Below are 57,671 nucleotides of genomic sequence, written 5' to 3'. Positions count from 1 at the left end.
GGAATCGGTACCTCTCTCCAAGTGGGGGATTGGATCAGGCAGTCTGTGCGCGTGCTGGGGTACAGGGATACGGGGTGCGGAACGGGATGTTCCGAAATTTTCGGGCCGATCCCGATCCGCGCGGTGAGATTACGGTCGGCACCGGAGGGCGTCAACAGGTCCCGGGCCGCCCGGCGCGTCGCGGCCGTACACGCGTACGGCGGGTGAAGTCCCGCGCGGCCGCCGTCAGTTGGCCGCTCCGTCGGCCTGCCCGGGGACGGCCCCGGCCGGGGCCGCGGTGCTGCTGCGCTCGACCAGCCGGGTCGCCAGGTCCACTCGCAGGGTGCTGGGCTCGCGGCCGCGGCTGAGGTCGAGGACGAGCCGGGCGGCGGCCTCGGCCATCTCCGTGAGCGGCTGCCGCACGGTGGTCAGCGGCGGGCTGATCCAGGTGGCCAGCGGCAGGTCGTCGAAGCCGACCACGCTCAGGTCGCGCGGGATCGACAGGCCCAGTTCGCGCGCGGCCTCGTACAGGCCGACCGCCTGGAGGTCGTTGCCGGTGAAGACGGCGGTGGGGCGGTCGGGGCGGCGCAGCAGCTCCAGGCCCGCCTCGTAACCGGCCTCCTGGTGGAAGTTGCCCGGGACGACCAGGCCGGGGTCGAAGCGGACGCCCGCGGTCTCCAGCGCGGCCCGGTAGCCGTCGATGCGGGCGCGGCTGCACATCATGCCGGCGGGTCCGCCGAGCACGCCGATCCGGGTGTGGCCGAGGTCGAGCAGGTGGCGGGTCGCGGCGAGGCCGCCCTGCCAGTTGGTCGCGCCGATCGCGGGCACGTCCTCGCCGGGGTCACCGGCCGGGTCGAGGACCACGAACGGTATGTCGCGGCTGATGAGCTGCGAGCGCTGGGCCGGGTCGAGCCCGGAGAGCACCAGGATGACGCCGGTGGGGCGGCGCGCGAGCACGCCGTCCACCCATGTCTGGCCGGGGCTGAGGCGGCCCGCCGACTCCGAGAGCACCACGCTCAGGCTCTCCTGGCCCGCGACGCGTTCCACTCCCCGGATGACCTCCATCGCCCAGGAGCTGTCCAGCTCGTGGAAGACCAGGTCGAGCAGCGGGGCGGGCTGCATGCTGCCGCGGCGGCGCTGGTAGCCGTGCTGCCGCAGCAGGTCCTCGACCCGGCTGCGGGTCGCGGGGGCGACGTCACCTCGGCCGTTGAGGACCTTCGAAACAGTCGGAGCCGAGACCCCGGCGGCGCGGGCGATCTCGGCGAGCGTCGCCGTGCCCTCGCCGGTGGCTCCCGACTGGTCATCGCGCGAGGGCTGGGGAATCGTGGCACTCATGGGAGGGATCGTAGCCCGGCGGGATGGGGCCCGTCCGCACCGTGTCACACCTGATTCCCACCGGGGGCACCAAAAGATTCGAATGGGCAGCCGAAAGCTTCGGAAATCCTGGGCGGGGCAGCCGGAAAGAGGTCCGTACCAGCGTCCCGTTCAGCCCTCGTCCCCGGACCCCTGCCCGGTGAGGACGGGGATGAGGTGCTCCTCCTCGTACGCGAAGTGCTCCTCCATACGCACCGCGAGGGCGTCCAGCCGCGCCGCCAGGTCCGCGCCCTCGCCCGCCGCGCTCCGCAGTCCGGCCAGCTCCTGGGCCACCTCCCGGTGCTCGGCGCGCAGCCGGGCCAGGACGGGGGCGAGGTGCGGGTAGCCCTCGTCGAAGGCGGGGAGGACGGCGTCCTCGGCGGCGTGGTGCATGCCGAGCGCCTCGCAGAAGGCCAGGCAGTGCGCGGCCAGGTCCGCCCCGGCGTCCGCGTCCCGCCCGTCGCGCAGCCGCGCCAGCTGCTCCCGCATCTGCGCGTGGACGGTCAGCAGCTGGGTGGCGATGGCCCGGTCGCGCGCCGGGTCGGGTGTGGTGAGGTCCAGGGGGTGCAGCGCCACCACGGGGATGACCCGCGCGGTCCCCCGCTGGTAGTCGCCGTACGCCGGGACGCGGGCCGCCTGCCGCGCGTAGGCGGCGTCCCGTTCGGCCCCCTGAAGCACCTCGGCCCGCACCGCGAGGGTGCGCACTCCCCCGCGCCCGTCCGCCGTCTCGACCTCGGCGCGCGGATGGACGAGCAGGTTGCGGTACCAGTCCGGGTGCCGGTCGCCGCCGGCGTTGGAGCCGAAGACCAGCAGCCGCCCGTCCTCCCGGGCGACGCCGAGCGGCGAGGTGCGCCGTTCGCCGCTGCGCGCCCCCGTCGTGGTGAGCAGGACGAGGTCCGCACCCTCGAACATGCCGCCGACGCGCCCTCCGCCGGCGCGGAACTCGGCGATGATCGACGCGTTCCAATCGGCCATGACAGACCCCTCCGATAAGCTCGACCGTCCAGTACAACTTTGCTTTGCAAGCAAAGAAACTTTGAGCGCAAAGCTAAAAGGCAGGAGAGACGTATGTCAACCGCGGACGGCGCCCAGCCCCCCGATACGACCCCCGACGGCGCCGGGCGGACCGCCGGTGACGTCGGCATCAGCGTCGAGGACGGCATCCGCAGTCTGCTGCTGCTCATGCCGCGGATGGTGGGCCGGGCCAAGCGGATCAAGGTCCCGGCGGAGCTGAGCGGCTTCTCCCTCGCCCCCCGCCACCTCTCCCTCTTCTCCTACCTGCTCTTCGACGGCCCCCTGACCGTCAACGAACTGGCCTCCCGGCTCGAAGTCGCCCCCGCCACGGTGAGCCTGATGGTCAGCGACCTCGGCCGCCAGGGCATCCTCGACCGCACCCCCGACCCCGCCGACCGCCGCCGCACCATCGTCACGATCGCCCCCGCCCACCGCCCCGCGATCGACACCTGGCTCGCCCGCGGCGCCACCGCCTGGCGCACCGCCCTCACCCCCCTGACCCCACCGGAACGCACCCTCTTCATCCGCACCCTCACCGCCTACGAGGACGCCCTGTCGGACGAGCCGTCGTAGGCCGCGTGTCCGCCCTCGCCCCGCACCGGCGTGGGCACGTGCGTATGGGCGGTCTGCTCCGCCCGCTGAGCCCCATGAGCCCCCGGCAAGGGAAAAGCCGGGGACGGCACGTCCGCACGATGTGCCGTCCCCGGCGGGGTGGGCCGGGTGGTGGGGCACCGGTCGGTGAGGGTTGGCCCCCAGGGCGTGGGGCCGCCGGCGGTGGGCCCACGGGCCGGCCCGGTCAGGGGGTCAGGGTGGTGGCGCGGGCGGCCTCCAGTCGGGCGACGGGGATGCGGAAGGGGGAGCAGGAGACGTAGTCCAGGCCGACCTGGTGGAAGAAGTGGACGGACTCCGGGTCGCCGCCGTGTTCGCCGCAGATGCCGAGTTTGAGTCCGGGGCGGGTGGCCCGGCCCGCTTCGGCGGCGCTGCGGACGAGGGAGCCGACGCCGTCGCGGTCGATCGTCTCGAACGGGGAGACGCCGAAGATGCCCTTCTCCAGGTAGGCGGTGAAGAAGGACGCCTCGACGTCGTCGCGGGAGAAGCCCCACACGGTCTGGGTGAGGTCGTTGGTGCCGAAGGAGAAGAACTCCGCGGCCTCCGCGATCTGTCCCGCGGTCAGGGCGGCGCGCGGCAGCTCGATCATCGTGCCGATGGCGAGTTTGAGCCGCGTGCCGGTGGCCGCCTCGACCTCGGCGATGACGTGGTCGGCCTCCTCGCGGACGATCTCCAGCTCCTGCACCGTGCCGACCAGCGGGATCATGACCTCGGCGCGCGGGTCGCCCTTGGCGGCCTTGCGGTGCGCGACGGCCTCCGCGATGGCCCGCACCTGCATCGCGAACAGGCCCGGGATGACGAGCCCGAGGCGTACCCCGCGCAGGCCCAGCATCGGGTTCTGCTCGTGCAGTTTGTGGACGGCCTGGAGCAGCCGCAGGTCGTTCTCGTTGGCGTCCTTGCGGGATTCGGCGAGGGCGACGCGTACCGACAACTCCGTGATGTCGGGCAGGAACTCGTGCAGCGGCGGGTCCAGCAGCCGTACGGTGACGGGCAGTCCGTCCATCGCCTCGAACAGCTCGATGAAGTCGGCCTTCTGGAGCGGCAGCAGGGAGGCCAGTGCCTCGTCGCGTTCGGCGTCGGTGTCGGCGAGCACCAACCGCTCGACCATTTCCCGGCGTTCACCGAGGAACATGTGCTCGGTGCGGCACAGCCCGATGCCCTGCGCCCCGAACCGCCGGGCCCGCGAGGCGTCCTCGGCGTTGTCGGCGTTGGCCCGCACCTGGAGCTTACGGATCCGGTCGGCGTACGCCATGATCCGGTGCACCGCCTGCACCAGCCCGTCGGCCTCGTCGGCCCCGGCGTGCATGCGGCCCTCGAAGTACTCGACGACCGGCGAGGGCACGACGGGCACCTCGCCGAGGTAGACCTTGCCGGACGAGCCGTCGATCGAGATGAGGTCGCCCTCCTCTATCACCACACCGCCCGGCGCGGTCAGCCGCCGCCGCTTGGTGTCGACCTCCAGCTCCTCCGCGCCGCACACGCACGTCTTGCCCATGCCGCGCGCGACCACGGCCGCGTGCGAGGTCTTGCCGCCGCGGGAGGTGAGGATACCCTCGGCGGCGATCATGCCGTTGAGGTCGTCCGGGTTGGTCTCCCGGCGGATGAGGATGACCTGCTCACCCGAGCGGGACCACTTCACCGCGGTGTAGGAGTCGAAGACGGCCTTGCCGACCGCCGCGCCGGGCGAGGCCGCGATGCCCCAGCCGATCCGCCGCACGTCGCCGCTGTCGGCGACCTCGCCGTCGAACTGCGGGAACATCAGCTGCGCCAGCTGCCCCCCGGTGACCCGGCGCAGCGCCTCCGCCTCGTCGATGACGCCCTGGTCGACGAGCTGTGTCGCGATCCGGAAGGCGGCCGCGGCCGTCCGCTTGCCGACCCGGGTCTGGAGCATCCACAGCTGCCCGCGCTCGATGGTGAACTCGATGTCGCACAGGTCCTTGTAGTGCTCCTCCAGCGTCTGCATGATCGCCATGAGCCGGTCGTACGACGTCTTGTCGATCGTCTCCAGCTGGGCGAGCGGCACGGTGTTGCGGATGCCGGCGACGACGTCCTCGCCCTGCGCGTTCTGCAGGTAGTCGCCGTACGTGCCCTGCGCGCCGCTGGCCGGGTCGCGGGTGAAGGCCACGCCGGTGCCGGAGTCCGGGCCGAGGTTGCCGAACACCATGGAGCAGACGGTCACGGCGGTGCCCAGGTCGCCGGGGATGCGCTCCTGGCGGCGGTAGAGCTTGGCCCGTTCGCCGTTCCAGGACGCGAACACCGCGCGGACGGCGAGGTCCATCTGCTCGCGCGGGTCCTGCGGGAAGTCCCGGCCGGTCTCCTGCTTCACGATGTGCTGGAAGTCGGCGACGAGCTGCCGCAGGTCGGCGGCGTCCAGGTCGAGGTCGCTGGCCGCGCCCTTCGCGCGCTTGGCCGCGTCGAGCGCCTCCTCGAACAGCTCGCCGTCCACGTCCATGACGGTCTTGCCGAACATCTGCACCAGGCGGCGGTAGGAGTCCCACGCGAAGCGCTCGTTGTCCGCCTGGGCGGCCAGACCCGCGACGGACGCGTCCGACAGCCCGATGTTGAGGACGGTGTCCATCATCCCGGGCATCGAGAACTTGGCCCCGGAGCGGACCGACACCAGCAGCGGGTCGTCGGCCTGGCCGAGCTTCTTGCCCATCCGCTGCTCCAGCGCGTCGAGGTGCGCACTCACCTCGACGCGCAGCGCGGACGGCTCCGCGCCGGACTCCAGATAGACCCGGCACGCCTCGGTGGTGATCGTGAACCCGGGAGGGACCGGGAGCCCGAGGTTGGTCATCTCGGCGAGGTTCGCACCTTTCCCGCCGAGCAGGTCCTTGAGGTCCTTGTTGCCCTCGGTGAAGTCGTAGACGAATTTCTGCTGCTTCTGCCGTGCCGACACTGGGCCTCGACTCCTCGCAACGGGTTGCCCTGACGGCGGGGAGCGTACCCATCTCGAAGGCTCCGCAGTGCGTCCATCCGTACGACACACGGGTGTAAACCCCCGTCTGCGTTCACATCGAAAGTCCTCGCCGCTTCGACGGGGCTTCACCCCGCGTTCACAACCCAAAGCCACCGCTCCGCTGCGCGAGCCACTCGCGGGCCGCGGTGGCTGAGGGTGACGGTTGGCGTGACCCTCTGCACGATTGCCGGGGGGCCGACGGGCTCACCATTCGAGAGGTGATGCGCTCACCTGGGCGCTCGTTTGAGCACGATCACTCGCCTTGTGAGCGGAATCACCCTCGCGGGTCTCACTGTTCGGACCCGCGGAACACGCCGTGGGGCACGCGCACAGGTGCCCCCACGCGGCCCCAGAAACGCTCGCTCAGCGGCGCAGCCGTACGCTCAGCCGCCCGAGGTGGAGGATTCCGCGTCCTCGGAGAGGGCGTCGCACGTGAAGGGGTCGTCCAGCCACCCGTCGGGGAGGACCACGCGCTTGCCGGGGGCCGTACGGCCGCGGGGGCCGTCCGCGCCCGCGGGCCAGGGCTGGTCGAGGTCGAGGCCCGCGAACTGCTCGTCCATCTCCGCCAGCGAGGACGCGGAGGCGAGGGCGCGGCGGGCGTCGGAGCCCACCGCGAAGCCCTTGGTGTACCAGGGCACGTGCTTGCGGAAGTCGATGACACCGCGGGCCTCGTCGCCGAGCCACCGGCCGAGCAGTTCGGCGTGCCGCCGCATGACGGCGGCGACCTGGGCGAAGCCGAAGGCGGCGGGCGGCGCGTCCGGTGTCTCGAAGGCGGCGACGAGGTCGCCGAAGAGCCAGGGGCGGCCGAGGCAGCCGCGGCCGACGACGACGCCGTCGCAGCCGGTGGCCCGCATCATCCGCAGCGCGTCCTCCGCGCACCAGATGTCGCCGTTGCCGAGTACCGGGATCTCGGGCACGTGCTCCTTGAGGCGCGCGATGGCGTCCCAGTCGGCGGTGCCGCCGTAGTGCTGCGCGGCGGTGCGGCCGTGCAGGGCGACCGCGGTGACGCCCTCCTCGACGGCGATCCGCCCGGCGTCGAGGTAGGTGAGGTGGTCGTCGTCGATGCCCTTGCGCATCTTGATGGTGACGGGCAGCTCACCGGCGTTGCCGACGGCCTCGCGCAGGATGGCCCGCAGCAGCGGGCGCTTGTACGGGAGCGCGGAGCCGCCGCCCTTGCGGGTGACCTTGGGGACGGGGCAGCCGAAGTTGAGGTCGATGTGGTCGGCGAGGTCCTCGTCGACGATCATCCGCACGGCCTTGCCGACGGTCGCCGGGTCGACGCCGTAGAGCTGGATGGAGCGCGGTGTCTCCGTCGCGTCGAAGTGGATGAGCTGCATCGTCTTGTCATTGCGCTCGACCAGCGCGCGGGTGGTGATCATCTCGCTGACGAACAGGCCCTTGCCGCCGCTGGACTCCCGGCACAGCGTGCGGAAGGGCGCGTTGGTGATACCGGCCATGGGCGCGAGCACGACGGGCGGCCACACGGTGTGCGGGCCGATCCGCAGGGCACCGGGCGCGGCCGGGGCGAGGGTGGTGTCAGCGGTCATGGGGTCCATTGTCCCGTACCCGGCGGGCACACCCGCCCGGAATGGTTGTACAGTGATAACGATTACGTTCATACAATCATTGGACCCACCATCCATGCCGGACCCCACCGCACCCGAACACACCGCGTCCCGCACGGCCGCGTCCGAGACCGACACGGCCCGCCGCCGCATGCTCATCCTGGCGATCTGCTGCATGAGCCTGCTGATCGTCAGCCTCGACAACACGATCCTGAACGTCGCGCTGCCGTCGCTGCAGCGGGACTTCCACTCCTCCGTCTCCGGCCTGCAGTGGACGATCGACGCGTATCTGCTGGTCATCGCCTCCCTGCTGCTGCTGTCGGGATCGACGGCGGACCGCGTCGGACGGCGGCGGATCTTCCAGACCGGGCTCGCGGTCTTCACCGCCGGATCGTTGCTGTGCAGCCTCGCGCCCAGCCTCGGCTGGCTCATCGTCTTCCGGATGGTGCAGGCGGTGGGCGGCTCGATGCTCAACCCGGTGGCGATGTCGATCATCACCAACACCTTCCACGAGCCGCGCGAACGGGCCCGCGCGATCGGTGTGTGGGGCGGTGTCGTCGGCATCTCGATGGCGGCCGGGCCGATCGTGGGCGGCGCGCTCGTGCAGTCGGTCGGCTGGCGGGCGATCTTCTGGATCAACGTGCCGATCGGGCTCGCCGCGCTCGTGCTGACCGCCCGCTTCGTGCCCGAGTCGCGCGCGCCGCGCGCCCGCCGGATCGACCCGGTCGGGCAGCTGCTGGTGGTCGCGCTGCTGGGCACCCTGACGTACGGGATCATCGAGGGCTCCGGCGCGGGCTGGACGTCCCCGGAGATCCTGACCTGCTTCGTCGTCGCGGCCGCCGCGGCGGTGGCGCTCGCCCGGTACGAGTCCCGGCGCGACGACCCGCTCATCGACACCCGCTTCTTCCGCAGCGTGCCCTTCAGCGGGGCGACCGTCATCGCGGTGTGCGGCTTCGCCGCGCTCGGCGGCTTCCTCTTCCTCAACACGCTCTACCTGCAGAACACCCGCGGGCTGTCCGCGCTCGACGCGGGCCTGTACATGCTGCCGATGGCCGCGATGGCGCTGGTCTTCGCGCCGCTGTCGGGCCGCCTCGTCGGCTCGCGCGGGCCGCGCGTCCCGCTCGTGCTCGCGGGCCTCGCGATGACGGCGAGCGGCGTGCTCTTCGCGGGCTTCGACGCCCAGTCCACGAACGCGCTGCTCTTCCCCGCCTACGTGCTCTTCGGCATCGGCTTCGGCTTCGTCAACGCCCCGATCACCAACACGGCGGTGTCCGGTATGCCGCGGTCGCAGGCGGGCGTGGCGGCGGCGGTCGCCTCGACGAGCCGGCAGGTGGGGCAGTCGCTCGGCGTCGCGGTGCTGGGCGCGGCGCTGGCCGCCGGGCTGCACCAGGGGGCGTGGTGGATCATCACCGGTTGTGGTGCGGCGGTGCTCGTGCTCGGTACGCTCACGACCGGTCGCTGGGCCAGGCGCACGGCGGACCGTACGGCAGGGCTGCTCATCGCCCCCGAGACGGCGGACAACCGGATGGCGGTGAAGGCGTGACCAGCGCGACGACGGCACGGCACAAGGCGGATCCCCCGGCGGACCCGGTGCCGGAGCACACCCCGGGGCGGGCCCCGGGACAGGGCGCGCAGCAGACCGCGGCCGAACGGGCGTGGGGCAACCTGCGCTCGCTCGTGCTGGAGCACAACGAGCGCCGCAAGGAGGTCGCCGAGGCCCTCGGCATGAGCTTCTTCCGCGTCAAGGCGCTGCGCCGGATCGCCAAGCACGCCGAGCAGCCCTACCGGATGAGCGAGCTGGCCGCCGAACTGGCCTGCGACCGCCCCTACCTGACGCTCGTGGTGGACGACCTGGAGGAGCGCGGCCTCGTCCGGCGCACCCCGCACCCGGACGACCGCCGCGCCAAGATCGTGTCGGCCACCCCGGCGGGCCTCGCGACGGCCGCCCGCGCCAACGCGATCCTCGGCACCCCTCCCCCGGCGCTCCTCGCCCTCCCGCCGGAGGACCTCGCGGCCCTGGACCGGATCACCGCCGACCTGGCCGCCTTCCCGCAGCAGAGCTGACGCGGCGCCCGGCCGTCACTCCCCCGTCCGTCACTCCCGTACGGCGCGGATCGCCGCGTCCAGCAGCTCGCCGAGGTCGCCCGTGCCGCCGTCGCCCGACCAGCGGGTCACGGCGACGTCCAGGCAGCCGAGGACCGCGGTCGTGACGGCGGCGGCGCGCAGTTCGCGGTCGGCGGCCGGGCCCTCCGGGAGGCGGGACAGCACGCCGGGCTGCAGCAACTCGCGCCAGCAGGCGTGCTTCTGGAGGCGGGCCGCGCGCAGCGACGGGGTGCTCGCGAACATCCGGGCACGGGCCAGCGCGCCCTCCTTGTCGTGGGCCATGGTCGTGAGCAGCACGTCCATCGCGCCGCGCAGCGACTCCCACGGCCCCTCCCCCGCGGGCCGCTCGGCGAGCGCACCGGCGAGCACCGCGCCGGACTCCTGCATGCTGCCGACGACCATGTCCTCCTTGGTCGCGAAGTAGCGGAAGACGCTGCGCGCCGACATGCCGACCTGGGCGGCGATCTGCTCGACCGTCGTCTCCTCGAAGCCCTGGGCGAGGAAGAGCTCCATCGCCCGCTCGGCGATCTGGGCGCGTACCGTCGCGCGGGTCAGCTCACGCAGGCCGGAGGCGGTGGCGCGGGTGGGGGTCATGGGGCGATGTTAGACCGCGGCGGGGGCGCCGTCGGCGGTCACGAGGCGCAGAAGCCGGTCCAGTCGCTCGCGGGTCTGCGGGTCCGCCGGGGCGTAGACGGTCATCCGCGGGCCGTCCTGCGGGCCGAGCCACAGGTGGCTGAAGTCGAAGGCGAGCAGGCCCACCTCGGGGTTGAGGTAGCGCTTGACGTGGGTGCCCGGACGCAGCACGTCGTGCCGCTCCCAGGCCTGGCGGAATTCCGCCGAGTTCTGCTGGAGCCGCCGCAGCAGCTCCTTCCAGCCGGGCTCACCGATGTGCTGGGCCATCGACGTACGGAACTTGCCCGCCATCAGCCGGGTGTTCTCCTCCCGGTCCAGCATGCGCTCGCGCCACAGCGGGTGGGTGAAGGCCAGCCACATGATGTTGCGGTCCTCGGCGGGCAGCACGTCCAGGTCGGTCACCAGCCGCCCGTACGTGCGGTTGTACGCGAGGATGTCGAAGCGGCTGTTGAAGACCGCGGCGGGCAGCGGCTCCAGCTGGTCGAGCATCGCGCGCATCGCCGGGGACATCCCCGGGCCGTCCAGGTGCGGGTGCGGGTCGGCGACACCGGCCAGCGTGAACAGGTGGCTGCGCTCACCCGCGTCGAGCATCAGCGCGCGGGCGATGGCGTCCGCGACCTGGCCCGACATCCGGATGTCGCGGGCCTGCTCCAACCACGTGTACCAGGTGACCCCGACCGCGGCGAGCTGCGCGACCTCCTCGCGGCGCAGCCCCGGGGTGCGCCGCCGGCGCCCCGGCGGCAGGCCGACCTGCTCGGGCGCGATGCGTTCGCGGCGGCTGCGCAGGAAGTGCGCCAGCTCCCGCCGCCGGCTCCGCCCGGACTCCGCGTCCGGCGCGGTGCCGGAGACGGCGTCGGGTACGTGCGCGGTGGGCGTGGGCGCCGGGGTCGTGGTCATGGGTCCAGCGTGCCGGACGCGGAAGCCGGTTGCCAGGTGGTCGGTATACCTGGATAAACGCTCTCTGGTACCCCCCTGAGCGGAGGTCCAGTGTGAAGGACGTGACCGATATGAACAAGGCCCTCACGTCCCGGGCCGAGGTGCTGCCCCGCGTGACCCGCATCGCGGCACCCGCCCCCGTACCCGCCGCGCCGCCCGCGGCACCCGTGCTGAGCGCGCTCGGCCTGCTGACCGTGCTGCTCGGCGCCGCTCTCCCCATGGTCGACTTCTTCATCGTCAACGTGGCCCTCCCGACCATCGACCGCGATCTGGCCGCGGGACCCGCGGTGCTGGAGATGGTGGTGGCCGGGTACGGCGTCGCGTACGCCGTGCTGCTGGTGCTCGGCGGCAGGCTGGGCGACATGTTCGGCCGCCGCACCCTCTTCCTGTGGGGCCTCGGCCTCTTCGCCGCGACCTCGCTCGCCTGCGGCCTCGCCCCCACCGCGTGGACGCTGGTGGCCGCCCGTATCGCGCAGGGCGCGGCCTCCGCGCTGCTGCTGCCGCAGGCGCTCGCCACCATCCAGGCCGCCACGTCCGGCAGCACCCGCGGCCGCGCGCTCAGCTACTACGGCGCCACCGCGGGCATCGCGAGCGTCGTCGGGCAGGTGCTCGGCGGGGTGCTGGTCTCCGCGGACCTCGCCGGCACCGGCTGGCGCTCGATCTTCCTCGTCAACGTGCCCATCGCGGCGGTCGCGCTGGCGCTCGCCTGGAAGGCCGTGCCCGAGACGCGCGCGGCCGACCCCGCGCGGGTGGACCGGCCCGGCACCGTGCTGCTCGCCGTGACGCTCGTCGCCCTGCTGCTGCCGCTCACCGAGGGCCGCGCGGCGGGCTGGCCGCTGTGGTCATGGGTGCTGCTGGGCGTCTCACCCTTCGCGGGCGCGGCCTTCGTCGCCGTCGAACGCCGCGGGGAGCGGACCGGCGGCGACCCGCTGCTGCCGCCGTCGCTGCTGCGGATCCACAGCGTACGCAGCGGGCTGCTGCTCATCCTGCCGCTGTGCGTCGGCTTCGGCGGCTTCATGTTCGTGCTCGCCGTGGCCATGCAGGACGGGCTGCGCTTTGGGGCGCTCGCGGCGGGCGCCGCGCTCGCGCCGCTGTCCGCCGCGTTCTTCGCGGCCTCGCTGCTGGGCCCGCGGGTCGTCGCCCGCTTCGGCCGGCTCACCGTCACCGGCGGCTCCGTCCTCCAGGCCGCCGGCCTGCTCACCCTGACCGCGACCTTCTTCTGGGGCTGGCCGCACCTGGGCGTGTGGGCCCTCGCCCCGGGCATGGCGCTGACCGGCTTCGGGCAGGGCTTCCTGCTGCCGGTGGTCTTCCGCATCGTCCTGAGCGAGGTGCCCGCGGCGCGGGCGGGAGTGGGCGGCGGCGCGATGGCCACGACCCAGCAGGCCAGCCTCGCGCTGGGCGTCGCCACACTGGGCACGCTCTTCCTGACGCTGAGCACGTCGGTGGGCGTCCGCGACGCCCTGGTCTGGACCCTCCTGACCCAGCTCGCCGCGGTGGCCGCGCAGATCGCCCTGAGCTTCCGCCTGCCCCGTACGGTCGCCTGAGGGGGTGCCCCTTCCCGCCGCCGGGCGAGTGCGCGACCAGCCCACCACCGGGGGAAGGTCCCGGAAGCCACCGCGCCCGGCGGGGCGGAGGGAGTCCCCCACCCCGCCGGGAGGCGGCTCAGCAGCCGAGGAGGCGCACCGCGAGGTAGGACTCGACCTGGTCGAGGGACACCCGCTCCTGCGTCATCGTGTCGCGCTCGCGCACGGTCACCGCGTTGTCCTCAAGGGTGTCGAAGTCCACCGTGACGCAGAACGGCGTGCCGATCTCGTCCTGGCGGCGGTAGCGGCGGCCGATCGCGCCCGCGTCGTCGAACTCGATGTTCCAGTTCTTCCGCAGCGCCGCCGCCAGGCCCTTCGCCTTCGGGGACAGCTCGGCGTTGCGGGACAGCGGCAGCACCGCGACCTTGACCGGGGCGAGCCGCGGGTCCAGGCGCATGACGGTGCGCTTCTCCATGGCGCCCTTCGCGTTGGGCGCCTCGTCCTCGTTGTACGCGTCGAGCATGAAGGCCAGCATCGCGCGGTTCACGCCCGCCGCCGGCTCGATGACGTACGGGTACCAGCGCTCGTTGGCCTCCTGGTCGAAGTACAGGAGGTCCTGGCCGGAGCCCTTGGAGTGCGCGGCGAGGTCGAAGTCGGTGCGGTTGGCGACACCCTCCAGCTCGCTGAACTCCTGGCCGCCGAAGTTGAAGCGGTACTCGATGTCGGCGGTGCGCTTGGAGTAGTGGGAGAGCTTCTCCTTGGGGTGCTCCAGCCAGCGCATGTTGTCCTCACGCAGACCGAGGCCCGTGTACCAGTTCCAGCGCTCCTGCATCCAGTACTCGTGCCACTTCTCGTCCTCGCCGGGCTTGACGAAGAACTCCATCTCCATCTGCTCGAACTCGCGGGTGCGGAAGATGAAGTTGCCGGGCGTGATCTCGTTGCGGAAGGACTTGCCCATCTGCGCGATGCCGAACGGCGGCTTCTTGCGCGAGGCGATCTGCACCTGGGCGAAGTTGACGAAGATGCCCTGCGCGGTCTCGGGGCGCAGGTAGGCGAGCGAGCCGGCGTCCTGCGTCGGGCCGAGGTGCGTCTGGAGCATGCCGGAGAACTGCTTGGGCTCGGTGAAGGCGCCCTTGGTGCCGCAGTGCGGGCAGTTGATGTCGGCGAGGCCGTTCGCGGGGAGCTTGCCGTGCTTGGCCTCGTACGCCTCCTCCAGGTGGTCGGCGCGGAAGCGCTTGTGGCAGGAGGTGCACTCGGTGAGCGGGTCGGAGAAGGTGGCGACATGGCCGGAGGCGACCCACACCTCGGGGGCGAGGATCACCGAGGAGTCGATGCCCACCACGTCCTCGCGCGAGGTGACCATCGCCCGCCACCACTGGCGCTTGATGTTCTCCTTCAGCTCGACGCCCAGCGGCCCGTAGTCCCAGGCGGCCTTCGAGCCGCCGTAGATCTCGCTGCTCGGGAATACGAAGCCACGGCGCTTGCTCAGGCTGACGATGGTGTCGATCTTGTCGGCGGCCACGGTGCTCTCTTCAGTGCGACGAAGGGGTCAGTTGCCCCAGATTACCGGCGGGGACGGGGCGCTTATCAAATCCGTCGGTCGGCCTGCAAGGACAGGCCCAGGGCGGTACCGTCCGCGACGCAATTGACAATCGTTTCCACCTGAGATGAAAATGACTGTCATGAACACCAGTCGCCGGGTGATCCCCGCTGCCGCGCTCGCCGCCGTCGCCGTCCTCACCGTGCCCGCCCTGACCGCCTGCTCCGGCTCCTCCGACACGTCCGGCTCCGGCGGCGACGACCCGAAGAGCGGCGGAAAGCTCCAGGTCACCGCGTCGTTCTACCCGCTGGAATTCCTCGCCGAGCGCATCGGCGGCTCCTACGTCCACGTCACGGACCTCACCAAGCCCGGCGTCGAACCGCACGATCTGGAGCTGGCGCCGAAGCAGATAGCGGCGCTGACGAAGGCCGATGTGATCATCTCGCTGCACGGTCTCCAGCCCGCCGTGGACGACGCGGTCGCGCAGTCCGGGGTCAAGCACACCGTCGACGCCGCGAAGCTCACCACGCTGGAGGACCACGGCACCGAGGTCGACGGCCGCCACCGCACCACCGGCGACAACGGCACCGGCGGCGAGAGCGACGAGGACGCGGGCTCCGACCCCCACATATGGCTGGACCCGGTGCGCTACGCCGAGGTCGCCAAGGGCGTCGGCAAGGCCCTGGAGGCGGCCGACCCCGCGCACGCGGCCGCGTACGGGAAGAACACCGACACGCTCGTCACGCAGCTCGGCGCGCTGGACACCGCCTTCCGGGACGGGCTGAAGAACCGTTCCACCGATACGTTCGTCACCACCCACGCCGCCTTCGGCTACCTCGCCGAGCGCTACGGCCTGGTCGAGGAGGCCATCAACGGCATCGACCCCGAGTCCGAGCCGAGCGCAGCCCGGCTGAAGGCCCTGCACGACCTGGCCGGGCGCGACCACGTCACCACCGTCTTCTTCGAGACGCTGGTCAGCGACAAGACCGCGAAGACCGTCGCGGGCGACCTGCACCTGCGCACCGACGTGCTCGACCCGATCGAGGGCATCACGGACGCGTCCCGCGGCACGGACTACTTCGCCGTCCAGCACAGCAACCTCGCCGCCCTCCAGCAGGCGCTGGGCGTCCACAAGTGAGCGGCCCGGTCCCGGTCCTGAGCCTGCGCGGCGCCCACGCCGAACTGGGCGGCCGCGAGGTGCTGCACGGCATCGACCTCGCGGTGGGGCCCGGCGAGGTCGTGGCGCTGCTGGGCGCGAACGGCTCGGGCAAGTCCACGGCCGTACGCGCCGCGGTCGGCCGGGTGCGGCTGACCGCGGGCGCGTGGGAGCTGTTCGGCACGCCGGGCGCCCGCTTCCGGCAGTGGTCCCGGCTCGGCTACGTACCGCAGCGCACGACCGCCGCCTCCGGGGTGCCCGCGACCGTACGGGAGGTCGTCGCCTCCGGGCGGCTGGCCCGTACCGGGCTGCGCCCGCCGCGCCGGGCCGACCGCGCGGCCGTCACCCGCGCGCTGGAGCTGGTCGGGCTCGCCGACCGGGCCCGGGAGAGCGTCGAGGCGCTGTCCGGCGGCCAGCACCAGCGGGTGCTGATCGCCCGCGCGCTGGCCGGGGAGCCCGGCCTGCTCGTCATGGACGAGCCGATGGCGGGCGTGGACCTGGCCGCGCAGGACGTGCTCGCCGACACCGTCCGCACCCAGGCCGCGGCCGGTACGTCCGTGCTGCTCGTGCTGCACGAACTGGGGCCGCTCGAACCGCTCATCGACCGCGCGGTGCTGCTGCGCGACGGCCGCGTGGCGCACACCGGCCCGCCGCGCGAGCTGACGCTGCCCGCCCAGACCGTGCACCCGCACGCCGACCCGGCGACCGCTCCGGTGAAGGGACCGCTGGACCCATGGACCTCCTGAACTACGCCTTCATGCAGCGCGCGCTGCTGGCCGCGCTGCTGGTCGGGATGACCGCGCCCGCCGTCGGCGTCTTCCTGGTGCAGCGCCGGCAGGCGATCATGGGCGACGGCATCGGCCATGTCGCGCTCACCGGTGTCGCGCTGGGCTTCCTGCTCCAGGTCAGCCCGGTGTGGACGGCCGTCGCCGTCTCGGTGGCCGGCTCCGTCGCGATGGAGCTGATCCGCTCGTACGGCAAGGCGCGCGGCGACCTGGCGCTCGCGATGCTCTTCTACGGCGGCATGGCCGGCGGCGTGATGATCATCTACCTGGCGCCCAACGGCTCCAACGCCAACCTCGCCACCTACCTCTTCGGCTCCATCAGCACGGTCTCCCCGCAGGACATCCCGCCGATGATCGCGCTCGCCGCGTTCGTGCTGCTCGTGGTGGTGGCGCTGCGGCGGCAGCTGTTCGCCGTGTGCCAGGACGAGGAGTTCGCCTACGTCGGCGGGCTGCCGGTGCGCGCGCTCAACCTGCTGCTCGCGGTGACCGCCGCCGTCACCGTCACCGTCGCCATGCGGGCGGTGGGGCTGCTGCTGGTCAGCGCGCTCATGGTCATCCCCGTCGCCGCGGCCCAGCAGGTCACCCGGGGCTTCGCGTGGACCCTCGCGGTGTCCGTGGTGATCGGCGTCACGGTCGCGCTGTCCGGCACGGTCTTCTCCTACTACGCGGACGTGCCGCCCGGCTCCAGCATCGTGCTCGCCGCCCTGGCCCTCTTCCTGCTCTTCGCCGCCGCGGGCTCTCCCGCGCTCCGGCGGCTCGGCCGGATGCGCCGGGGCTGGCACAATGGGGGCGTCGGGACGCGTACGCCGTCATGAGGAGGCACCGGTGACCACCACGAAGCAGTCCGCCCCCGCCGGCGCTCCCCCGGTCGCCGGGCGCGCGACGCGCCAGCGGGCGGCCGTCGCGGCGGCACTCGACGAGGTCGACGAATTCCGCAGCGCGCAGGACCTGCACGACATCCTCAAGCACCGCGGCGCCTCGGTGGGCCTCACCACGGTCTACCGCACCCTGCAGTCCCTCGCCGACGCGGGCGAGATCGACGTCCTCCGTACGGGTGAGGGTGAGTCCGTCTACCGCCGCTGCTCGGGCGGCGGCCACCACCATCACCTCGTCTGCCGCACCTGCGGCAAGGCGGTCGAGGTCGAGGGCCCCGCGGTCGAGAAGTGGGCGGAGGCGGTGGCCTCCGACCACGGCTTCGTGGACGTGGCCCACACGGTCGAGATCTTCGGCACGTGCAAGGACTGCGCCTCGGGGTGAGCGTCTTCCGGCGCGCTACCCGCGGGCCTCGTTGGGGAGGGCCCCGCCGAAGCGCCGGTCGCGGGAAGCGAATTCGTGGCAGGCCCGCCACAGGTCGCGGCGGTCGAAGTCGGGCCACAGGACGTCCTGGAAGACCATCTCCGCGTAGCTGCTCTGCCAGATGAGGTAGTTGGACGTGCGCATCTCGCCGCTCGGGCGGAGGAAGAGGTCGACGTCCGGCATGTCCGGGTAGTACAGGTACTTCGCGAAGGTCTTCTCGTTGACCTTGCCCGGGTCGAGCTTGCCCGCGGCGACATCGCGGGCGATGGCCTGCGCCGCGTCGGCGATCTCCGCGCGGCCGCCGTAGTTGAGGCAGAAATACAGCGTCATCGCGTCGTTGCCGACGGTCTGCTCCTGGGCGACCTGGAGCTCCTGGACGACGGACTTCCACATGCGCGGCATGCGGCCGGCCCAGCGGATGCGGATGCCCATCTCGTCCATCTCGTCGCGGCGGCGGCGGATGACGTCGCGGTTGAAGTTCATCAGGAAGCGGACCTCGTCGGGCGAGCGCTTCCAGTTCTCGGTGGAGAAGGCGTAGAGCGAGAGGTTCTTGACGCCCATCTCCAGGCAGCCCTTGAGCACCTCCAGGACGACGCCCTCGCCGACCTTGTGGCCCTCGGTGCGGGGCAGGCCGCGCTCCTTGGCCCAGCGGCCGTTGCCGTCCATGACGATCGCGACGTGCTTGGGCACCAGCTCCGCGGGGAGCTTCGGCGGCCTGGCGCCGGAGGGGTGCGGGTCGGGAGTGCGGTAGGAGGACCGGTTCCGGGCCAGAATCCCGCGACGTGCCATGCTCGTGCTTCTCCTACATCTCGGCCGGCGCGGCGGCCTTGCCGGTGTTCTCGGACTTGTCGTTCTTCTCGACGAACCGCAGGGAGCGCAGGCCGCGCTCCAGGTGCCACTGGAGATACGCCGCGACCAGCCCGCTGCCCTCACGGCAGTGCCGCGGCTCGCAGGCGTCGGCGGTCTCCCAGTCGCCGCCGAGCAGCGCGCCGAGGAGTTCCAGCGACTCCCGCGAGGGTACGACGCTTCCCGGAACGCGGCACTCCCCGCAGACCACACCGCCCGCGCCGACGGCGAAGAAACGGTTTGGCCCGGCCATGCCGCACTTGGCGCAGTCGTCGAAGCTGGGGGCGTAGCCGTTGACGGCGAGGGAGCGCAGCAGGAAGGCGTCAAGGACGAGGCGGGCGTCGTGGTCCCCGGCGGCGAGCGTGCGCAGGGCTCCGACCAGCAGCAGATACTGCTGCACCGCGGGCTCGCCCTCGTGGTCGGTGAAGCGCTCGGCGGTCTCCAGCATGGCGCTGCCGGCGGTGTAGCGCTCGTAGTCGGCGACGATGGGGCCACCGTACGGGGCGATGGTCTCGCTCTGTGTGCACAGCGGCAGCCCGCGGCCGACGAGGTCACCGCCGCGCGCGAAGAACTGCACGTCGACATGGCTGAAGGGCTCCAGCCGGGCGCCGAACTTGGACTTCGTGCGGCGCACCCCGCGGGCGACCGCGCGCACCCGGCCGTGCCGGCGGGTCAGCAGCGTGATGATCCGGTCCGCCTCACCCAGTTTCTGGGTGCGCAGCACGATGCCGTCGTCGCGGAACAGACTCATGCGGCCCATTCTCGCCTACGCCGCGACCGCCGCGGGCCGTCTCCCGGGGTTGGTCCGCGCCACCGCCCGGCTCAGCGTTCGGCGCCCGGGGCGACCAGGCCGGACTCGTACGCGGCGATGACCAGTTGGGCCCGGTCGCGGGCGCCCAGCTTGCCCATGATGCGGCTCACATGCGTCTTGGCGGTGAGCGGGCTGAGGCCCAGCGCCTCACCGGCCTCGGTGTTGTTCAGGCCACGGGCGACGAGGGTGAGCACCTCGCGCTCCCGGTCGGACAGCCCGGCGAGCCGTCCGGCGGCGGGGGCGGGCACCGGGACGGGCGGGCGGTCGGGCAGCCGCAGCACCCGGGCGATGAGCCGGGCGGTGGGACCGGGCGACAGCAGCGCGTCACCGGCGGCGACGGTACGGATCGCGTCCAGCAGCTCGGCCGGCCGGGTGTCCTTGACCATGAAGCCGGACGCGCCCGCGCGCAGCGCCGCCACCACGTGATCGTCGTCGTCGTAGGTGGTCAGCACCAGGATCCGCACCCCGGCGAGGTCGTCGTCGGCGGCGATCCGGCGGGTGGCCTCGATACCGTCCATGACCGGCATGCGGATGTCCATGACGATGACGTCGGCGCGCGAGGTGCGGGCCGCCGCGACCGCCTCGGCGCCGTTGGCCGCCTCGCCGACCACCTCCATGTCGCGGGCCGACTCGACGAGCATCGCGAAGGCCGCCCGCACCAGCGTCTGGTCGTCGGCGAGCAGCACCCGGATCGGTTCGGGGGTGGTCATCTGGGCTCTCCCTGGAGGTGGTCGGTGCCGGGTTCGGCGGCGGGTCCGGGAATCCCGCCGGTCTCCTCGCCCGGCGCGGACGCGGTGCACGGCAGCACCGCGAGGACGGCGTAGCCCGGGGCGCCGTCGGTCCGCGGGCCCGCCGTGAAGGTGCCGCCGACGCTGCGGGCCCGCTCGCGCATGCCCACCAGCCCGAAGCCCTCGGGCCGCCCGGCCTCGGGCGGCTTGACCGGCTCGGGCCCGTCGTCCTCGACGGACACCCGCAGCGCCTCGCCCTCGCGCACCACGCTCACCCGCACCACCGGCGAGAGCGCGCCGGAGTGGCGTACGGCGTTGGTGAGCGACTCCTGCACGATCCGGTACGCCGCCGCGCCCACCCCGGGCGGTACCGGCTGGGGCTTGGTGTCGAGGTCCAGCTCGACCTTGGCGCCCGCGGCCTCGGCCGCCCGGGTCAGGGCCGGTATGCCTTCGAGGTCCGGCAGCGGGCCGTCGCTGTCGGCCCGCAGCACCTTCAGCGTCGTCCGCAGCTCGGCGCGCGCCTCCCGGCAGGTGTCGGCGATGGCGTCGAGCGCGCCCGCCACCGCGGTACGGTCCAGCCGCTCGGGGTCGGCGACCAGGATGTGCGCGGCCACGGACGTCTGCACCCCGATGAGGGTGATGCTGTGCGCGAGCAGGTCGTGCAGGTCCCGCGCGATCCGCAGCCGCTCCTCGGCGACCCGGCGGGCCGCCTCCTCCTCACGGGTGCGCTCGGCCCGGTCGGCGCGCTCCTTGATCGCGGCGATGTACGTCCGGTGCATCCGGACGACCTCGCCGACCACCGCGACCGCCACTATCCAGCCCGCGCCCTGGAGCATCGCGCTGCCCGCGGTGGGCTTGCCGATCGTCGTCATCACGGTGGCCATCAGCCCGAAGACGGTCGGCACCGCGAGGAACGTCCGCAGCGGGGGCCCTGCGACCGCCACGGAGTACAGCGCGACGACGCTGGACAGCAGCGGGGCTTCCTGGATGTTCTCCAGGTAGTGGTAGGGCGCGACCACCACGAGCATGCCGAGCAGGCACCACATCGGGGCGCGGCGCCGCCAGGTGAGCACGGCGGCGCTGGACGCGAGCAGGAGCCAGCCGAGGGCGTCGGGGCGGTGGCTGCGGGGGGCCTCCGGCAGGGCGAGGGCGATGGCGGCCTGGACGGCGAGGACCACGACCACCAGCGCGATGTCCCGGCCCGACACGTCGGGCGGCTTCGCCGCGGCGTGCGGCTCCGCCGCTTTGGGGGACCTCACGCTGAGGTCGAGGCTCTTGAGCACGGCTCCATCTTCCGGGATGAGGTGCCCCCGCGGGGGCGGGCTTGGTCGAGGCCGCGGCTGCGCCCCTGAAAACGGGTGCCCCCCGGGCGCAGCCGCGAGCTTTCACCGTTTGCCCGGCGGTGTCGGGGACGGGTACCAGACGCGGTTGCCCAGCAAGGTGGTGGCCGCGGGGACGAGGTAGGGGCGGACGACGAACGTGTCGAGGAGGACGCCGAGGGCGATGACGAGGCCCATCTCGACCATCATCACCAGCGGCAGGGACGCCAGGACCGTGAACGTCGCCGCGAGGACGATGCCCGCGGAGGCGATGACACCGCCCGTGGTGTCGAGCGCGGCGACCGCCGCTTCCTTCGGGTCGGCCCCGGCGCGTGCTTCCTCGCGCATGCGGTGCATGAGGAAGATGCCGTAGTCGACGCCGAGGGCCACCAGGAAGACGAAGCTCAGCAGCGGCAGGCCGGGGTCGATGCCGTGGAAGCCCAACAGGGGGCCGAAGATGAGGCCGCCGATGCCGAGGGCGGCGGCCCAGACGAGGACCATCGCGGCGGTGAGCAGCAGGGGGGCGACGAGGCTGCGCAGCAGGGCGGTGAGGAGCAGGAAGACCGCGGCGAGGACGAGCGGGATGACGAGGTCGCGGTCGCGTGAGGACGTCGTCGCGGTGTCCATGGTCTGGGCGCTGGCGCCGCCGACGAGGCCGTGGTCCGCTGCGGTGGCGGCGCGCAGCCGTTTGATCGTGGCCTTCTCGGCGGCGGTGTCGGGTGCGGCCGTGGCGAAGACGTTGATCTCCGTCCAGCCGCTGCCGGTGCGCCCGGTGGCCGCGCTCGCGACGCCGTCGGTGGCCGCGGCGGCGGCCTTGGCGGTGGCGGCCTTCGCGGTGGGGACGACGACGGTGATGGCCTGGGCGCTGTGTTCGGGGAAGGCGCGTTGCAGGGTGTGGTCGGCGGAGACGGATTCGGGGGTGCTGGTGAAGGTGTCGTCCTGGTGGAGGGCGCCGGGGAGGTTGCCGATGCCGAGGGCGAGCGCGCCGACGGCGACGGTGGAGGCGGCGAGGACGGCGACCGGGCGGCGGGTGACGAAGAGGCCGATGCGCCGGTAGACGCCGCGGCGGGAGCGGGTGGCGCTGCCGTATGCCGGGATGAGGGGCCAGAAGACGCGGCGGCCGAGCAGGACGAGCACGGCGGGCAGCAGGGTCGTCATGGCGGCGAGGGAGCAGACGATGCCGACGGCTCCGACGGGTCCGAGGCCGCGGCTGCTGTTGAGGTCGGCGGCCAGCAGGCAGAGCAGTCCGGCGACGACGGTGGCGGCGGAGGTGAGGACGGCGGGGCCGACGCCGCGCAGGGCGGCGCGCATCGCCGCGTACGGTTCGGGTTCGCGGCGCAGTTCCTCCCGGTAGCGGGAGATGAGCAGCAGGGCGTAGTCGGTGCCCGCGCCGAAGATGAGCACGGTCATGACGGACGAGCTCATGTCGGAGACGGTCAGTCCGAAGGCTTTGACCAGGCCGTAGACGAGGGCCATCGAGGTGCCGGCGGCGACGCCGACGACGCCGAGCGGCACGAGCCACAGGAAGGGGCTGCGGTAGGTGAGGATGAGCAGCAGGGCGACGATCCCGGCGGTGGTGAAGAGCAGGGTGCCGTCGATGCTGGCGAAGACCTCCTTGGCGTCGCCCTGGGCGGCGCCGGGTCCGCCGACGTCGAGGGTGAGGCCGGCGGGGCGGTCGGCGGCGAGCCGGTCCCGTACCTCCTTGACCACGTCCTCGGGCTTGCCGGCGCTCTCGGCGAGGGAGACGGGCACCATGAGCGTGCGGCCGTCGGCGGAGGTGACGGGTGCCGGAGTGGGGGCGGCGAGCGGGTAGGCGCGGCCCAGTTCGGCGGCCTGGCGTGCGGCGGTCGCCCGGTCGGCGGCGGTGAGGCCTGCGGCCCGGTCGTAGACGAGTACGAGGTCGGTGGCGCTGCCGCCGGCCATCCGCTGCTGGATCTTGGCGACCTGGGTGGACTGGGCGCTCGCGGGCAGGTAGTCGACGGCCTCGTCGTGCTTGACGCCGTTGAGTTTGCCCGCGAAGACACCGGCCACGGCGAGCACGACGATCCACAGTCCGATCACGGCCCACGGCAGCCCCCGCCGCCCCGTGGACCTTCTCGCGCCGCCCGGTCGGGGCGGACCCGCGTCGGCGGCGGACCGCAGCTGGGCGGTCGCCGTCCCGCCGCCGGGCGCGGGGCCCTGCGCGCTCGTGCGGTGTTCGCTGTTCTCTGCGCTGTGACGATCCGTGGCCCTCATCGGGGCCTCCCCTCCGACGTGCACTGGCTGACCACACCAGCGTCCCGTCACGGGGAGCGCGGATCATCGGGCTGAGGAGTGAAGTGGGTGTTACTCCCTGCGACGACCGCGGGGGGCTGTTACTCCCCGCGGAGTAGACGCGGGGAGGTAGCTGACGCCCGTGGGTGTCAGCCCGTGGTCGCAGCCGCGGCCAGCAGGCGGTCGATGTCGTCGCGGTTCAGCGACAGGCAGCGGCCGACGGCCTCCAGGACCTCGCGTTCGGCGGGCAGGTAGGGCCCGTCGGCGAGGGCGATGTGGGCGCCCTGGAGCAGCACCCGCTCGCGGCCGAGGTCGTCGAGGTGGTCGGAGAGCGGTTCGAGCGCCTCGTGCAGCTCGATGGACAGCCAGCTGCCGCAGCCGTCGATGGGCTGGTCGGCGAAGGAGTAGTGGCCGAGTTCCTGCGAGGTGCCGTAGCGGCCCTCGTCGGCGACGATCGCGGCGAGCAGGCCGAGCAGCTGGTCCTCGGTGCAGTCGCTGAATCCGGCCGCGCGCACCGCGCCGACGGCGGCCTCGCGGGCCGGGCGCCCGCTGGTGCCGCCCGCGGTGAGGACGGCGAGCGCGACGGTGTGGACGGCGTCGCGCAGCATCGCGGAGAAGCGGGTGGTGGTGGGGGTGAGCAGCGCGGCGGAGTCGTAGTGGCGGTGGCAGGCGGAGCACTCGATGACGGAGCCCGCGCTGCCGCGGCTGAGCAGCGGCACGCTGAGCACGGTCAGGCGGCGGGTGCCGGTTCTGCGGTGGTAGCTGCGGTCGCCCCCGCAGTCGGGGCAGAAGAACTCACCGTCGTCCTCGGTGTGCCAGGACGTGCGCACACCCCAGATCATCAGCCCCAGCATCTTCACGCTGCACCCTCCGGCCCGTCCTCGTCCCGGTACGCACTCGCATCGCCCGCATCGGCCCGGCGTGCGCTGCATCATGCGCTGCGTGCGCGGTGAAGCCCCGGCGACGGTGCCGTACGCCGTGATGTTAGCCACATCAGTGAGGCGCAGTCAGTACCGCGTACGGGGGCAATTCCCCACCGCCCCCGTACGCGTAGGACGTTTCGTGCCGTTTCACCCGGTTGGTGAACGGGTGTGGAACGGCTGCGGCACGGGTGCCGCACGGGCCTGCCGAGGTCAGCGGCCGGCGCGGTTGACCGCCGAGACGACGGCGCTGAGCGCGGCCCGCGTGGTGTTGGCGTCGATGCCGATGCCCCACAGGACGCGGCCGCCGATGGCGCACTCGATGTAGGAGGCGGCCTGCGCGGAGGCGCCCTCGCTCATGGTGTGCTCGCTGTAGTCCAGCAGCCGGGCGTCCACGCCGATCTTGCCCAGGGCGTCGAAGAAGGCGGAGATCGGGCCGTTGCCGTTGCCGCTCAGCACGGTCGGCTCGCCGTCCACGACGGCTTCCACCGTAAGAGCGTCCGTGCCGTCGCTCGAAGTTGACGCCTGCGCCGAGCGCAGGGTGATGCGGCCCCAGGCGTTGTCCTGCGTGGGCAGGTACTCGTCGCGGAAGACGGACCAGATCTGCTCGGGCGTGACCTCGCCGCCCTCGGCGTCGGTCTTGGCCTGGATGATCTTCGAGAACTCGATCTGCATGCGGCGCGGCAGGTCCAGCTTGTGCCCGTTCTTCAGCACATAGGCCACGCCGCCCTTGCCGGACTGCGAGTTGACGCGGATGACGGCCTCGTAGGAGCGGCCGACGTCCTTGGGGTCGATGGGCAGGTACGGGACCTCCCACGTGATGTCGTCCACGGTCTTCCCGGCGGCGGCGGCGGTGGCCTCCATCGCCTCGAAGCCCTTCTTGATGGCGTCCTGGTGGGAGCCGGAGAAGGAGGTGTAGACCAGGTCTCCCGCGTAGGGGTGGCGCGGGTGGACCTCCATCTGGTTGCAGTACTCGGCGGTGCGGCGGACCTCGTCGATCTGCGAGAAGTCGATCTGCGGGTCGACGCCCTGGCTGAAGAGGTTCATGCCCAGCGTGACCAGGTCGACGTTGCCGGTGCGCTCGCCCTGGCCGAACAGGCAGCCCTCGATGCGGTCGGCGCCCGCCATCAGGGCCAGCTCGGCGGCGGCGACGGCGGTACCGCGGTCGTTGTGCGGGTGCACGGACAGGCATACGTACTCGCGCCGCGACAGGTTGCGGGACATCCACTCGAAGCGGTCGGCGTGCGTGGAGGGCGTGGAGCGCTCGACGGTCGCGGGCAGGTTGAGGATGATCTCGCGGCCGGGCTCGGGCTGCCAGACGTCCATGACGCCCTCGCAGACCTCCAGGGCGAAGTCCAGCTCGGTGTCGGTGAAGATCTCCGGGCTGTACTGGTAGCCGAAGACCGTCTCGTCGGTCAGCAGCTTGTCGGCGTACTCCATGACCAGCCGGGTGCCGTCCACCGCGATCTGCCGGACCTGCTCGCGGCTGCCGCGGAAGACGACACGGCGGAAGACCGGGGCGGTGGCGTTGTACAGGTGCACGGTGGCGCGCGGGGCGCCGCGCAGGGCCTCGACGGTGCGCTCGATCAACTCTTCGCGGGCCTGGGTCAGGACGGAGATCGTCACGTCCTCGGGGATCGCGCCCTGCTCGATGATGGAGCGCACGAAGTCGAAGTCGGTCGCGCCGGAGGCCGGGAAGCCGACCTCGATCTCCTTGTAGCCCATGCGGACCAGCAGGTCGAACATCTCGCGCTTGCGGGTGGGCGACATGGGGTCGATCAGGGCCTGGTTGCCGTCCCGCAGGTCGGTCGACAGCCAGCGCGGGGCCTTGGTGATACGCGCGTCCGGCCAGGTGCGGTCGGGCAGGTCCACCTGCTCGTAGCGGCCGTACTTGTGGATCGGCATCCCGCTGGGCCGCTGGGTGACGGTGGCGGCGGTGATGGGCGTGGGCTTGCCGACACGCTGGGGGGTGCTCATGGGTCCTGATCTCCTCGGGGTCCGCTTCGAGAACGGCCGACGGCTGGGAAACGCCGAACTCCGCGGGGAGGGGGTCGGCCTACGACTACAGGCCCTCGCCGCGGCAGCTAAGGAGAAGCAGCCCGAAACTCATGACGGGAACGACCTTAACCCGACCGCGACGGATTCACGCAGCCGATGTGCGCTTCCTCTCAGCATGCAAGATGACCGGCGGTGTCCACCCGGATACCGCTCTTTCCCTCCTTCTCGTCAATCTGCGGCAGAAGTGGTGACAGAGAGTGGGTATGATGCCACATTGCGTATATGGACACCTCTGCCGCCATCACGCCCGTTTTCTGCACGATCATCCCGCCCCACGTCCTGGACAAACTGGCCCGTCACGACGACCCGGCGCTGTCCGGCCCCGCCCGCCGCACCCTGGAGCACGACGCGCGCGAGCGCACCCGGCGGCACCTGGCCGCGACGCTCGGACCGACACTGCGGCACGCCGGCGGCGCCGCGTCCGACAAGCCGCAGCGGACGATCTACGACGCCGGGCACCAGGACAACCTGCCCGGCAGCAAGGTGCGCGCCGAGGGCGCCGACCCGTCCGCCGACGCGAGCGTCAACCGCGCCTACGACGCGCTCGGCGCGACCTTCGAGACCTATCTGAAGGCGTACGGCCGCCACTCCATCGACGGCGAGGGCCTGCCGCTCAACGCGTCCGTGCACTACCTGAAGGACTACAACAACGCCTTCTGGAACGGCGAGCAGATGGTCTTCGGGGACGGCGACGGCCGGATCTTCCTCGACTTCACCCTGCCGCTGGACGTGATCGGCCACGAGTTGACGCACGGCGTCACGCAGTACACCGCCAACCTGGACTACCAGGGCCAGTCCGGCGCGCTCAACGAGTCGGTGTCCGACGTCTTCGGCAGCCTCATCAAGCAGTTCGCCGCCGGGCAGACCGCCGACCAGGCCGACTGGCTCATCGGCGCGGGCCTGCTCGCCCCCGGTGTCCACGGCGTCGCCCTGCGCTCGATGAAGGAGCCCGGCACCGCGTACGACGACCCGCAGCTCGGCAAGGACCCGCAGCCCGCGGACATGGCGCACTACGTGCGCACCCCGCAGGACAACGGCGGCGTGCACATCAACTCCGGCATCCCCAACCGCGCTTTCTACCTCACCGCGGCCGCGATCGGCGGCCACGCCTGGGAGAAGGCCGGCCAGATCTGGTACGACACGCTGACCGGCGGATCGCTTTCGTCCGGCGCGCAGTTCGCCGACTTCGCCGCAGGCACCGTCGCCGCGGCCACCGCCCGCTACGGTGAGGGGGACGAAAGCCGCGCGGTCCAGGCCGCCTGGCAGGAGGTCGGCGTCAAGCCCGCCGCGCACCACGGCACCGGCGTCCCCCGCCAGCAGCCCGGCCAGCCCCAGGAGGTGTGAGCCCGCCGATGCGTATCGAGGTGACCCGCTCCGGCGGTTTCGCGGGCCTGTCCCGGCACGCCGTCCTGGACACCGCCGCCCGCCCGGACGCGGATCACCTCCACGCGCTGGCCCGCTCCGCCCTGTCCGCACCCCCCACGGTGCCGACACCGACGCGCGACGGCTACACGTACACCCTCACGATCGACGGCAGCACGATCGAGGCCGCCGACCCGACCCTGACCCCGGCGCAGCGCGAACTCGTCGCGGAGGTGCTGGGGGAAGGGGCGTGAGCCGCACGGCGTGATCGCGCCGTCCCCGGCCCCCGCGGGCGGCGCCGTCACGTCGTGAGTACGCGTACTCACGACACCGCGCCCTTCCCCCGTGCACACTCGGCGGAGATCTGCGGAGATCCTCGGGGAGGGGGCGGCATGGGGGGCGGACGGCTCTGGGGTGGGGTGGTGCGGGCGCTGGTGGTCGGGGCGGTGCTCGGGACGGTGTGGGCGCTGGCCGCCGTGCCGGTCTCCGACGGGCTGTGCCACTCCTCCGGGGGCGGCGAGGACTACGGGTGCCTCGGTGTCGGGCTGATCTTCCGCCCCGCGGCCGCGATCGCCGGAGGGCTGCTGGGGTGGGTGCTGCTGGCGCTGCTGCGGGTGCCGCGGGCGACGCGGACCGCCGCGGCGGGCTTCGGGGTGTGCGTGATGCTCATCTGGGTCCAGGACTACATCGGGCCCGTGCTGCGGCTGTTCGGCGGCCTCACCGGTGACGCGGTGATCCTGGCAGCGGGCTACGGCCTCGCGCACGTACTGGTCGCGGCCGGGGTGCCGCCGCGGGTGCGGGCCGGGGTGGGCGTCGTTCTCCTCGCGGTCTGGCCGGTGTCGGCCACGGCCCAGGCCGGAGCCGCCGACCGCGCCGAACGGCGCGTCCTGGACACCGTGTCGGTGCCCCTCCTCGCGCCCGACGTCCCCGGCTACCGGGCGCTCTTCCCGATGCCGACGGGTCCGGAGAACCACGACTTCGAGTATTTCGTCCTGGCCGCGGACACCTCGGCGAGCGCGGACGACCGGGACAGGCACGGCCTCTGGGTGACCGTCCAGCCCCTCCCGGCCTCCTTCGCCCCGCCGCAGAACTGCGACGCGGTGCAGGACACGGGGACGTCGCGCCTCTCCCCCTGCACCCAGGTCGCGGCGGACGTGTGGCGGGTCGAGCGCGACGGGAGACGGTGGTACATCGTCCGGTCGCCGGACCGCCACGACGTCGTGGTCCTGGCGACCGAGGGGACCGCCGTCCCGGAGAAGGACGTCCTGGCCATGGCCAAGGACCTGCACCCCCGCGACGCGGACTTCTTCGGCGACGGCGGCTGATCCGCCCGGCTCCCACACAAGCGGAAGGCCGCCGGTCACGGGCGACCGACGGACCTCTACGGGTGCTTCAGGCGGTGGTGCGGACCGGCCGTCAGCAGACGAAGCCGTTCACGTCGGTCCAGTAGTCCAGCGCCGCCCAGGTGTTGGGCCCCACGACGCCGTCGGCCGTGAGGTGGGCGCAGCTCTGGAACTTCTTCACGTCGGCCTGGGTCGCGGCGCCGAAGATGCCGTCGCGGGTGAGGTTGCTGGACAGCAGCGAGTAGTACAGCTCGCACTGCACCTGCTGGACGGCCGCCCCCGCGTTGCCGTAGCCGACCAGGGGCTCGCTGCCGGTGTAGCTGCACTGGTACGACGACGCGGCCGACGCGCCGGGCGCGGCGACGACGCCGATCGACAGGGCGAGACCCGCGGTGGCGAACGCCGCCGCGATCTGCTTCTTCATGCGTGGACTCCTCCGTTGACGGCCCTCGGCGGGCCGTGGCATGCGCATCTCTCGCGGCGCAGCCGCTGAGGGCGGGGGCCGTCGGCCACGGGCGGCCGGCGGATTCCGGGGTGTGACGTCGGTTCAGGCCGAACTCAGCAGATGTAGTTCTCCTGCCAGTACCAGTAGTCCAGGGCCCGCCAGGTGTTGGGCCCCACGACGCCGTCGACCGCCAGTCCCGCGCAGCTCTGGAACTTCATCACGTCGGCCTTCGTCGCGTTGCCGAAGAGGCCGTCGCGGGTGAGGTTGCTGGTGCTCACCGTGTAGTCCAGCTCGCACTGGACCTGCTGGACGGCTGCCCCCGAGCTGCCGTAGCCGACCAGGGGCTCACTGTCGGTGTAGGGGCAGAAATAGGTCGACTGGGCCGAGGCGCTCGGCGCGGCGACGAGACCGAGCGACAGCGCGAGCCCGGCGGTGGCGACAGCCGCGGCGATCTGCTTCTTCATGGCTGAACTCCTTGGTTGGTTGCCTGCGGGGGCGGCGTCAGCAGGCGAAGCCGGCCGTGGTCCAGTAGTTCAGCGCGTTCCAGGTGTTGGGGCCCACGATGCCGTCGGCGGTCAGGCCCACACACCCCTGGAACTTCTTCACATCGGCCTTCGTCGCGTCGCCGAAGATGCCGTCACGCGTGAGGTAGCTGGAGGCCACCGAGTAGAACAGCTCGCACTGGACCTGCTGGACGGCTGCCCCCGTGCTGCCGTAGCCGACCTGGGGCTGGCTGTTGGTGTAGCTGCAGTAGCTGGACGACTGGGCCGAGGCGCTCGGCGCGACGGCGACGCCGAACGACAGGGCGAGCCCGGCGGTGGCGACAGCCGCGGCGATCTGCTTCTTCATGGTGAACTCCTCCGTTGGCGGCCCTCGGTGGGCCGTGGGAAAGTCGATCACCCGCGCGGCACGCGCGAACAGTCATGCTTTGGTCAACTACGGTGCGTGTAGAGGGAAATAATCCGGGTTTGCAGGTGCAAGGGAATTCCCGGCAGCGGATGATCCCCGAGGGCACCGGGAATTTCACCCCTTACCCCCGAGTACGCCGACCCACCCGGCATGACCTCGGATGTTCCGGATCCGTGATCTACGCACGTAGTGCGGGGGAACGCGTGACGCACTGCGGTACCCGCGGGTGACCGAAAACGATCCCGGTGACACGACCCTTTGGCAGGTGCCGAATTCGGCAGGCACCTGCTGAACGACGGCGGCGGCCGGACGTCGTGTCCGGGGGCCGGATTCGTCGGGTCCGCCGCGGGCTCGGACACACCGCGCGGCAGGGCGATCCGGCGCGTCGTCACGTTCGTCCGCCAGTAGGCAGCGACCAGCAGAACGCGGTCCTTCGACGGCAGACCCCAGGGCCGTCCGAGAGCCGACCGGCGGGTTCGCCGCCTCGGCATCGCCCCCGTACGGCCGCGGAGGCCGACGGACACGAGGCCCTGGTCGCCGCCGCACGGGCTGCCACAGGACCCGGTGAACCTGACGGTCGGAGCACTAGAGTCGTCGTGCAGTCGTACGGCCGCGGAGGTGGCGGTGGACGAATCGACCGGGTCGGACGGGGTACCGGCCCCTGCTCCGGCTCCGGCTCCGGTGAGCACGGCGGGCCGTGACGTCTTCATCCACGCGGAGGGTCCCGGGTCCGTCGCCTCGCAGACGATGCGGGACGTCCACGTGCACCTCCCGCCGCGGGACGCGGTGACCTGGCCGCACGTGGTGGGGGTCCTGCCGCCGCGGGCGGGGGCGTTCCAGGACCGGGCCGAGCGGACGCGACTGCGCGAGGCGGTGAGGGGCGGCGGCACGGCGGTGCTGTGCCAGGTCCTCAGCGGCATGGGCGGGGTCGGCAAGACCCAGCTCGCCGCCGACCTGGCCGATGAGCTGCTGCGCGAGCAGGAGGTGGACCTGCTGGTCTGGCTCTCAGCGAGCAGCCGCACCGCGATCATCGCCGGACTCGCCCAGGCCGGGGCCGAGGTGTGCGGGGCCGATCCGGGCGACCCGGAGCAGGCCACGCGCGCCGTCCTGGCGTGGCTGCGGGCGGGGCCACGGCGCTGGCTGGTCGTCCTGGACGACATCGCCGACCCGGCGGACCTCAAGGGCCTGTGGCCCCCGGCCGTCGAACACGGCCGCACGGTCGTGACGACCCGCCGCCGCGACGCCGCCCTCACCGGGAACGGCCGCCGGATCGTGCAGGTCGGCACCTTCATCCCGGAAGAAGCGGCGAAGTACCTCACCTCGGCGCTGAAGGAAGCGGGCCGGACCGAACCCGCCGACGAACTCGCCGCGTTGGCGGACGACCTGGGCTGCCTGCCGCTCGCCCTTTCCCAGGCCGCCGCCTACATCGTGGACGCGGGCATATCGGCAGCCAAGTACCGCGACCTGCTCGCCCGCAGAGTGCGCACGCTGGAGGACGTCAGCCCCGACGTCCTCCCCGACGACCAGCCCCACACCATGGCCGCCGCCTGGGAACTCTCCGTCGAACGCGCGAACGCCCTCCGCCCACGTGGCCTCGCCCGCCCCATGCTGGAACTGGCCTCCCTCCTCGCCCCGGACGGCATCCCGGCGGCCGTGCTCACGAGCGAGCCCGCGCTCGCCCACCTCACCGCCCGGAGCACGCAGCCGGTCACGGCGGACGACGCGGCCGGTGCGCTACGGGCGCTGCACCGCCTCAGCCTCCTGACGGCACCGGAACCGGACGACACCGACGCGGGCGGGCTCGCCCGCGTGCACCAGGTCGTGCAGCGCGCGACGCGCGAGAGGCTCCCCACCGAGCGGTACGGCGAGACGGCCCGCGGGGCCGCCTCCGCGCTGGTCACGGTGTGGCCGGACATCGAGCGCGACACCGACCTGGCCCTGCACCTGCGCGCGTGCGCGACGGTGCTGATCGCCTGCACCGAGGAGGGCGCCGAGCACCCGCCATGTCTCTTTGTGCCCGGCGCGCACCCGCTGCTCCACCGCCTCGGGCAGAGTCTCGGCGAATCCGGCCAGCCGACCGCGGCCCTGGCCTACTTCCGGCGCCTCACCGACGCGACCACCCGCCATCTCGCCCCCGACCATCCCGACACCCTCGTGGCCCGCGCCAACGCCGCCCACTGGCAGGGCCGGTCGGGTGACGCCGCCGGAGCTGCGAGAGCCGTCACAGAACTCCTGGACGACGTGGTGCGCGTGTTCGGCCCCAACCACCGCTACACCCTTGTCCTCTTCACCAACGCGGCCTTCTGGCTGGGTGCGGCGGGCGACGTCACCGGAGCCGCCGCGGCCGCCGCGGACCTGCTGGCCGACATGGTGCGGATCCTGGGCCCGGACCACCCCGACACCCTTGCCACCCGCGGCAACCTCGCCCGCTGGCAGGGCCAGGACGGGGACGCCGCCGGAGCCGCCGCCACCTACGGAGATGTCGTCGAGGACATGACGCGCACGCTGGGACCCGACCATCCCGACACCCTCACCACCCGCCACAACGGGGCCTATTTCCGGGGAGAGGCCGGGGATGCCGCCGGAGCCGCCGCCGCCTGCGCCGAACTGCTGGAGGACCGGCGCCGCGTCCTCGGGCCGGATCACCCCGACACCCTTGCCACCCGCGCCAACCTCGCGTACTGGCTGGCCAATACGGGGGAGTTCGTCGAGGCCGTGTTCACCTACACCGAACTGCTCGACGACCAGCTGGGCATTCTCGGGCCGGACCACCCCGACACCCTTGCCACCCGCGCCAACCTGATCTCCTGGCGGGCGGTGGCGGGAGACCTCACCGGAGCCGTCGCCGCAGGAGCCGCCCTGCTCGCCGACATGGAGCGCGCCTTCGGCCCCCGCCACCCCCGCTCACTCGAAGCCCGCGGCGTTCTGGCCCTGTTGCAGGAGCACGCCGCCAAGCCCCGAGCGTAGGCGCCCACCGGATGCGGTGACGGAACGGTGGCCCGCAGTGACCGGACGGCCCTAGAGTCGTCGTGCAGTCGTACGGGGGTGGGGGTGAGCGCGGTGGCAGGGGAAGGGGCAGCCGGCGCGGCGAGCACGGCGGGCCGGGACGTGACGGTTCACGCGGGCGGCGCCGGGTCGGTCGCGGCGCAGTCCATGCGGGACGTCACCGTGTACCACCTCCCGCCGCGGGACGCGGTGACCTGGCCGCATGTGGTGGGCGTGCTGCCGCCCCGGGCGGGGGCGTTCCAGGACCGGGCCGAGCGGGCGCGGCTGCGCGAGGCCGTACGCGGCGGGGGCACGGCGGTGCTGTGCCAGGTCCTCAGCGGCATGGGCGGGGTCGGCAAGACCCAGCTCGCCGCCGACCTCGCCACCGAGCTGCTCCGTGAGCAGGACGTGGACCTGCTCGTCTGGCTCTCCGCGGGCAGCCGCACCGCGATCGTCGCCGGACTCGCCCAGGCCGGGGCCGAGGTGTGTGGCGCGGACGCGTCGGACCCGGAGCAGGCCTCCCGTACGTTCCTGGCCTGGCTGTGGACGCAGTCGTGCCGGTGGCTGATCGTCTTCGACGACATCGCCGACCCGGCGGACGTCAACGCCCTGTGGCCCCCGGCGGTCGAGCACGGCAGGACGGTGCTGACGACTCGCCGCCGGGATGCCGCGCTTGCCGGGGACGGCCGGCGGTTGGTGCAGGTCGGCACCTTCACCCCGGAAGAGGCGGCGAAGTACCTCGCCTCAGCCCTGGAGGAGGCGGGCCGAACCGAACCCGCCGACGAACTGGCCGCGCTGGCGGACGACCTGGGCTGCCTGCCGCTGGCGCTCTCCCAGGCGGCGGCGTACGTCGTGGACGCGGGCATCTCCGTGGCGAAGTACCGCGACCTGCTGGCGCGCAGGGTCCGCACACTGGCCGATGTCACCCCGGACGTGCTGCCGGACGACCAGCACCACACCATGGCCGCCGCCTGGGAACTCTCCGTCGAACGCGCGAACGCCCTCCGCCCACGTGGCCTCGCCCGCCCCATGCTGGAACTGGTTTCCTTCCTGGCGCCGAGCATCCCGATGGAGGTGCTGACGTGCCAGGACGCACTCGAACATCTAGCACCGGACGACACGCTCACCCCGGACGACGCAGTCGGTGCGTTGCGCGCGTTGCACCGGCTGAGCCTTGTGACGGCGCCGGAGCCGGGCGACGAGGGGGGGTACGTCCGCGTGCACCAGATCGTCCAGCGCGCGACTCGGGACACGCTGTCGTCCGAACCGTACGACGAGACGGCATGCGCGGCGGCCGACGCCCTCGTCGCGGTGTGGCCGGACATCGAACGCGACACCGCCCTGGCCCAGGCCCTGCGCGCGTGCTCGGCCTCGCTGATCCCCATCGCGGAGGAGGGGCCCGCGCGCACCGCGTGTTTGTACGAGCCCGAAGCCCACTCACTGCTCTTCCAGGTCGGAAGGAGCCTCGGGGAATCCGGCCAGGTCGCCACCGCTGCGGCCTATTTCGCGAGCTTTGCCGCGGCAGCCGTCGCCCATCTCGGCCCCGACCACCCCGACACCCTCTCTGCCCGCAACAACCTCGCCCGCTGGCAGGGCCATGCGGGAGACGCCGCCGGAGCCGCCACCGCGTTCGCCGAACTCCTCGCCGACCGCCTCCGCGTCCTCGGACCCGACCACCCCGACACCCTCGCCAGCCGCGACAACCTCGCCAACTGGCGAGGCGAAGCAGGAGACGCCGCCGGAGCCGCCACCGCCTACGCCGGACTCCTCGACGACCACCTCCGTATCCTCGGCCCCGACCACCCCGACACCCTCACCACCCGGAACAACCTCGCCTACTCGCAAGGCCATGCGGGAGACGCGGCGGGAGCCGCAGCCGCGTTCGCCGAACTCCTCGCCGACGATCTCCGCGTCCTCGGCCCCGACGACCCCGCCACCCTCGTCACCCGCGACAACCTCGCCAACTGGCGAGGCGAAGCAGGAGACGCCGCCGGAGCCGCCACTGCCTACGCCGAACTTCTCGACGACCGCCTGCGCGTCCTCGGACCCGACCACCCCCACACCCTCATCACCCGCAACAACCTCGCCCACTGGCAAGGCCATGCGGGAGACGCCCCCGGAGCCGCAGCCGCGTTCGCCGAACTCCTCGACGACCGCCTCCGCGTCCTCGGACCCGACCACCCCCACACCCTCGCCACCCGCAACAACCTCGCCTACTGGCAGGCGCGAGCCGACGAGGCTCAGGCGTAGCGCGCCGCCCCGCCGGGCCCCCGGCAGTCCGCGCAGCGCGCTGTCGGGTCCTCCGTTCGGAAGGCGCGTTCGCAGCCGTCGCACGTACGCAGCGGGGCCGGGCGGGGCGCCCGGAGGGGTTCGGGCGGGAGCGGTGGGGGGAGGTGGGCGGTCAGGCGGTGGGCCAGCAGGCGGGACGGGACGTGGATCGGGGTCGGGGACGGCGGCAGCCCTGCGGTCAGGGCGCGGGTGACCTCGGCCGGGGGTACCGCGCGGGCGAGCCAGGTCTCGACGGAGGGCGCGAGGCGGGCGATGTCCCCGGCGGACAGCAGGAGGCGCGGGTCCGCGAGCCTGAGCCGGGCCAGCAGATCGGCGGCGGGTGAGGTCACGGGGGCGGGCCTCTCCGCAGCCGGACGGGACGGTTTTGTACGGCCCGGCCCCGTACGACCGCGCCCCGCGCCCGTACGGCGGCGGCCCGGACCCGACGCCGGCGGGCCGCCCGGCCTGTCGTACGCGAACGCCCGCGTGGCGAAGCGCCCTCCCCCGAGCGGGACCCGGCGGCGCTCCAAGTACCCCGCCGCCTGCAACTCGTTGAGGGCCTTCCGGACGGTGATCTCGCCCTCCGGGAAGCGCGCCGCGAGCGCCTTCACGCTCACCGGGGCACCGTCCGGCAACGACTGGATGTACACCGCGAGCCCGATCGCGACCGCCGAGAGGCGGGGATGCTGGGCGAGGTGGTTGCCGACAACCGTGAACCGGTCGGCGTGCCGGTGCCGTACGTGGATCACTCCGGCGGGTGGCGCCCCCTCGGGGAGGGGCGCGGCGGGCATGCCCGCGTTAGACTGGGCGTCAGCCATCGGGAAGCTCTTCTCTTCCTTGGTGGTCAGGCCCTCGACCAGGATTGCCGTCCTGCCGGGGGCCCTTCTCATGTGCGGTTGTACCGCCGACCGTACCCCACCCGCCCCGAAGATCTGACCACCCGTCACCCATGTGGGTGAGCGTCACCACGGACCGGTGGGGTGAGGTTCTTACCCCGTTCCTGGAAAACAGGGTCCTTACAACAAGGCGCGCGCCCCGCCGGGACGCGCACCACCGGGACGTGGCCTACCGCGCCCCGGTCACCACCTCCGCGAAGGGTGTCCGCGCGACCTCGGCCCACACCGTCTTGCCCGGCACACGCGGCAGCACCCCCCACGACCGCGACAGCGCCTGCACGAGCACCAGCCCCCGCCCGGACTCCGCTTCCGCCTCAGGCGACGCCAACTCCCCCGGCTCCGGCGGCCGTCGCTCCGTCCGCGTGTCACTCACCGCAACCCGCACCGCCCCCGGCACGAGACCCACCCGCAACTCGAAATCCCGCCCCGGCACCCGCCCGTGCGTGACCGCGTTCGCGGCGAGTTCGGCGACGACCGCCGCGACGTTGTCCGAGGCAGCGCTGTCGTACGGCACGCCCCAGACGTGCAGTTGCCGCACGGCCAGATGCCGCGCGAGCCGCGCGCCGCAGCGCGTGGACGACAGCCGGAGGACGAGTTCCGACTCCGAGAAGGCTTCGTGGGTGGAGATTTCACTATTCATGTGACAGAGCGTGGCCGACCGTATCTACGCTGAGAAGCAGTCAGCGACGGACACCCACTGGCCTGTCCGTTGCCGGAACCGGTACGTCCGGCGAGTCCGGTACGTGCGCAAGCGGCGGAGGTGAGCCCCATGACGACGATGTCGGGGCAGGCGGAGGACGACACGAACGACGAGCGCGACTGGGACGAGGGCGAGGCCTCCTCGGACTTCCTCAAGACGGTCGGCAGGCAGATCAAGCTCTGGCGCGAGCGCGCCGGGCTGACCCAGCCGGAGCTGGGCAGGCTCATCGGCTACAGCGACGAGACGGTGTCGTCGGTCGAACGCGGCCGCCGGTCCCCGAAGCCGGAGTTCCTCGACGCGGCGGATGAGGCGACCGGCGCGGGCGGCATGCTCAAGGACTTCAAGAAGGAGGTGGAGCGGGCACGGTACCCGCAGAAGGTCCGCGATCTCGCGAAGCGAGAGGCCGAAGCCGTGTCGCTGGGCGCGTACGGCACTCACAACCTCCACGGTTTGCTTCAAACCGAGGACTACGCCAGGGCGCTCTACCAGATGCACCGCCCGCTGCTCAGCGAGGAGACGATCGAGCGGTACGTGGCTGCACGGATGGCTCGACAGGAGATCTTCGCCCGCTGGCCCGCGCCGATCTTGAGCTTCGTGCAGGAGGAGGTGACGCTGATGCGTCCTCTTGGCGGTCGCGTGGTGATGCGTGGTCAGCTCGAACGACTGCTGGAAGTCGGCCAGTTGCGGAATGTGGAGATCCAGGTGATGCCGACTGACCGTGAGGACCACGCCGGGATGAGCGGCCAACTCATGCTGCTGGAGACGAAGAACGGCCCGACGATCGGTCATGTCGAAGTACAGGAGTTCAACATGGTGATCACTAAACGCGAGGACGTACGGAAGCTGGAAGCGCAGTATGGGATCATCCGAGCGCAGGCTCTCACCCCGAGGGAGTCCCTGGCGTTCATCGAAAAGGTCTTGGGAGAGACATGATGATCAAGCCCTCTGCCGACAGCGCCGCCTTGCACTGGTTCAAGAGCAGCTACAGCAGCAACGCAGGTCCCGAGTGCGTCGAGGTCGCCACCTCCCCCCGCACCGTCCACGTCCGGGACTCCAAGGACCCCGAGGGCCCCGCCCTCGCCTTCGCCCCCGCCGCATGGTCGGCGTTCCTCGCCTACGCCGCGGAGCAGCAGGTCTGACGACGTCCGGCGTGGCGGCCCAGCCCTTCCGCGAAGGGCCGCCACATCCGGCGCAAGCTCCCGGCAGGGCTCAGCGCTTGACGGCGACGCCCCCGTAGAAGCCGATGTGCGCCAGCTCCTCCGCAGGCATCGGGGGACCGTCCGGGCGCCAGAGGGGGGCCTGGACGAGGCCGGGTTCGAGCAGCTCCAGGCCGTCGAAGAAGCGCAGGATCTCGTCGTGCGAGCGCAGGGAGAGCACTGCGGTGGCGTGCCGGTCCTTGTAGACGTCGCGCGCCTGCGCCCAGTTCGCGTCCGCCTGGTGGAAGTCGGCCGTGGAGTGGGTCATCACGAGGAAGCTGCCCGCCGGGAGGGCGTCCAGGTAGGCGCTGACCAGTTCCGCCGGGTCCTCGTCGTCGCGGACGAAGTGGAGGATGGCCAGGAGCATGAGGCCCACCGGCTGGTCGAAGTCGATCAGCTGGCCGATGGTCGGGTGGGCGAGGATGCTCTCGGGGTCGCGCAGGTCGCCGAGGAAGAAGCCGGTGCTGCCCGCGCCCACCAGGTGGGCGCCCGCGTGGGTGGCCACGATCGGGTCGTTGTCGACGTACGCGACCCGTACGTCCGGGGCCAGCGCCTGGGCCACCTCGTGGGTGTTCGGGGAGGCGGGTATGCCGGTGCCGATGTCGATGATCTGGCGGATCCCGCTCTCGACCATCAGCGTGACCGCGCGGTGCATGAAGGCGCGGTTGGCCTGGGCCATGGGGACGAGTTCCGGGGCGAGGTCGATGACCCGCTGGGCGGCCTCGCGATCCACCTCGTAGTTGTCCTTGCCGCCGAGGTAGTAGTTGTACATGCGGGCCGGGTGCGGCCTGCTCGTGTCGATCTGCTCGGCGGCGAATCCCTGCTCGGCCAAGGCTGCTGTCCTCCGGTGGTGCGGTGGTGCTTCGTGTCAGGTGGTGTGCGGTCGGGGGAGCGGTCAGAGCTTGACGCCGACGGCTCCGTAGCCGCCGATGCCGACGAGGTCGCGGGCGCCCGGGGTCGGGCCGTCGGGGCGCCACAGCGGGAGCTGGACGAGTCCGGGCTCGACCAGGTCGAAGCCGTCGATCAGGCCCATGATCTGGTCGTGGGACCGGAGGTTGAACGTGGCGGTGGCGCGGCTCTGCCGGTAGACGTCGGCGGCCTCCTCCGAGCCCGTTCCCGGGTCGTGGAAGTCGGCGGTCACGTGGCTGAAGAGCAGGTAGCTGCCCTTGGGGAGGGCGTCGCGGTAGGCGGCGACGAGCGCGGCCGGGTCCTCGTCGTCCCGGATGAAGTGCAGGATCGCGACCAGCATCAGGCCCACCGGCTGGTCGAAGTCGATCAGCTTGCCGATGGTGGGGTGGCCGAGGACGCTGTCCGGGTCGCGCATGTCGGCCAGGAAGAAGCCGGTGTTGCCCGCGCCGAGCAGGTGGGCGCCCGCGTGGGTGGCCACGATGGGGTCGTTGTCGACGTACGCGACCCGTACGTCCGGCGAGACCTCCTGCGCGACCTGGTGGGTGTTCGGGGACGTCGGGATGCCGGTGCCGACGTCGATGAACTGCCGTATGCCGCTCTGCGCCGTGAAGCGCACGGCCCGGTGCATGAAGGCGCGGTTGGCGCGCGCGGACGGCACCGCGTCGGGCAGCAGCTGGATGACCTGCTGCGCGGCCTCGCGGTCCACCTCGTAGTTGTCCTTGCCGCCGAGGTAGTAGTCGTACATGCGGGCCGGGTGCGGCCTGCTCGTGTCGATCTCCTCGGCGGTGAATCCCTGCTCGGCCAAGGCTGGTGCCCTCCGGTTCGTGGTGGCCTCGCCACTGCGCGAGTCCATGGTTCAGACCTCCTTGCGCATGCCGTCAAGGATGGCTTTCGTGCTCTGCGCGGGCGCGGCCTGCGCGCACATCCGGTCCAGCGCCTCCAGGAACGCGGAGACGTCGTCGCGCTCGTCGAAGTAGACACCGCTCACCAGGCTCTCCACGTACGCGATGTCCGGGATCTCCTGGAGCTGGAAACGGAAGATGTGGAAGGGCCCGTACATGGCGGGGTGCGGGCCCGCCGCGAAGGGCATGATCTGGAGGCGGACGTTGGGGAGTTCGGTGGCCTCGATGAGGCGGCCGATCTGCTCGCGCATGACCTGGCGGCCACCGATCGGGCGGCGCAGCACCGTCTCGTCCATGACGATCCACAGCAGCGGCGCCTTCTCCTTGCGCAGCAGCGCCTGGCGCTCCATCCGCAGGGTGACCAGCCGGTCGATCTCGTCACCCGGCGCGTGCGGCTGGCCCGCGCGCAGGGTGGCCCGCGCGTAGGACGCCGTCTGCAACAGGCCCGGCACGTAGTGGGGTTCGTACGCGCGGATGATCGACGCCTCGCCTTCGAGGCTGACGAACGCGCTGAACCAGTCCGGCAGGACGTCGCGGAAACTGTGCCACCAGCCGGGGCGGTTGGCCTCGCGGGCGAGGGCGAGGAAGCCGGCGATCTCGTCCGGCGCGGTGACGCCGTAGGTCATGAGCAGCTTCTCGACGTACGGGAGTTTGAGTCCCACCTCGGCCTTCTCCATCCGGCGGATGGTCGCGTGCGTGACGTCCAGCGCCCGGCCCGCCTGCTCGAAGCTCATACCGGCCTGCTCACGCAGGTCCTGGAGGCGCTTGCCCAGCACCATGCGCAGGACGGTGGGCGCGCCACCCGGCCGGGGGTCCATCACGGCGGCTCCTGTTCCTCAACTCCCGTGGCTGGAAAGCAGTCTGTCACGGTGTTAGTGCAGGGGACAGCGGCGTAGGGCCGCATCTGTACATTGCAGTTCGGACATTGCTGCGCGTCGTCCCCATCACCCTCACCCTGCCCACCTGCGCCGCCGTACAGGCATCACCGTCCGGGGCGGGCGCTAGAATCCAGCCACTTCCCCCGCCGGGACGGCCGGGGACGGGCAGGGAGGGGACCGCCATGGGACGCCGGATGCAGGAATGGGCCCGCAAGAAGCAGATGCGGGGCGCGATCGCCGCGCGCGAACGGGGCGACAGCACGTACGTGCACGGACTCGTCCTCGCCGACGAGAAGGTGCGGGACGCGCACATCGGCTTCGTCGAGGCGGAGGGCTGGAAGCTGGTGTCCATGCAGGCCAACCCGGACAACCCGCGTCAGCGCTGGACCCTGACCTTCGCCCGCGCGGAGGCGGTGCGGGCGGCGGCCGCGCCGTCCGACCCGTCGGCCTGACGGCCTGACGGCCGTGAATGTCCCGGTTGCGCAACTCCAGGGTCCGGCGGCCGGAGGCCGGCGCATCATCGGACCGTGACCGACACCGGCTCCGCGCCCGGCACCTCACCCGGACACCACCCGCTCCGGCTCCTCCGCATGGGCAGATCCATGGTCCCCTCCCTCGGCGCGGTGCGGTCGATGGCGTGGGCACGGGACGGCCGACGCCTGCTCCTGGCCGCCGGATACTCCCGCGACCAACTGGCGCTGCTGGAGCTGGCCGGGGGCTCCTTCGTCCCGCGCTTCGGGCTCCCCCTGACCGGCGGTGCGGTGCGCTCGGTGGCCTGGGCGCGCCTAGGCCCGCGCCTGCTGCTCGCCGCCGGAAACGGCAGCGGCACCGTCGCCCTGTGGGATGTGGACGAGGGTCCTCCCGCTTCCTTGGCCAACGCCCGCACCATCCCCGTCGACGACGTGCGTTCGGTGGGGTGGGTGCGGGACCGCGGGCGGCTCCTGCTGGCCACCGGCACCCAGAGCGGCACCGTGCGCATGTGGACCCTCGGCGGGACCGCCCGCCCCCTGGGCCAACCGCCCACCATCAGCCGCACCATCGGCGTTCGGTCGATGGCGTGGGCCTACGACGGGGGGCACCTGACGGCCTGCTGCCACACCGACGGCACCGTCTCCGTGTACGGCGTCGTCAACGAATCGCTGGCCCTCCTCGCGACGGCCGGTGACACCGGTGCCCGGCGTCTGGGATGGGGGCGGGACGACGAGCGGCTCCTGCTGGCCGCCGGCAACGACGACGGCACCGTACGGGTGTGGGAATTCGCCGACCGCTCCCTCATCCCGGTGGGCGGCCCCGTCGCCGCCCACACCGGCCGGGTCGGGACGGTGGCATGGGCACGGAGCGGGCGCCGCGCGCTGCTGGCGACAGGCGGCGAGGACGACGGCACCGCACGCGTGTGGGAAGCGGGCGGGAACTCCCTCACTCCCCTCGGCGAGCCCTCCGGCGCTGAATCCGGGGGGGTGCACTCGCTGGCGTGGGCGTCCGACGGCGGGCAGTTGCTGCTGGCCGTCGGCAGCGACGAAGGATCCATCCAGCTGTGGGAGGCCGTGGAGGACCGTGCGGTGCCCCGGCTCCCCGCCTACCGTTCGGACGCGCTCGGCGTTGCCGACGAGCTCGCGCGCTCCGACGAGGCGCGGGCGCTCGCGGAACTGGTCACGGCGCGGTCGGCACGGCCACCGCTGGCCGTGGGGCTGTTCGGGGACTGGGGGGAAGGCAAGAGCCACTTCCTGGGCCTCGTGCAGGAACAGGTGGACACGGTGGCACGGGCGGGCAACCCGCTGGCTCATCACGCCGTACGGCAAGTGCGGTTCAACGCCTGGCACTACGCCGAGACCGGGCTGTGGGCGAGCCTCGTCGCCGAGCTCTTCGCACAGCTCGCCTCCCCGCCCGGCACGGGCGACCCCGGCGGGGCGCAGCGGAGCATGTCCCGGCTGACCGCCGAACTGGTCTCCGCGCGCGGCCTGCGGACACGGCTCGACGCCGCCCGCAGACGCCGCGACCGCCTCGAAGAAGCCCTGCGGGAACGGAACCTGTGGGATGCGCTGTCCCCCGAGCAGCAGCGGCAGGTCACCGATCTGGTCGGCGAGGACGCCCTCTCGGCACGGCTGTACCGGCAGGCCGCGATCGGCGCCTCCGCCGTCCAGGAACGCCTGTTCACGCTACGGACGGTCCTGCGCGGGGTCGGCACGGCACGGATGGCGGTCTTCCTCGCCCTGCCCGTCGTGGTGGCGGTCGCGGGCGGGTTGCTCACGACGCTCGGGACGTCGCGACGGCCCTGGTCCGGGAGCTTCCTGGGGGTGCTCCCCCTGCTCCTCGGGGCCGAATGGCTGCGCGGCCGGTTCGGCGAGACCCGGACCCGCCTCCAGGGCGCCTGGTACAGCGTACGGCGGATCGTCGAGAAGCAGCGGGCGAGGCTGCTGACCGCCGCGGAGGTGGCGGCGGCGGAAGTGGCCGCGCTGGAGCGCCAGATGCAGGACCTCACGGCGGCCGGCCAACTCGCCGGGCTGATCGGCGACCGGGCCGCTGCCGGGGACTACCGCAGCCAGCTCGGCGTCATGACGCAGATCCGGGAGGACTTCCAGCGGATGGCGGACCTGCTGGGGCGGGCCGCCGCACCGGACGAGGGGGCGGACGCCGGGTCCGGGGGCGAAGACGGGTCAGGGGCCGGGGCCGCGCCCGGCGGGAACGGCAGGGGCGGACGTCACGGGCCGGACGACCCCGGCGCCCGCGACGAGGCGGACGACGCGCTCCCGCAGATCGACCGGATCATCATCTACGTCGACGACCTCGACCGCTGCCCGCCCGCACGGGTCGTCGAGATGCTGGAGGCCATCCACCTCCTGCTCGCCGTCGAGCTGTTCGTGGTCGTCGTCGCGATCGACCCCCGCTGGCTGCTGCGGGCGATCTCGGCGCACTACCGCGACGTCCTCGACGCCATGCCCGGCGAGGGCGCCGCGGGCATGGGGGCGTCCACACCGGCCCAGTACCTGGAGAAGATCTTCCAGGTCGTGCTGACGCTGCCCGCGCTGGACGCGGGCGGGTACGCGCGGATGATCGACAAGCTCGTCGGCGTGCGGGACGACCGGACGCCGCCGCCCGCCCCGCCCGGTGCATCGCCACCACCGCCCGGCCCGGGAGCCGCGCGGGCCTCAGGCGGTGCGGACGCGGCGTCCGACCGGGTGGTGGCCGGGGACGAGGACGACATGGCCCTCGCCGTACCGCGCGTGGACACCGTCCGCGTCGTGGAACGCACCGACCCGCTCACCCTGGAGCCCGACGAACTCGCCCTGCTCCGGCTGCTCGGCCCGCCCCACCTCGTGGCGACACCCCGCGCGGTGACGCGGCTGGCCAACAGCTACGGTCTGCTCACCGCGCTGCGGCGGACCCACCGCGAGGCCGACCTCGCGCAGGCGGGGCCCGGCGCGGCGGGGGCACCGCCGTACCGGGCGGGCATGGTGCTGCTCGCGGCGCTCGTCGCGTACCCCGCCCTCGGCCCGGCGCTGTGCCTGCACCTCCACGCGGAGGCGACGGCCCGTCCCGACGCGGCCTGGGCGGACTTCTGCGCGGCCCTCCCGCCCGCCTCGGCCCCCGCCGACCCCCAGTGGGAGGCGCTGCGCACGGCCCTGGCCCACGTCACGCGGACGGCCACGGCCCACGGCCTCCCGCTGCCCGCGCCCCTCGCGGTCTGGCGCGACTGGGTCCTCCCGGTGGCCCGGCTGTCCTTCCCGGCGGGCAGCATCGTCCCGACCCTCGGCCCCGCCTGAGGCGCGGGCGTCATTCCGATGCCTACGCCGGAAGAATGGCCGACCGGGAACGGGAAGCGTGTTACGCCCGGGGGCCGGGAGCGATCCCTGGGTTGCGCGGCATGAACCTGAGAAAATCCCCGGCCCCCGCCCCCGCCGCCGGGCGCGGGCGCCACCGGCTCGGGCGGTGGGCCGCAGGCGGACTCGGCGTGCTGACGCCGCTCTGGCCCCAGGCCCCGGTCAGTCCCCCGTCCGCCCGTCCGTGCGCTCGCGCAGGAGATCGGCGTGGCCGTTGTGCCGCGCGTACTCCTGGATCATGTGCACGAACACCCACCGCACGCTCAGCCGCCTCCCCGACGACGCGGCGAACGTCTCGTCCAGCCCCCGCCCCTCGACCGCCACCCGCGCCGCCGCGACCTCCTCCGCGTACCGCGCGAAATCCCGCTCGGCGCAGGCCGCGTCCACCCCGCCGAACCCCTCCTCCGCGTCCTCCGGCCAGACCGCTCCCACGTCCTGACCCGCCACCCGCCGCCGGAACCAGGCCCGCTCCACCTCCGCCATGTGCCGCACGAGCCCCAGGAGGGTGAGCGAGGACGGCTCGACCGCGGCCCGGGCGAGCCGCGCCCCGTCCAGCCCCGCACACTTGGCGACCAGCGTCTCCCGCTGCCAGTCCAGCCACCCCTCCAGCATCCCCCGCTCCCCCAGCACGGCCAGATCCCCCAGCCCCCCGCCCCGCCCGGCCGCCGGCACCGTCCACGTCATGCGGCCACCTTCCCGCGGTCACCCGCCCGCGTACAGCGCCCGGACAGCGGCGTGTGCTCCTACACTGACTGACGGTGCGTCTGCTCGCACCCTGCGTGTTGCGCCGGAAGGGACTGCCTTGCCTCGGTCGGATCTCCGCTCGCTGTTCCGCTCCAACCAGCAGAACCTGACGGCCGAAGAGGTCTTCGCAGACCGGATGGACGAGTGGGGGGCCGTCGCCCGCAGTCTCGTCCAGCACGCGGCGTCGCTGCGCGAACCCGGCTTCGGGGTCGAGGACTTCGAGCGACCGAGGCGCAATGTGCTGGTCTTCTACGGGGTGGGCGGGATCGGCAAGTCGACCTTCTCGCGGCGGCTGGAGGCGCATCTTTCCGCCAACGGGCAGGACACGCCGCAGTGGACGCCCGTACCGGCAGAGGCCGGGCGGCTGCTGCCCGTCCGGGTGGACCTCTCGCGGCAGTCGGGGCTGGGCTTCGAGGACATCGTGCTGGCGCTGCGGCTGACCGCCGGGCAACTGGGTCGGCCCATGCCAGCGTTCGACCTGGCGCTGCGGCGGTATTGGGACGTGAACCACCCCGGGGAGCCGCTGGAGGCGTATCTGCGGCGGCACGGCTTCCTTCGGCGGTTCGCCACCGCCGTGTCCCTGCCCGAGCAGGTGCAGTCCGTGCTGGGGGACGTGGCCCAGGCCGTCGCCCTCCCAGGCACGCTCGGGACCCTCGTCGGCCAGACGCTGCGCTCGGTCGTCGGCTCGCTGCGCGAGCACCGGCAGAACGTGCGGGCCCTGGCCGGCTGCACCCGGCTCGCCGACCTGCTGGAGGCCGACGCCGACGCCGACGCGCTCTCCTACTACGCCCACCTGCTCGCCTGGGACTTCGCCCAACTCCCCGCCGAGCAGTCCGGCACCCTCGTCGTCCTGCTCGACACCTTCGAGGACGTAGGCGACCGTACGCACCGGGAGCTGGAACGGCTTCTCCAGCGCGTCGCCTGGCTCATGCCCAACGCCCTCTTCGTCGTCACCGGCCGCAACCGCCTCCAGTGGGACGACGAGCGCCTCGACGGACAGCTCGACTGGACCGGCCCCGCCGCGTGGCCCCAACTCGCCCCCGGCACCACGGCCGAACCGCGGCAGCACCGCGTCGGCTACCTCTCCGCCGAGGACTGCGAGCGCTACCTGAGCCGACGCCTCACCCGCGACGGGCAGCCGCTCATGGCCGCCGGGACACGCCACGAGATCGTCCGGCGGTCGCACGGACTGCCGCTCTACCTCGACCTCGCGGTCATGCGCTACCTCGACCTCTACCAGCGCACCGGGCACCAGCCCGGAGTGGGCGAATTCCGCTACGACTTCCCCGCCCTGGTGGCCCGGACCTTCCGCGACCTGTCCACCGCGGAGCGGCAGGTGCTGCGTACGGTCAGCCTGCTCGACTCCTTCTCCGTCGGCCTGGCCACCGCCGCCTCCGGACTCGAACAGGACGGCCCCACCCTCCAGTTGGTCGATCGGCCGTTCGTGGACAGCGACCCCGGCGCACCCTGGCCGTACCATCTGCACGACCTGATCCGCGAAGCCGTCCTCGACGCCGACGAGACCGCCGAGGACCGCTGGTCCGCGGCGGACTGGCAGCGCGCCGCCCAGCGGGCCTTTGACGCGCTCGGCACCGAATTGCCGCCCCCCGGCGAAGGGCGGCAGCGCCTGCTCGGCTGCCTCACCCAGGGGCTCCGGCTCGCCAGGGACCGCGACCTGGAACTGGGCTGGCTCGTCGACGCCGCCTTCCGCTACGTCGCCGACTTCATCTGGGAACCCGTCGAACTCCCGCCGGGCCGCGGCGGAAACGCCGCCGCCGCACTCGCCGTGACGCTCCGCGCCGTCGCGCGGCGCCAGCGCGTCCACCGGCAGGAAACCGTCGAGCAGTTGACGGCGGTGCTCGCCGAAGGGCTGCTGCCGCCCCCCGCGCAGGACCTCGCTCGCTACTACCTCGCCGAATGCCAGCGCGACCTCGGCCGGCTCGACTCGTCCGCCGCCGGCATGCGGCAGGTCGCCGCGGGCACGAGCCCGCTGGCCGCCGACGCCGCCCGCGGCCTCGTCCACCTCGCCCGCCGACTCGGCGACTTCCCCGCCGTGCAGGCCGCCACCGAGCAGCTCGGCGCCGGAAGCCGCCACCACCGCACCCTTGGCGACCTGTGGTGGACCCAGGGCAGCATCGCCCGCGCCTGCTCCGCCTACGACGACGCCCGCCGCGAGGCCGACGCCGAATCCAGCGCCGGGGAGGCCGCACTGAGCCAGGCCTGCCTTGCCTTCGCCGCCGCCTTCGAGGACGCCGGGCGCGCCCACCAGCAGATCCTGCTGGCCGAGGAGTTGCTGGCGGGTGCCAGCATCCGGTGGGCCGACGTCCAGACCCGCATCGCCGCGCTGCTCCGCGACGCGGGCACCGACCCGGAGCTGCCCGCCCGCGCCTCCGGAGTCGAAGCGGAAGCCGAGGCGGGAGGCCTCACCTCGTCCGTCGCCTACACCAGGCTCGCCGTCTGCTTCCACCACGCGGTGCTCGCCGACCGGCCCGCCCTCGACGCCGCCCGGGAGCGGCTGCGCGGCTGCGTCAACGGGGCGGAGTTCGCCTACCTCGCGGAGATCAGCCACTTCTTCGACGCCACCGAGCCCCCGCCGACCCTCCCCCGCGCCACATGGCTCGACGGCACCCCCACCACGGCATCCCGCTGGCACACCCTCGTCCACGACCGCCGAGCGGCCATCGTCTCCCGCTGAACCCCGTATGAACACCACGCGGACGCCGCGCAGACGCTACCGTGCAGCGTGGCCACGTACACCGCTCTGGAAGCCCTCGACCTGCCCACCGTCGCACGCCGGTACGGCCTGCATGCCCCGACCGCCGGGCCGCTGAAGGGCGGAGCCGCCAACTCAAGCTTCCGCCTTGACACCCCGGACGACGGCCGCGCCTACGTCCTCACCGCGCTGGACAACCACGACGAGGCCAGCGCGCGGCACCTGGCCCGCATCACCCGCGCCTTCGCCGACCTCGGGTTGCCCACCGCCCGGGTCGTCGCCGACCGGGACGGGGACGACATCACCGTCCTCGACGGAAAGCCCTACCTGCTCAAGGAGCTGATCCCCGGCGAGGTCGCCGACCCGCTCCCCGAGGAGTTGCTGCCCGCGGCAGGCGAACTCCTCGCCCAACTCCACGGCTTCCCGCCCGCGGGCATCGGCCTGCCCGTCGGCACCCGGCGGCTGAGTCCGGCCCACCGTGCGGCAGCCGCCGACTTCCCGGACCGCGGCTTCGCCGCCTGGCTGGACCGGCAGCTCACCAAGATCGACCGCCACGAGGCCGACCACCGGCGGCCGTCCGTCGCCGTCCACGGCGACCTCTTCGCCGACAACCTCATCGTCCGCCCCGACGGCGGCCTGTCGGTCATCGACTGGGAGACCGCCTCCCTCGACGACCCCCTCCTCGACCTCGGCATGGCGGCGGTCGGCCTCTGCCAAACCCCCATCGGCTTCCTCTCCCCCACCCGCCTCACCCTCCTCCTCGACGGATACACCCCCCGTCGGCCCCTCCCTCCCGAGGACCGCGCCCAACTCCCCATCGAGATCACCCACGCGGCGGTGATCATCGCCTTCCACCGCTACCACCGCCACAACGTCCGCTTCCCCAACCCGGCCCGCGCGTCCTATCACGAGCAGATGATCACCTTCGTGGAGTCGGTGGGCGACGCCCACCCCTGACCCGCAGGCCCTGGATGGGCGCCGGGCATTGCGGTCGAACCAGGCGTTCTCGACACCACGTAGCGCGGCAGCAGCGTCAGACGACCGGTTCGCGCAGTGGATCACATCGATCCCATTCGCGTTCCCAAAGCGCGTCGAATCCATCCTTTCTCACAAGCTCCCGTTCCGACGAGTAGATCGGGTAGACCCCCACGAAGTCCACCACATCCTCATCTCTCACGCCGGCCGGGCTCACGCTAAACGGAAGGAGCGCCAAACTACTTACCGGCGCACCCACAAGGAGGCTCGACATCCCCGACTCCTCCACAAATCGCTGGGCATAGCCAATGGCCCGTCCTGGATCAAAAGGCGAGATTCCACGCAGCGCGGCAACAGCCTTTGCCGGAACACTGGCCCAGGACAAGTTTTGGCTCCGAACCGTGATGACAAGTTCATGACGGCGGACCGTCCCATCAGCCGAGCCTGAAAGCGAGAGCCCGTACGTGATCCCGGTCAGGAGACCGGTGCTCGGCATGTCCCTGTACGCAAGTGCGAGAACGCGGCCATCACCCGGCTCACGCGGCTCGACCTCCTCGACGATCGGGTCCGCACCCGTCACATCGCGCAGGCGGGCCAGGTACAGGGTGAGCCGCTCAGAGGTATCGCGACCAGTCACTTCAGACGCTCCGCAAAGAGTAGACAGTGTGTGAACGATAGCTGCCCCGCCCCCTCTGCGGTGCTAGCCGAGATCCCTGTCATCCCACCAGCCCTTATAGGCAGGCACCCATTGGGTCCGAGAGTGGTCAATATATGAGTTGAACTCATCAAACCGGTGAGCTGGGATCCTGAACTCGGTTACACCCTTCAGTCCATTCTTGTTCTCAAGAGGAAATTCAAGATCTCCGAATGCATCCTTGAATCCAGGCTTCATGGAGAAGACATGGAATCCGGGCTCGTGCCCATTACCCGCATACTGCGCCGCACCCTCAGGCATATTCGCAAGATAAGCAGTCGGATGCGATCCTTCGTGATTGGCGACGTCCAGCCCGGTGGATTCACTCTCTTTATTTCCCGCGCCAGGGGATCGATAGAGTTTGACCTCACAACTGGCATCCGTATTGTGGACGAGGACCGGAGTGCCGCCGGCCAGCACGTAGTAGGTGTGGAGTTGCTCGACGGTCAGGTTGTAGCGGTCGGCGGTGCCCGGGGTTGCGTGGAGGCCGACGACCCTGACGTGGGTACCGGTGTTCGTGTTGAGGTAGTCGCCTAGGTCGAGAGCGCCGGCAGGGACCCAGGTGTGGGAGGTGTCGTCCCAGAAGGGGTGGTTGGCCGTCGTGTGGAGAGTGGCGGGCTTGCCGTCGACGCCTTGGACCGTCACATCGAGAAGGTCGGTGTCGTGGTTGATCCACTGGTGCTGGACCTCACGGCTGCCGACGTCCTTGCCGGTTTCCGGGTCGCCTGCTTCGACCTTGTCGCCCGGTTTGACGGCGACGATGGGCTTGGTCGTGCCGTCGCCCAGGAGCACGGGCGTATCCGGGGAGAAGCTGCACCCTTCGCCGCCGCCGGGCGCACCCCCTCTTCCGCCTCCCCCGCCCGCCGCGTGGCTCGCGCCCGCGAGATTGGCCACTACCGCGGCGCCTGCCGCCACCGTGGTCGCTCCCGCCGCTTCCGCCGCCACGCTCAGGCCTGCCGAGGCCGCGGCCACCGAGGCCATCGCCAGGGAGCCGGTGGCCAGGGAGGATTCGGCGAAGGCGGTCGCCATGGGGAGGGCGATCTCGGGCATGATCACGATCGCCGTGATGATCGCCGCCGCCGCGAGGGCGATGACGGCCGCGTTGATGATCGTGTCAAGGTGGCGTTTGACCTGGCAGGCGACGTTGTACCAGGCGCAGTGGCGCTTCGCCGCCTTCGCCGCGGCGGCCTTGGCCTTGGCGCGGGCCTGGGCCTCGGCCTTCTCCTGGGCGGCCTTGACGGCCGCCGCGTAGGCCTTGGCGGCGGCGTCGGCGTAGGCCCTGTCGGCCTTGGTGACGGCGTCGTTGTAGCCGGAGCAGGTCTTGGGGGTGCAGAGGGCGCCGAAGCCGTTGTCGTGGGCGAGTTTCTGGGAGATGGGCTTGGCGCCCTTGACGACGGGGACGTTCATGGTGGGGTCGGCCCACCAGTTGTCGAGGCCCGTGGGGTCGCTGAAGGTGACGGGGTTGGCGGAGGCGTAGGTGTAGCCGTTGAGCTGCTGGGGGTCGGTTTCCAGGACGGGGTCGAGGGAGAGGAAGCGGCCGAGATCGGTGTCGTACTCGCGGGCACCGATCGTCGTGAGTTCGTCGTCGGGGTCCTGGGGGCTGTTGAGGAAGCCGTTGGGGTCGAGCCAGCTGCTGCCCGGGGTGGGGCCGCGGGGGGCGCCGTAGGGGGTGTACTGCTGCCAGGACGGGTTGGCGGCGGTCGCGTCGAGGGCGAGGGTGCCGGTGCCGTGCTGGTCGCCGTACTCGAAGCCGTAGCCCTTGGTGGTGACGACGGCCTGGCCGCCGCCGGGCAGGTCGTAGGAGCGGACGTTGCTCAGGTCGCCGGACGCGGTGTCGAGGGTGATCTGCTGGTCGGGCAGGAAGACGGTGACGGAGCCGGGGTCGGTGCGTTCGACGACGCCGCCGTCCGCGTCGTAGAGGTAGCCGGTGGTGTGGGTGCCGGTGGTCGCGGTGCTGAGCCGGCCCTCGTCGTCCCAGGTGAGCGACTGCGCTCCGGCGGTGGTGGGGCGGGAGACGGTGTCGCCGAGGCTGTCGTAGCAGTAGTTCTTGGTCGTGGTGGTCGCGCCGGTCGTGGTGGCCGCCGAGGCGAGGGTGTGGGCGCCGGAGCTGGTGGCGGCGCAACCGGTGGCGCTGCCGCCGTACGCGTAGACCGTGCTGGTGTCGGCGCCGCCGGTCAGCGAGTGCTGCACCTGCTGCTTGGGCTGGCCGAGCGTGTCGAAGCTCCAGCTGGTCCAGTACGCGCCGTCGCTCACCCCGTCGGTCACGACGGCCGCCGCGGTCTGCGGGGTGGGGGCGGTGTCGCAGGTGCCGGCCGCGCTGCTCGCGCTCGTCCACGCCTGGGAGAGCCGGTCGAGGCCGTCGTACCGGTAGCACTGCGTCTCGGTGGCGCCGCTGCCGCGGATGTCGGTCTGGGAGGTGATGTTGCCCGACGGGTCGTACGCGAACTTCGTGCGGTCCATCGGGGTGGCCGAGACCGCGGTGTTGACGACGTTCTGGTCGGTGAGCGCGCCGGTGTGGGTGTCGTACGTGCTGGTGACGTACGCCTTCGCCGCCGCCGAGCCGACGACCTGCTGGGCGACCTGGCCGAGCGCGTCGTAGGCGACGTTCTGGACGTAGCCGTGGCTGCCGGAGAGCGTGCACTCCTGGTCGATGCCGTTGTAGCCGCAGTAGCCGGTGGTCAGGACCTCCTTGGCCATGCCGCCCGCCGCGGGGACGAGCGTGGCCTTGGGGCGTCCGACGGTGTCGGTGTAGCTGTGCTGGTAGGTGTAGTCGCCGGCCAGCACGCTGGTGCCGGGCACGGTGTACGTCTCGCCGAGCGACTCGGCGAAGATGTTGAAGCCCTTGGCCTGTGTGACGAAGGTGCCCGCGGGGGTGTAGGACCGGCTCGCCGTGAGGTGGCCGATGGGATAGGTCATGCCCGGCACGGCGTTGTCGCTGTTGTCGTACGTCCACGAGGCGACCTCGTTGGCGGGCGACTGCCCGGCCAGCGGCGCGTCGTACTCGGCGGTCTTGCGGTTGAGCTTGTCGAAGACGAAGGACAGGGTGTGCCCGGCCGGGTCGGTGGACTGCACCTGGTTGCCGGCGCCGTCGTAGAGGATCGGGGACTGCGCGGGGGTGCTGCCCGCGTCCGGGTCGGTCGAGCCGGTGACGTCGCCGTGGTAGTTGTACCGCGTGCCCCAGACGTCGCCCGCGGCGTCGACGGTCTGTTGGGCGCGGCCGAGCGCGTCGAAGGTGTAGCGGGTGGCCTGGACCGTTCCGCCGGTGACCTTCGCGGTGGTGAAGCCGCCCGCGGTCGCTGTCGTCACCGTCGGGGCGGTGTCGTACTGGTCGAGTTCGGTGGTGCGGCCCATCGCGTCGGCGGTGATCGCGGTCGCGGGCTTGCCCTGCGGCGGGACGCTGACGGTGCGGTCGCCGAGGTACTGGCTGTAGGCGACCTCCCGGACGGTCTTGTCGTCGAGTCCGGTGACGACGGTCGGGCGGCCCATCCCGTCGTAGGAGGTGATCGTCTGCTGGTGGACGTTGTTGTCCGCGGTCTGCTCCAGGACACCGTTGGGGTTCGACGAGTCGTCCTGGTAGGCGTCGTTGGTCTGGGTGACCCAGCCGTGCGTGTCGTAGAAGGTGTCGCTGATGATCCGCCCGGTGCCCGTGGTGACCGCCTGGTCCTGGGTCTGGCGGGTGCGCAGCAGCGCGTCCAGCAGGTTGGTGGACGCGGTGTAGCCGCCGCCGTCGTTCATCACCTTGGTCGTGACGACAACCGGCGCGGTCGTGCCCTCGGCCGGGAAGCTGTAGCTGTAGAGCTGGTTGGCGGGCTTGTCGGTGGTGCGGGAGTCCTGCCAGACGGCGATCGTGCGGCCGAGGCCGTCGCTGTGGACGGTGGAGACGACGCCGTTGACGTCGGTGGCGGTCAGGGTGACCGCCCGCTCGGGGTCGTACGTGGATGTCGTGCTCTGGCCCAGGGCGTTCGTGGCCTTGACCGCGGTGGTCGTCAGGTAGGAGGTGTCGGTGTACGCGGTGGTGGTCTTGTTGCCGTTGCCGTCGTACGTGGCCGTGGGGCGGCCGTGAGTGTCGTAGACGGTGGCCGAGTCGGTGCGGTAGACGAAGGCACCCGCCGCGTAACCGACGGCGTCCTGCTGCACGGAGGAGTCGGCGAGCGTCGGGGCGGGCTGCGGCCACGCCGGTGACGCGGGCTGCGGCCAGGTCGCCGCCATCGTCTGGTTGTCGTAGAAGGTGCGGGTGTCCGAGATGACGTCGGTGGCCCGGTCCAGCCCGGCCGGCGCGGTCAGGGCGTTGGTCTGCGCGGCGGTGGGGGCGCTGGCCCCGGCCGGTGAGGTGCCGCCGCAGGGCTTGGCGTCGGTCTCGGTCTCGGCGACCAGGCCGCTGAGGTTGAGCGCGGTGTTCGCGGCGGCGTACGTGGTGCGGGTGCAGGTCTCCTGCGAGCCGGTCTTCCCGGCCTTGGCGAGGTCGCCGTGCGCGTACGAGAACTTCTCCAGGCCGAAGGTCGGCGAGTCCGGGTCGGTGTCGAAGCTGACGTCGGTCTCGGTGGTGCGCCAGGTCGTGGGCGAGGTGCTGGTGATCGCCTGGCGGTCCCATGTCTCGACCTGGCCCATGGCGTGCGCGGTCAGCGGCGGCAGGCCGCTGCGGGTGCGGCTCGCATAGGACGCCGACAGCCAGTAGGAGTTGATGGTCGAGTGGTCGACCGGGCCGCCGTCGTACGTGTAGGTGGCGCTCTCCATCGCCTGGCCGGCGAACTCGTCGGTGTCGGGGTGCTTGCCGCCCTGCGAGTCGGTGAGCGTGACGGACCGGCTCGACGTCGACGACAGCCAGTCGCCGTCCATGCCGCGGTAGTACCAGGACTCGGAGAGCGTGAGCGGGTCGGTGCCCTGGCCGGTGCGGACCTGCACGTCGCCGTAGCCGCGCCACTGGCCGTAGGTGCGGTACTTCGCCTTGACCAGCTCGTTGTCGTCGTAGTGCCAGGCGGCCGGGCCGAGGTACTTGTACGACGTGTAGAGGCCGGCGGAGCCGCCGGAGGGGTCGGACTGGGCGACCGAGGTGGCCACGTACTTGTTGAACCAGTCCAGGTAGGACGTGTTCACGCCGTCCGGGCTCCAGCGGACCGGGAAGCAGGACGAGGTGTTCGTCTTCGGGTCCAGGTCCTGGATGCTGCTGGGCGTGCACGCCGAGACCAGGCCGTAGGTGACGCTGATGACGCTGCCGGTCTCGGTGGTGATCGAGCCGATGCGGTAGCGGTTGAGCGGGCCGAGGCCGCCGCCGACACCGGAGGTGAAGTTGACGCGGTTGGCCATCATCGTCGGCGCGAAGGTCACCTTGGGCAGGGTGACCGCGGGGCCGCCCGCGGTGGTGTCGCTGCCGGTGTGCGCGATGGACTTCAGCCACAGGGTCGAGGTGTTGAAGGTGCCCGTCGTCGGGATCGACTGGTCCAGGGCCCAGGAGTCGACCGTACGGTAGGCGCTGCCGTCCCACTGCTGGGTGCTGATCGAGGAGAGCCGCACGGTGGAGAAGAAGGCCGGGCCGTAGCTGTCGCAGCCGGACGTCTTCGCGCACAGCAGGTCGAAGGGGACGTCCGGCCAGCTCGACGCCGTGTCCTTGGTCAGCGCCGGGCAGCTGGCCTGGCCGCAGCGGTCGCCGCTGTCGTAGACGACCTTGTCCGGCACCGTCCCGTAGGCGTTGCCGTCGGTGAAGCCGTAGTCGATGTGGTCGAGGTAGCTGTCCCGGACGTACACACCGTCGGCGGCTCCGTCCCGCTCGCCGTAGTGGTTGGTCGACTGCTTGTAGTAGTACGCCATCGCCCCGCCGTGCAGGTTGGTGACGTAGTCCAGGTGCCAGCGGTAGGCCATCGTGCACACGGAGTCGGCGAAACCGGAGGACTTGTAGCAGGGGCCGGAGGACTCCGGGGAGAACACCGGCTCGGTGTCGACGGAATGCGTGGTGGGCTTGCCGTCGGTCCATCCCGGGAGCTTGTTGAGGCCGAAGGAGAAGACCGTGCCCGAGCGGTCGGTGACCGTCCAGTAGTCGGTGTTGTACGTGCCGCTGCCGTTGCCCGTCCCGGTGTGGTGGGCGACGACGTCACCGCTGCCGTTGGCCGGCTCGTACGTCTTCTTGTCGGCGTCCCAGATCAGTGACGTGGTCGAGCCGTTGAGGGACAGCGTCAGCAGCGGGCCGTCGTAGCACATGTCGCCGGTGGAGTCGGCGCTCGGCAGGTCCTTGCCCGCGACGGCGTCGCTGCACGAGAGGAAGGACTGCTCGACGAAGGAGTCCGCGGCCGACCAGCCGTCACCGATCCACGACGACTGCGCCTCGGTGGACGCGACCTGCCCGTCGATGCTCCCCGAGTCGTACGACAGGTCGGGCGTCGGCTCCAGCCCGGTCACGGACGGCGGTACGTCGATCGGGTAGGCGTAGTCGAAGGAGCCCGCCGAACCGCCCGCGGTCCACGAGCCGGACGGCTTCATCGACGTGGCCCCGTACTGGCCGCCCGCGCCGCCGCCGTCGCCCGAGGACGCGGCGGAGGTCGCGGCCAGGACGACGGGGGCGGCGGTGGCGGACGCGGACGCGGGGGCGGTCAGCGCCATGGTGGTGGACAGCGTCTGGGCGGCGCCGTCGTTGCTGGTCCGCAGCGGGGTCTGGGTACGGCACGAGGCGAGCTGCGGGGTCGTCAGGGCGCAGGCGGGGAGCTGGACGAGATGCAGGCGCGAGGCGTAGTCGCCGCCGTACGCCTGGGCGAAGGAGGAGTAGTCCACGCCGAGGCGCACCGTGCCGGGTCCGGAACCGGTGGGTGTCACCTGGGCCAGCACGCCGGTGATCCCGGCGTTCTCGGCAGCCTTCCGGTCGAGCACCTTCACATGGAGGGCAGTCAGACCGCCGGCGGGGCTCTTGGTGGCGCTCCTGGTGGTCGCGGTGTCCGTGCCGGCCTTGCTCGTCAGGCCGGCCGCGGGCTCGACCCGCTGGGCCCACACCGGGCTGCCGGGGCTGCCGCTCCGGGCGGAGGTCAGCTCCAGCGTGCTGGACGCGGCGGACGGGAAGGCCGTCGCGGTGGCCTTGTAGGGCTTGGCCTGCTGGGCGGCCTTGGGGGCCGCCCGGTGGACGGGGCTCACCGGGACGGGCGCGCCGAGCAACGGCTTCGGCGCGTGCACGTGCGCCTTGGCGGGCGGCAGCGCGGACGCGACAGCGGTCTGCAGGACCAGCGCGAAGATCGCCAGCAGGGCGACCCTCAGCGACAGGAACCGGTTTCTGTTCCACCACAGCTTCGACCGCACTGCCCCGCCCCCCACTTCCCCGGACAGCGTCCGGACCAACTGCGCAGCAGCACAAGGCTTTTGCCACAGAGCATCAGCGGAGGAAGTTAGCGCCAGTTGGCTGGCACACGGATCAAAAGACGGCTGTGATGTGCATCACTTTTTCTGTGCAGCTCTCGTGAGTTTTCCGTGATGCTGCCGAAAAGCTAAAGCCGAACCCTGCGAGCAGTAAAGCGATTTCCAAATATCAAGGAGAATCGCGGGCAAAAAGGGGCACCGCTCACCAGTCCTTCA

Annotated in this window: 44 protein-coding genes and 1 pseudogene; 19 read left to right on the top strand and 26 right to left on the bottom strand. The window is 72.2% G+C overall.

Going from position 1 to position 57,671, the window contains the following annotated elements; translation table 11 throughout:
• Positions 1-225: 225 nt before the first annotated feature.
• A complete protein-coding gene (locus tag ACH4PY_RS16380; protein ID WP_398181982.1) occupies positions 226-1,314 on the bottom strand; it encodes a LacI family DNA-binding transcriptional regulator in 1,089 nt (362 codons plus the stop codon).
• A 150-nt stretch (positions 1,315-1,464) separates the two neighbouring features.
• Entirely contained in the window at positions 1,465-2,307 is an 843-nt protein-coding gene (locus ACH4PY_RS16375) for a nitroreductase/quinone reductase family protein (RefSeq protein WP_398181979.1), read from the bottom strand.
• A 207-nt stretch (positions 2,308-2,514) separates the two neighbouring features.
• Between ACH4PY_RS16375 and ACH4PY_RS16370 the strand changes: the two genes are divergently transcribed.
• Positions 2,515-2,919 (top strand): MarR family winged helix-turn-helix transcriptional regulator, encoded by a 405-nt coding sequence (locus tag ACH4PY_RS16370; protein ID WP_398182165.1) that lies wholly within the window; start codon positions 2,515-2,517, stop codon positions 2,917-2,919.
• A gap of 223 nt (positions 2,920-3,142) precedes the next feature.
• Here ACH4PY_RS16370 and ppdK read toward each other — a convergent pair whose 3' ends face one another.
• Positions 3,143-5,854 (bottom strand): pyruvate, phosphate dikinase, encoded by a 2,712-nt coding sequence (gene ppdK, locus ACH4PY_RS16365; RefSeq protein ID WP_398181975.1) that lies wholly within the window; start codon positions 5,852-5,854, stop codon positions 3,143-3,145.
• 443 nt (positions 5,855-6,297) lie between these two features.
• A complete protein-coding gene (dusB, locus tag ACH4PY_RS16360) occupies positions 6,298-7,461 on the bottom strand; it encodes a tRNA dihydrouridine synthase DusB (protein WP_398181972.1) in 1,164 nt (387 codons plus the stop codon).
• A gap of 169 nt (positions 7,462-7,630) precedes the next feature.
• On the opposite strand from dusB, the gene ACH4PY_RS16355 reads away from it, so the two are divergent.
• A complete protein-coding gene (locus ACH4PY_RS16355; RefSeq protein WP_398182162.1) occupies positions 7,631-9,022 on the top strand; it encodes an MFS transporter in 1,392 nt (463 codons plus the stop codon).
• The gene (locus tag ACH4PY_RS16350) at positions 9,019-9,543 is read left to right on the top strand and encodes a MarR family winged helix-turn-helix transcriptional regulator (protein ID WP_398181969.1); all 525 of its coding nucleotides are present in this window, start codon (positions 9,019-9,021) and stop codon (positions 9,541-9,543) included. Before ACH4PY_RS16355 ends, ACH4PY_RS16350 begins: the two co-directional genes overlap by 4 nt.
• Before the next feature lie 30 nt (positions 9,544-9,573).
• Here ACH4PY_RS16350 and ACH4PY_RS16345 read toward each other — a convergent pair whose 3' ends face one another.
• Both ACH4PY_RS16345 and ACH4PY_RS16340 read right to left on the bottom strand, forming a co-directional pair.
• Positions 9,574-10,176 (bottom strand): TetR/AcrR family transcriptional regulator, encoded by a 603-nt coding sequence (locus ACH4PY_RS16345; protein ID WP_398181967.1) that lies wholly within the window; start codon positions 10,174-10,176, stop codon positions 9,574-9,576.
• Positions 10,177-10,185: 9 nt separating this feature from the next.
• Positions 10,186-11,112: a helix-turn-helix transcriptional regulator gene (locus tag ACH4PY_RS16340; RefSeq protein WP_398181964.1), complete on the bottom strand. Its 927-nt coding sequence runs from the start codon at positions 11,110-11,112 to the stop codon at positions 10,186-10,188.
• A 110-nt stretch (positions 11,113-11,222) separates the two neighbouring features.
• Between ACH4PY_RS16340 and ACH4PY_RS16335 the strand changes: the two genes are divergently transcribed.
• The gene (locus tag ACH4PY_RS16335; protein ID WP_398182160.1) at positions 11,223-12,695 is read left to right on the top strand and encodes an MFS transporter; all 1,473 of its coding nucleotides are present in this window, start codon (positions 11,223-11,225) and stop codon (positions 12,693-12,695) included.
• A 118-nt stretch (positions 12,696-12,813) separates the two neighbouring features.
• On the opposite strand, the gene ACH4PY_RS16330 is transcribed toward ACH4PY_RS16335, so the two are convergent.
• Positions 12,814-14,196 (bottom strand): glycine--tRNA ligase, encoded by a 1,383-nt coding sequence (locus ACH4PY_RS16330; RefSeq protein WP_398181962.1) that lies wholly within the window; start codon positions 14,194-14,196, stop codon positions 12,814-12,816.
• 160 nt (positions 14,197-14,356) lie between these two features.
• Between ACH4PY_RS16330 and ACH4PY_RS16325 the strand changes: the two genes are divergently transcribed.
• Genes ACH4PY_RS16325 through ACH4PY_RS16310 form a run of 4 tightly spaced genes read left to right on the top strand, consistent with a single transcriptional unit; the run spans position 14,357 to position 17,412 of the window.
• The gene (locus tag ACH4PY_RS16325; RefSeq protein WP_398181958.1) at positions 14,357-15,352 is read left to right on the top strand and encodes a metal ABC transporter substrate-binding protein; all 996 of its coding nucleotides are present in this window, start codon (positions 14,357-14,359) and stop codon (positions 15,350-15,352) included.
• Positions 15,349-16,116 carry a metal ABC transporter ATP-binding protein gene (locus ACH4PY_RS16320; RefSeq protein ID WP_398181955.1) on the top strand — a complete coding sequence of 256 codons (768 nt, stop codon included), beginning with the start codon at positions 15,349-15,351 and terminating at the stop codon, positions 16,114-16,116. The genes ACH4PY_RS16325 and ACH4PY_RS16320 overlap by 4 nt, the downstream gene beginning before the upstream one ends.
• A complete protein-coding gene (locus tag ACH4PY_RS16315; RefSeq protein WP_398181952.1) occupies positions 16,104-16,970 on the top strand; it encodes a metal ABC transporter permease in 867 nt (288 codons plus the stop codon). The genes ACH4PY_RS16320 and ACH4PY_RS16315 overlap by 13 nt, the downstream gene beginning before the upstream one ends.
• 10 nt (positions 16,971-16,980) lie before the next feature.
• Positions 16,981-17,412, top strand: coding sequence for a Fur family transcriptional regulator (locus ACH4PY_RS16310; RefSeq protein ID WP_398181949.1), 432 nt, complete (start codon positions 16,981-16,983; stop codon positions 17,410-17,412).
• A gap of 15 nt (positions 17,413-17,427) precedes the next feature.
• Here ACH4PY_RS16310 and ACH4PY_RS16305 read toward each other — a convergent pair whose 3' ends face one another.
• The 7 genes from ACH4PY_RS16305 to leuA all read right to left on the bottom strand — a co-directional run bounded on the left by ACH4PY_RS16305 (position 17,428) and on the right by leuA (position 26,305).
• Positions 17,428-18,240: an isoprenyl transferase gene (locus ACH4PY_RS16305; protein ID WP_398181947.1), complete on the bottom strand. Its 813-nt coding sequence runs from the start codon at positions 18,238-18,240 to the stop codon at positions 17,428-17,430.
• 13 nt (positions 18,241-18,253) lie between these two features.
• A complete protein-coding gene (gene recO / locus ACH4PY_RS16300; RefSeq protein WP_398181944.1) occupies positions 18,254-19,048 on the bottom strand; it encodes a DNA repair protein RecO in 795 nt (264 codons plus the stop codon).
• Positions 19,049-19,119: 71 nt separating this feature from the next.
• Positions 19,120-19,818: a response regulator gene (locus ACH4PY_RS16295; protein WP_398181941.1), complete on the bottom strand. Its 699-nt coding sequence runs from the start codon at positions 19,816-19,818 to the stop codon at positions 19,120-19,122.
• Complete coding sequence (locus ACH4PY_RS16290; RefSeq protein ID WP_398181938.1) at positions 19,815-21,119, bottom strand: sensor histidine kinase; 1,305 nt, start codon at positions 21,117-21,119, stop codon at positions 19,815-19,817. The genes ACH4PY_RS16295 and ACH4PY_RS16290 overlap by 4 nt, the downstream gene beginning before the upstream one ends.
• Positions 21,120-21,221: 102 nt before the next feature.
• Positions 21,222-23,390 carry an MMPL family transporter gene (locus ACH4PY_RS16285; protein ID WP_398181933.1) on the bottom strand — a complete coding sequence of 723 codons (2,169 nt, stop codon included), beginning with the start codon at positions 23,388-23,390 and terminating at the stop codon, positions 21,222-21,224.
• Between the two features lie 167 nt (positions 23,391-23,557).
• Entirely contained in the window at positions 23,558-24,262 is a 705-nt protein-coding gene (locus ACH4PY_RS16280) for a TerB family tellurite resistance protein (RefSeq protein ID WP_398182157.1), read from the bottom strand.
• Positions 24,263-24,541: 279 nt separating this feature from the next.
• Entirely contained in the window at positions 24,542-26,305 is a 1,764-nt protein-coding gene (gene leuA / locus ACH4PY_RS16275) for a 2-isopropylmalate synthase (protein ID WP_398181930.1), read from the bottom strand.
• 303 nt (positions 26,306-26,608) lie between these two features.
• Here leuA and ACH4PY_RS16270 point away from each other — a divergent pair, with 303 nt between their 5' ends.
• The 3 genes from ACH4PY_RS16270 (at position 26,609) to ACH4PY_RS16260 (ending at position 29,073) form a co-directional block, all read left to right on the top strand.
• Positions 26,609-27,730: a M4 family metallopeptidase gene (locus ACH4PY_RS16270; protein WP_398181927.1), complete on the top strand. Its 1,122-nt coding sequence runs from the start codon at positions 26,609-26,611 to the stop codon at positions 27,728-27,730.
• Between the two features lie 8 nt (positions 27,731-27,738).
• Entirely contained in the window at positions 27,739-28,002 is a 264-nt protein-coding gene (locus ACH4PY_RS16265) for a protealysin inhibitor emfourin (protein ID WP_398181924.1), read from the top strand.
• Between the two features lie 138 nt (positions 28,003-28,140).
• Entirely contained in the window at positions 28,141-29,073 is a 933-nt protein-coding gene (locus ACH4PY_RS16260) for a hypothetical protein (RefSeq protein WP_398181921.1), read from the top strand.
• 91 nt (positions 29,074-29,164) lie between these two features.
• Here the strand turns inward: ACH4PY_RS16260 and ACH4PY_RS16255 are convergent, their stop codons facing one another.
• The 4 genes and pseudogenes from ACH4PY_RS16255 to ACH4PY_RS16240 all read right to left on the bottom strand — a co-directional run.
• The gene (locus ACH4PY_RS16255) at positions 29,165-29,515 is read right to left on the bottom strand and encodes a peptidoglycan-binding protein (RefSeq protein ID WP_398181918.1); all 351 of its coding nucleotides are present in this window, start codon (positions 29,513-29,515) and stop codon (positions 29,165-29,167) included.
• Between the two features lie 134 nt (positions 29,516-29,649).
• Positions 29,650-30,000 (bottom strand): peptidoglycan-binding protein, encoded by a 351-nt coding sequence (locus ACH4PY_RS16250; RefSeq protein ID WP_398181914.1) that lies wholly within the window; start codon positions 29,998-30,000, stop codon positions 29,650-29,652.
• A 37-nt stretch (positions 30,001-30,037) separates the two neighbouring features.
• Positions 30,038-30,385, bottom strand: a complete 348-nt coding sequence (locus ACH4PY_RS16245; protein WP_031520023.1) for a peptidoglycan-binding protein — start codon at positions 30,383-30,385, stop codon at positions 30,038-30,040.
• 401 nt (positions 30,386-30,786) lie between these two features.
• Positions 30,787-30,903: pseudogene (locus ACH4PY_RS16240) on the bottom strand (transposase family protein); the annotation flags it as partial.
• Positions 30,904-31,069: 166 nt separating this feature from the next.
• On the opposite strand from ACH4PY_RS16240, the gene ACH4PY_RS16235 reads away from it, so the two are divergent.
• On the top strand, positions 31,070-33,412 hold the full coding sequence (locus ACH4PY_RS16235) for a tetratricopeptide repeat protein (protein WP_398181909.1): 2,343 nt from the start codon (positions 31,070-31,072) through the stop codon (positions 33,410-33,412).
• A 141-nt stretch (positions 33,413-33,553) separates the two neighbouring features.
• Positions 33,554-35,680 (top strand): tetratricopeptide repeat protein, encoded by a 2,127-nt coding sequence (locus ACH4PY_RS16230; protein WP_398181906.1) that lies wholly within the window; start codon positions 33,554-33,556, stop codon positions 35,678-35,680.
• Here the strand turns inward: ACH4PY_RS16230 and ACH4PY_RS16225 are convergent.
• On the bottom strand, positions 35,671-36,588 hold the full coding sequence (locus tag ACH4PY_RS16225; RefSeq protein ID WP_398181903.1) for a hypothetical protein: 918 nt from the start codon (positions 36,586-36,588) through the stop codon (positions 35,671-35,673). The genes ACH4PY_RS16230 and ACH4PY_RS16225 overlap by 10 nt on opposite strands.
• Before the next feature lie 175 nt (positions 36,589-36,763).
• A complete protein-coding gene (locus ACH4PY_RS16220; RefSeq protein ID WP_398181900.1) occupies positions 36,764-37,234 on the bottom strand; it encodes an ATP-binding protein in 471 nt (156 codons plus the stop codon).
• 129 nt (positions 37,235-37,363) lie between these two features.
• On the opposite strand from ACH4PY_RS16220, the gene ACH4PY_RS16215 reads away from it, so the two are divergent.
• The gene (locus ACH4PY_RS16215; protein WP_398181897.1) at positions 37,364-38,227 is read left to right on the top strand and encodes a helix-turn-helix domain-containing protein; all 864 of its coding nucleotides are present in this window, start codon (positions 37,364-37,366) and stop codon (positions 38,225-38,227) included.
• Entirely contained in the window at positions 38,224-38,433 is a 210-nt protein-coding gene (locus ACH4PY_RS16210) for a DUF397 domain-containing protein (RefSeq protein WP_398181893.1), read from the top strand. Before ACH4PY_RS16215 ends, ACH4PY_RS16210 begins: the two co-directional genes overlap by 4 nt.
• Positions 38,434-38,503: 70 nt before the next feature.
• Here ACH4PY_RS16210 and ACH4PY_RS16205 read toward each other — a convergent pair whose 3' ends face one another.
• The 3 genes from ACH4PY_RS16205 to ACH4PY_RS16195 all read right to left on the bottom strand — a co-directional run bounded on the left by ACH4PY_RS16205 (position 38,504) and on the right by ACH4PY_RS16195 (position 41,080).
• Positions 38,504-39,322 carry an SAM-dependent methyltransferase gene (locus ACH4PY_RS16205; RefSeq protein WP_398181890.1) on the bottom strand — a complete coding sequence of 273 codons (819 nt, stop codon included), beginning with the start codon at positions 39,320-39,322 and terminating at the stop codon, positions 38,504-38,506.
• Between the two features lie 63 nt (positions 39,323-39,385).
• Positions 39,386-40,252, bottom strand: a complete 867-nt coding sequence (locus tag ACH4PY_RS16200) for an SAM-dependent methyltransferase (protein WP_398181887.1) — start codon at positions 40,250-40,252, stop codon at positions 39,386-39,388.
• 3 nt (positions 40,253-40,255) lie between these two features.
• The gene (locus ACH4PY_RS16195) at positions 40,256-41,080 is read right to left on the bottom strand and encodes a helix-turn-helix domain-containing protein (protein WP_398182154.1); all 825 of its coding nucleotides are present in this window, start codon (positions 41,078-41,080) and stop codon (positions 40,256-40,258) included.
• 281 nt (positions 41,081-41,361) lie between these two features.
• Between ACH4PY_RS16195 and ACH4PY_RS16190 the strand changes: the two genes are divergently transcribed.
• Both ACH4PY_RS16190 and ACH4PY_RS16185 read left to right on the top strand, forming a co-directional pair.
• Positions 41,362-41,631: a hypothetical protein gene (locus ACH4PY_RS16190; RefSeq protein WP_398181884.1), complete on the top strand. Its 270-nt coding sequence runs from the start codon at positions 41,362-41,364 to the stop codon at positions 41,629-41,631.
• A gap of 75 nt (positions 41,632-41,706) precedes the next feature.
• Positions 41,707-44,940, top strand: coding sequence for a P-loop NTPase fold protein (locus ACH4PY_RS16185; RefSeq protein WP_398181881.1), 3,234 nt, complete (start codon positions 41,707-41,709; stop codon positions 44,938-44,940).
• A gap of 219 nt (positions 44,941-45,159) precedes the next feature.
• Here the strand turns inward: ACH4PY_RS16185 and ACH4PY_RS16180 are convergent, their stop codons facing one another.
• Complete coding sequence (locus tag ACH4PY_RS16180; RefSeq protein ID WP_398181878.1) at positions 45,160-45,681, bottom strand: DinB family protein; 522 nt, start codon at positions 45,679-45,681, stop codon at positions 45,160-45,162.
• Positions 45,682-45,799: 118 nt separating this feature from the next.
• Between ACH4PY_RS16180 and ACH4PY_RS16175 the strand changes: the two genes are divergently transcribed.
• Positions 45,800-48,436: an ATP/GTP-binding protein gene (locus tag ACH4PY_RS16175; RefSeq protein WP_398181875.1), complete on the top strand. Its 2,637-nt coding sequence runs from the start codon at positions 45,800-45,802 to the stop codon at positions 48,434-48,436.
• A gap of 48 nt (positions 48,437-48,484) precedes the next feature.
• Positions 48,485-49,411 (top strand): phosphotransferase, encoded by a 927-nt coding sequence (locus ACH4PY_RS16170; RefSeq protein ID WP_398181871.1) that lies wholly within the window; start codon positions 48,485-48,487, stop codon positions 49,409-49,411.
• 76 nt (positions 49,412-49,487) lie between these two features.
• Here ACH4PY_RS16170 and ACH4PY_RS16165 read toward each other — a convergent pair whose 3' ends face one another.
• Both ACH4PY_RS16165 and ACH4PY_RS16160 read right to left on the bottom strand, forming a co-directional pair.
• Positions 49,488-50,066, bottom strand: coding sequence for a suppressor of fused domain protein (locus ACH4PY_RS16165; RefSeq protein ID WP_398181868.1), 579 nt, complete (start codon positions 50,064-50,066; stop codon positions 49,488-49,490).
• A 63-nt stretch (positions 50,067-50,129) separates the two neighbouring features.
• Positions 50,130-57,398, bottom strand: coding sequence for a polymorphic toxin-type HINT domain-containing protein (locus ACH4PY_RS16160; protein ID WP_398181865.1), 7,269 nt, complete (start codon positions 57,396-57,398; stop codon positions 50,130-50,132).
• Between the last annotated feature and the right edge of the window lie 273 nt (positions 57,399-57,671).

The organism is Streptomyces sp. NPDC021224 (genome assembly GCF_044332905.1).
Lineage (GTDB): Bacteria > Actinomycetota > Actinomycetes > Streptomycetales > Streptomycetaceae > Actinacidiphila.
The sequence above is the reverse complement of the archived record's forward strand: the minus strand, read 5'-3'. Positions and strand labels throughout refer to the sequence as shown.

Excerpts from the sequence above, each read along its gene's own strand:
- ACH4PY_RS16380 (WP_398181982.1), bottom strand. The coding sequence starts at position 1,314 with ATGAGTGCCACGATTCCCCAGCCCTCGCGCGATGACCAGTCGGGAGCC.
- ACH4PY_RS16375 (WP_398181979.1), bottom strand. The coding sequence starts at position 2,307 with ATGGCCGATTGGAACGCGTCGATCATCGCCGAGTTCCGCGCCGGCGGA.
- ACH4PY_RS16370 (WP_398182165.1), top strand. The coding sequence starts at position 2,515 with ATGCCGCGGATGGTGGGCCGGGCCAAGCGGATCAAGGTCCCGGCGGAG.
- dusB (WP_398181972.1), bottom strand. The coding sequence starts at position 7,461 with ATGACCGCTGACACCACCCTCGCCCCGGCCGCGCCCGGTGCCCTGCGG.
- ACH4PY_RS16355 (WP_398182162.1), top strand. The coding sequence starts at position 7,631 with ATGCTCATCCTGGCGATCTGCTGCATGAGCCTGCTGATCGTCAGCCTC.
- ACH4PY_RS16345 (WP_398181967.1), bottom strand. The coding sequence starts at position 10,176 with ATGACCCCCACCCGCGCCACCGCCTCCGGCCTGCGTGAGCTGACCCGC.
- ACH4PY_RS16340 (WP_398181964.1), bottom strand. The coding sequence starts at position 11,112 with ATGACCACGACCCCGGCGCCCACGCCCACCGCGCACGTACCCGACGCC.
- ACH4PY_RS16335 (WP_398182160.1), top strand. The coding sequence starts at position 11,223 with ATGAACAAGGCCCTCACGTCCCGGGCCGAGGTGCTGCCCCGCGTGACC.
- ACH4PY_RS16325 (WP_398181958.1), top strand. The coding sequence starts at position 14,357 with ATGAACACCAGTCGCCGGGTGATCCCCGCTGCCGCGCTCGCCGCCGTC.
- ACH4PY_RS16315 (WP_398181952.1), top strand. The coding sequence starts at position 16,104 with ATGGACCTCCTGAACTACGCCTTCATGCAGCGCGCGCTGCTGGCCGCG.
- ACH4PY_RS16305 (WP_398181947.1), bottom strand. The coding sequence starts at position 18,240 with ATGGCACGTCGCGGGATTCTGGCCCGGAACCGGTCCTCCTACCGCACT.
- recO (WP_398181944.1), bottom strand. The coding sequence starts at position 19,048 with ATGAGTCTGTTCCGCGACGACGGCATCGTGCTGCGCACCCAGAAACTG.
- ACH4PY_RS16295 (WP_398181941.1), bottom strand. The coding sequence starts at position 19,818 with ATGACCACCCCCGAACCGATCCGGGTGCTGCTCGCCGACGACCAGACG.
- ACH4PY_RS16285 (WP_398181933.1), bottom strand. The coding sequence starts at position 23,390 with ATGAGGGCCACGGATCGTCACAGCGCAGAGAACAGCGAACACCGCACG.
- ACH4PY_RS16280 (WP_398182157.1), bottom strand. The coding sequence starts at position 24,262 with ATGCTGGGGCTGATGATCTGGGGTGTGCGCACGTCCTGGCACACCGAG.
- leuA (WP_398181930.1), bottom strand. The coding sequence starts at position 26,305 with ATGAGCACCCCCCAGCGTGTCGGCAAGCCCACGCCCATCACCGCCGCC.
- ACH4PY_RS16270 (WP_398181927.1), top strand. The coding sequence starts at position 26,609 with ATGGACACCTCTGCCGCCATCACGCCCGTTTTCTGCACGATCATCCCG.
- ACH4PY_RS16265 (WP_398181924.1), top strand. The coding sequence starts at position 27,739 with ATGCGTATCGAGGTGACCCGCTCCGGCGGTTTCGCGGGCCTGTCCCGG.
- ACH4PY_RS16260 (WP_398181921.1), top strand. The coding sequence starts at position 28,141 with ATGGGGGGCGGACGGCTCTGGGGTGGGGTGGTGCGGGCGCTGGTGGTC.
- ACH4PY_RS16255 (WP_398181918.1), bottom strand. The coding sequence starts at position 29,515 with ATGAAGAAGCAGATCGCGGCGGCGTTCGCCACCGCGGGTCTCGCCCTG.
- ACH4PY_RS16250 (WP_398181914.1), bottom strand. The coding sequence starts at position 30,000 with ATGAAGAAGCAGATCGCCGCGGCTGTCGCCACCGCCGGGCTCGCGCTG.
- ACH4PY_RS16245 (WP_031520023.1), bottom strand. The coding sequence starts at position 30,385 with ATGAAGAAGCAGATCGCCGCGGCTGTCGCCACCGCCGGGCTCGCCCTG.
- ACH4PY_RS16225 (WP_398181903.1), bottom strand. The coding sequence starts at position 36,588 with ATGAGAAGGGCCCCCGGCAGGACGGCAATCCTGGTCGAGGGCCTGACC.
- ACH4PY_RS16220 (WP_398181900.1), bottom strand. The coding sequence starts at position 37,234 with ATGAATAGTGAAATCTCCACCCACGAAGCCTTCTCGGAGTCGGAACTC.
- ACH4PY_RS16215 (WP_398181897.1), top strand. The coding sequence starts at position 37,364 with ATGACGACGATGTCGGGGCAGGCGGAGGACGACACGAACGACGAGCGC.
- ACH4PY_RS16210 (WP_398181893.1), top strand. The coding sequence starts at position 38,224 with ATGATGATCAAGCCCTCTGCCGACAGCGCCGCCTTGCACTGGTTCAAG.
- ACH4PY_RS16200 (WP_398181887.1), bottom strand. The coding sequence starts at position 40,252 with ATGGACTCGCGCAGTGGCGAGGCCACCACGAACCGGAGGGCACCAGCC.
- ACH4PY_RS16195 (WP_398182154.1), bottom strand. The coding sequence starts at position 41,080 with ATGGTGCTGGGCAAGCGCCTCCAGGACCTGCGTGAGCAGGCCGGTATG.
- ACH4PY_RS16190 (WP_398181884.1), top strand. The coding sequence starts at position 41,362 with ATGGGACGCCGGATGCAGGAATGGGCCCGCAAGAAGCAGATGCGGGGC.
- ACH4PY_RS16180 (WP_398181878.1), bottom strand. The coding sequence starts at position 45,681 with ATGACGTGGACGGTGCCGGCGGCCGGGCGGGGCGGGGGGCTGGGGGAT.